General features: G+C 67.2%; 69 protein-coding genes and 2 tRNA genes (1 of these 71 cut by a window edge). 23 read left to right on the forward strand and 48 right to left on the reverse strand.

Translation table 11 applies throughout. From position 1 onward, the window contains the following. Both GU920_RS00005 and bchO read left to right on the forward strand, forming a co-directional pair. Nucleotides 1-798, forward strand: a 798-nt coding sequence (locus GU920_RS00005; protein WP_161764722.1) for a VWA domain-containing protein, incomplete at its 5' end; no start/stop codon positions are given. Next, the gene (gene bchO, locus GU920_RS00010; protein ID WP_328799217.1) at nucleotides 791-1669 is read left to right on the forward strand and encodes an alpha/beta fold hydrolase BchO; all 879 of its coding nucleotides are present in this window, start codon (nucleotides 791-793) and stop codon (nucleotides 1667-1669) included. The genes GU920_RS00005 and bchO, both read left to right, overlap by 8 nt. Nucleotides 1670-1680: 11 nt before the next feature. Here bchO and GU920_RS00015 read toward each other — a convergent pair whose 3' ends face one another. The 43 genes from GU920_RS00015 to GU920_RS00225 all read right to left on the reverse strand — a co-directional run bounded on the left by GU920_RS00015 (nucleotide 1681) and on the right by GU920_RS00225 (nucleotide 33783). After that, a complete protein-coding gene (locus GU920_RS00015; RefSeq protein WP_161764724.1) occupies nucleotides 1681-2235 on the reverse strand; it encodes a helix-turn-helix domain-containing protein in 555 nt (184 codons plus the stop codon). A gap of 41 nt (nucleotides 2236-2276) precedes the next feature. Beyond that, nucleotides 2277-3710, reverse strand: a complete 1434-nt coding sequence (locus GU920_RS00020) for a protein adenylyltransferase SelO (protein ID WP_161764726.1) — start codon at nucleotides 3708-3710, stop codon at nucleotides 2277-2279. A 93-nt stretch (nucleotides 3711-3803) separates the two neighbouring features. Further along, entirely contained in the window at nucleotides 3804-4316 is a 513-nt protein-coding gene (locus GU920_RS00025; protein WP_161764727.1) for a molybdopterin-dependent oxidoreductase, read from the reverse strand. Nucleotides 4317-4453: 137 nt separating this feature from the next. Beyond that, complete coding sequence (locus GU920_RS00030) at nucleotides 4454-5536, reverse strand: hypothetical protein (RefSeq protein ID WP_161764729.1); 1083 nt, start codon at nucleotides 5534-5536, stop codon at nucleotides 4454-4456. After that, nucleotides 5533-6351: a glycosyltransferase gene (locus GU920_RS00035; RefSeq protein WP_161764731.1), complete on the reverse strand. Its 819-nt coding sequence runs from the start codon at nucleotides 6349-6351 to the stop codon at nucleotides 5533-5535. Before GU920_RS00035 ends, GU920_RS00030 begins: the two co-directional genes overlap by 4 nt. A gap of 287 nt (nucleotides 6352-6638) precedes the next feature. After that, a tRNA-OTHER gene (locus GU920_RS00040) sits at nucleotides 6639-6730 on the reverse strand. Nucleotides 6731-7281: 551 nt separating this feature from the next. Continuing rightward, complete coding sequence (locus GU920_RS00045; RefSeq protein ID WP_235932965.1) at nucleotides 7282-7731, reverse strand: hypothetical protein; 450 nt, start codon at nucleotides 7729-7731, stop codon at nucleotides 7282-7284. Further along, on the reverse strand, nucleotides 7728-8435 hold the full coding sequence (locus GU920_RS00050; protein WP_201743938.1) for a lysozyme: 708 nt from the start codon (nucleotides 8433-8435) through the stop codon (nucleotides 7728-7730). The genes GU920_RS00045 and GU920_RS00050 overlap by 4 nt, the downstream gene beginning before the upstream one ends. A gap of 31 nt (nucleotides 8436-8466) precedes the next feature. Continuing rightward, the gene (locus tag GU920_RS00055) at nucleotides 8467-8817 is read right to left on the reverse strand and encodes a hypothetical protein (protein WP_161764736.1); all 351 of its coding nucleotides are present in this window, start codon (nucleotides 8815-8817) and stop codon (nucleotides 8467-8469) included. Then, nucleotides 8814-9254 (reverse strand): hypothetical protein, encoded by a 441-nt coding sequence (locus GU920_RS00060; protein ID WP_161764738.1) that lies wholly within the window; start codon nucleotides 9252-9254, stop codon nucleotides 8814-8816. Before GU920_RS00060 ends, GU920_RS00055 begins: the two co-directional genes overlap by 4 nt. Next, entirely contained in the window at nucleotides 9254-10879 is a 1626-nt protein-coding gene (locus GU920_RS00065) for a hypothetical protein (protein ID WP_161764740.1), read from the reverse strand. Before GU920_RS00065 ends, GU920_RS00060 begins: the two co-directional genes overlap by 1 nt. A gap of 31 nt (nucleotides 10880-10910) precedes the next feature. Beyond that, the gene (locus GU920_RS00070) at nucleotides 10911-13013 is read right to left on the reverse strand and encodes a fibronectin type III domain-containing protein (protein ID WP_161764742.1); all 2103 of its coding nucleotides are present in this window, start codon (nucleotides 13011-13013) and stop codon (nucleotides 10911-10913) included. Next, the gene (locus GU920_RS00075) at nucleotides 13003-13425 is read right to left on the reverse strand and encodes a DUF6950 family protein (protein ID WP_161764744.1); all 423 of its coding nucleotides are present in this window, start codon (nucleotides 13423-13425) and stop codon (nucleotides 13003-13005) included. The genes GU920_RS00070 and GU920_RS00075 overlap by 11 nt, the downstream gene beginning before the upstream one ends. Then, a complete protein-coding gene (locus tag GU920_RS00080; RefSeq protein ID WP_161764746.1) occupies nucleotides 13425-14018 on the reverse strand; it encodes a hypothetical protein in 594 nt (197 codons plus the stop codon). The genes GU920_RS00075 and GU920_RS00080 overlap by 1 nt, the downstream gene beginning before the upstream one ends. Continuing rightward, complete coding sequence (locus tag GU920_RS00085; protein ID WP_161764749.1) at nucleotides 14015-14668, reverse strand: hypothetical protein; 654 nt, start codon at nucleotides 14666-14668, stop codon at nucleotides 14015-14017. Before GU920_RS00085 ends, GU920_RS00080 begins: the two co-directional genes overlap by 4 nt. After that, nucleotides 14665-16806, reverse strand: coding sequence for a phage tail tape measure protein (locus GU920_RS19860; RefSeq protein ID WP_161764751.1), 2142 nt, complete (start codon nucleotides 16804-16806; stop codon nucleotides 14665-14667). Before GU920_RS19860 ends, GU920_RS00085 begins: the two co-directional genes overlap by 4 nt. Nucleotides 16807-16816: 10 nt before the next feature. After that, the gene (locus GU920_RS00095) at nucleotides 16817-17065 is read right to left on the reverse strand and encodes a hypothetical protein (RefSeq protein ID WP_235932967.1); all 249 of its coding nucleotides are present in this window, start codon (nucleotides 17063-17065) and stop codon (nucleotides 16817-16819) included. Nucleotides 17066-17127: 62 nt separating this feature from the next. Continuing rightward, entirely contained in the window at nucleotides 17128-17466 is a 339-nt protein-coding gene (locus GU920_RS00100) for a GTA-gp10 family protein (RefSeq protein WP_161764752.1), read from the reverse strand. Beyond that, nucleotides 17466-17912 (reverse strand): phage tail tube protein, encoded by a 447-nt coding sequence (locus tag GU920_RS00105; RefSeq protein ID WP_161764754.1) that lies wholly within the window; start codon nucleotides 17910-17912, stop codon nucleotides 17466-17468. The genes GU920_RS00100 and GU920_RS00105 overlap by 1 nt, the downstream gene beginning before the upstream one ends. Before the next feature lie 6 nt (nucleotides 17913-17918). Beyond that, entirely contained in the window at nucleotides 17919-18287 is a 369-nt protein-coding gene (locus tag GU920_RS00110; RefSeq protein WP_161764756.1) for a DUF3168 domain-containing protein, read from the reverse strand. Nucleotides 18288-18296: 9 nt separating this feature from the next. Further along, nucleotides 18297-18779, reverse strand: coding sequence for an HK97-gp10 family putative phage morphogenesis protein (locus tag GU920_RS00115; RefSeq protein ID WP_161764758.1), 483 nt, complete (start codon nucleotides 18777-18779; stop codon nucleotides 18297-18299). Then, nucleotides 18776-19114 carry a hypothetical protein gene (locus tag GU920_RS00120; RefSeq protein ID WP_161764760.1) on the reverse strand — a complete coding sequence of 113 codons (339 nt, stop codon included), beginning with the start codon at nucleotides 19112-19114 and terminating at the stop codon, nucleotides 18776-18778. Before GU920_RS00120 ends, GU920_RS00115 begins: the two co-directional genes overlap by 4 nt. Nucleotides 19115-19117: 3 nt before the next feature. Beyond that, nucleotides 19118-19684 carry a head-tail connector protein gene (locus tag GU920_RS00125; RefSeq protein WP_161764762.1) on the reverse strand — a complete coding sequence of 189 codons (567 nt, stop codon included), beginning with the start codon at nucleotides 19682-19684 and terminating at the stop codon, nucleotides 19118-19120. A 20-nt stretch (nucleotides 19685-19704) separates the two neighbouring features. After that, nucleotides 19705-20034, reverse strand: a complete 330-nt coding sequence (locus GU920_RS00130) for a hypothetical protein (RefSeq protein WP_161764764.1) — start codon at nucleotides 20032-20034, stop codon at nucleotides 19705-19707. 103 nt (nucleotides 20035-20137) lie between these two features. Next, nucleotides 20138-21448, reverse strand: coding sequence for a phage major capsid protein (locus GU920_RS00135; RefSeq protein WP_161764766.1), 1311 nt, complete (start codon nucleotides 21446-21448; stop codon nucleotides 20138-20140). Between the two features lie 106 nt (nucleotides 21449-21554). Beyond that, nucleotides 21555-22511 carry a S49 family peptidase gene (locus tag GU920_RS00140; RefSeq protein WP_235932969.1) on the reverse strand — a complete coding sequence of 319 codons (957 nt, stop codon included), beginning with the start codon at nucleotides 22509-22511 and terminating at the stop codon, nucleotides 21555-21557. Then, nucleotides 22508-23803, reverse strand: coding sequence for a phage portal protein (locus GU920_RS00145; RefSeq protein WP_161764768.1), 1296 nt, complete (start codon nucleotides 23801-23803; stop codon nucleotides 22508-22510). The genes GU920_RS00140 and GU920_RS00145 overlap by 4 nt, the downstream gene beginning before the upstream one ends. Further along, complete coding sequence (locus tag GU920_RS00150) at nucleotides 23800-25470, reverse strand: terminase large subunit (protein ID WP_161764770.1); 1671 nt, start codon at nucleotides 25468-25470, stop codon at nucleotides 23800-23802. The genes GU920_RS00145 and GU920_RS00150 overlap by 4 nt, the downstream gene beginning before the upstream one ends. Further along, on the reverse strand, nucleotides 25457-25897 hold the full coding sequence (locus tag GU920_RS00155; protein ID WP_161764772.1) for a P27 family phage terminase small subunit: 441 nt from the start codon (nucleotides 25895-25897) through the stop codon (nucleotides 25457-25459). Before GU920_RS00155 ends, GU920_RS00150 begins: the two co-directional genes overlap by 14 nt. Nucleotides 25898-25992: 95 nt before the next feature. Further along, nucleotides 25993-26403, reverse strand: a complete 411-nt coding sequence (locus GU920_RS00160; protein WP_201743939.1) for an HNH endonuclease — start codon at nucleotides 26401-26403, stop codon at nucleotides 25993-25995. Nucleotides 26404-26500: 97 nt separating this feature from the next. Continuing rightward, on the reverse strand, nucleotides 26501-27325 hold the full coding sequence (locus GU920_RS00165) for a hypothetical protein (RefSeq protein WP_161764774.1): 825 nt from the start codon (nucleotides 27323-27325) through the stop codon (nucleotides 26501-26503). Further along, on the reverse strand, nucleotides 27325-27582 hold the full coding sequence (locus GU920_RS00170; RefSeq protein WP_161764776.1) for a hypothetical protein: 258 nt from the start codon (nucleotides 27580-27582) through the stop codon (nucleotides 27325-27327). Before GU920_RS00170 ends, GU920_RS00165 begins: the two co-directional genes overlap by 1 nt. Next, nucleotides 27582-28232, reverse strand: coding sequence for a hypothetical protein (locus GU920_RS00175; RefSeq protein ID WP_235932970.1), 651 nt, complete (start codon nucleotides 28230-28232; stop codon nucleotides 27582-27584). The genes GU920_RS00170 and GU920_RS00175 overlap by 1 nt, the downstream gene beginning before the upstream one ends. Nucleotides 28233-28410: 178 nt before the next feature. Then, nucleotides 28411-29037: a hypothetical protein gene (locus GU920_RS00180; protein ID WP_161764778.1), complete on the reverse strand. Its 627-nt coding sequence runs from the start codon at nucleotides 29035-29037 to the stop codon at nucleotides 28411-28413. Between the two features lie 2 nt (nucleotides 29038-29039). Further along, nucleotides 29040-29630, reverse strand: coding sequence for a hypothetical protein (locus GU920_RS00185; RefSeq protein WP_161764779.1), 591 nt, complete (start codon nucleotides 29628-29630; stop codon nucleotides 29040-29042). Further along, nucleotides 29627-30610, reverse strand: coding sequence for a hypothetical protein (locus GU920_RS00190; protein ID WP_161764780.1), 984 nt, complete (start codon nucleotides 30608-30610; stop codon nucleotides 29627-29629). Before GU920_RS00190 ends, GU920_RS00185 begins: the two co-directional genes overlap by 4 nt. Next, nucleotides 30607-31248 carry a hypothetical protein gene (locus GU920_RS00195; RefSeq protein ID WP_161764782.1) on the reverse strand — a complete coding sequence of 214 codons (642 nt, stop codon included), beginning with the start codon at nucleotides 31246-31248 and terminating at the stop codon, nucleotides 30607-30609. Before GU920_RS00195 ends, GU920_RS00190 begins: the two co-directional genes overlap by 4 nt. Continuing rightward, nucleotides 31248-31478 carry a hypothetical protein gene (locus GU920_RS00200; RefSeq protein ID WP_161764783.1) on the reverse strand — a complete coding sequence of 77 codons (231 nt, stop codon included), beginning with the start codon at nucleotides 31476-31478 and terminating at the stop codon, nucleotides 31248-31250. Before GU920_RS00200 ends, GU920_RS00195 begins: the two co-directional genes overlap by 1 nt. Next, nucleotides 31478-31900: a hypothetical protein gene (locus GU920_RS00205; RefSeq protein ID WP_161764785.1), complete on the reverse strand. Its 423-nt coding sequence runs from the start codon at nucleotides 31898-31900 to the stop codon at nucleotides 31478-31480. The genes GU920_RS00200 and GU920_RS00205 overlap by 1 nt, the downstream gene beginning before the upstream one ends. Continuing rightward, a complete protein-coding gene (locus GU920_RS00210; RefSeq protein ID WP_161764787.1) occupies nucleotides 31897-32166 on the reverse strand; it encodes a hypothetical protein in 270 nt (89 codons plus the stop codon). Before GU920_RS00210 ends, GU920_RS00205 begins: the two co-directional genes overlap by 4 nt. Then, nucleotides 32166-32390 (reverse strand): hypothetical protein, encoded by a 225-nt coding sequence (locus GU920_RS00215; protein WP_161764789.1) that lies wholly within the window; start codon nucleotides 32388-32390, stop codon nucleotides 32166-32168. Before GU920_RS00215 ends, GU920_RS00210 begins: the two co-directional genes overlap by 1 nt. 532 nt (nucleotides 32391-32922) lie before the next feature. Then, on the reverse strand, nucleotides 32923-33366 hold the full coding sequence (locus GU920_RS00220; RefSeq protein ID WP_161764791.1) for a hypothetical protein: 444 nt from the start codon (nucleotides 33364-33366) through the stop codon (nucleotides 32923-32925). A gap of 135 nt (nucleotides 33367-33501) precedes the next feature. Next, complete coding sequence (locus GU920_RS00225; protein WP_201743940.1) at nucleotides 33502-33783, reverse strand: hypothetical protein; 282 nt, start codon at nucleotides 33781-33783, stop codon at nucleotides 33502-33504. A 114-nt stretch (nucleotides 33784-33897) separates the two neighbouring features. On the opposite strand from GU920_RS00225, the gene GU920_RS00230 reads away from it, so the two are divergent. The 13 genes from GU920_RS00230 (at nucleotide 33898) to GU920_RS00290 (ending at nucleotide 40332) form a co-directional block, all read left to right on the forward strand. Continuing rightward, nucleotides 33898-34530, forward strand: a complete 633-nt coding sequence (locus tag GU920_RS00230; protein ID WP_161764793.1) for a helix-turn-helix domain-containing protein — start codon at nucleotides 33898-33900, stop codon at nucleotides 34528-34530. Between the two features lie 38 nt (nucleotides 34531-34568). Then, nucleotides 34569-34865, forward strand: coding sequence for a hypothetical protein (locus GU920_RS00235; protein ID WP_161764795.1), 297 nt, complete (start codon nucleotides 34569-34571; stop codon nucleotides 34863-34865). Between the two features lies 1 nt (nucleotide 34866). Further along, a complete protein-coding gene (locus tag GU920_RS00240) occupies nucleotides 34867-35187 on the forward strand; it encodes a signal recognition particle (protein ID WP_161764797.1) in 321 nt (106 codons plus the stop codon). A gap of 120 nt (nucleotides 35188-35307) precedes the next feature. After that, nucleotides 35308-35529, forward strand: coding sequence for a hypothetical protein (locus GU920_RS00245; RefSeq protein WP_161764799.1), 222 nt, complete (start codon nucleotides 35308-35310; stop codon nucleotides 35527-35529). 70 nt (nucleotides 35530-35599) lie between these two features. Continuing rightward, a complete protein-coding gene (locus GU920_RS00250) occupies nucleotides 35600-35749 on the forward strand; it encodes a hypothetical protein (protein WP_161764801.1) in 150 nt (49 codons plus the stop codon). A gap of 2 nt (nucleotides 35750-35751) precedes the next feature. After that, the gene (locus GU920_RS00255; protein ID WP_161764802.1) at nucleotides 35752-36009 is read left to right on the forward strand and encodes a hypothetical protein; all 258 of its coding nucleotides are present in this window, start codon (nucleotides 35752-35754) and stop codon (nucleotides 36007-36009) included. After that, a complete protein-coding gene (locus tag GU920_RS00260; RefSeq protein ID WP_161764804.1) occupies nucleotides 36006-36464 on the forward strand; it encodes a hypothetical protein in 459 nt (152 codons plus the stop codon). Before GU920_RS00255 ends, GU920_RS00260 begins: the two co-directional genes overlap by 4 nt. Nucleotides 36465-36576: 112 nt before the next feature. Continuing rightward, the gene (locus tag GU920_RS00265; protein ID WP_161766450.1) at nucleotides 36577-36852 is read left to right on the forward strand and encodes a DUF2312 domain-containing protein; all 276 of its coding nucleotides are present in this window, start codon (nucleotides 36577-36579) and stop codon (nucleotides 36850-36852) included. Between the two features lie 38 nt (nucleotides 36853-36890). Then, nucleotides 36891-38021, forward strand: coding sequence for a DNA polymerase III subunit beta (locus tag GU920_RS00270; protein WP_161764806.1), 1131 nt, complete (start codon nucleotides 36891-36893; stop codon nucleotides 38019-38021). A 3-nt stretch (nucleotides 38022-38024) separates the two neighbouring features. Beyond that, on the forward strand, nucleotides 38025-38402 hold the full coding sequence (locus GU920_RS00275) for a hypothetical protein (RefSeq protein ID WP_161764808.1): 378 nt from the start codon (nucleotides 38025-38027) through the stop codon (nucleotides 38400-38402). A gap of 41 nt (nucleotides 38403-38443) precedes the next feature. Beyond that, the gene (locus tag GU920_RS00280) at nucleotides 38444-39055 is read left to right on the forward strand and encodes a hypothetical protein (RefSeq protein WP_161766451.1); all 612 of its coding nucleotides are present in this window, start codon (nucleotides 38444-38446) and stop codon (nucleotides 39053-39055) included. Next, nucleotides 39048-39227 carry a hypothetical protein gene (locus GU920_RS00285; RefSeq protein WP_161764810.1) on the forward strand — a complete coding sequence of 60 codons (180 nt, stop codon included), beginning with the start codon at nucleotides 39048-39050 and terminating at the stop codon, nucleotides 39225-39227. Before GU920_RS00280 ends, GU920_RS00285 begins: the two co-directional genes overlap by 8 nt. After that, nucleotides 39220-40332 carry a tyrosine-type recombinase/integrase gene (locus GU920_RS00290; RefSeq protein WP_161764812.1) on the forward strand — a complete coding sequence of 371 codons (1113 nt, stop codon included), beginning with the start codon at nucleotides 39220-39222 and terminating at the stop codon, nucleotides 40330-40332. The genes GU920_RS00285 and GU920_RS00290 overlap by 8 nt, the downstream gene beginning before the upstream one ends. A gap of 4 nt (nucleotides 40333-40336) precedes the next feature. Here GU920_RS00290 and GU920_RS00295 read toward each other — a convergent pair. From GU920_RS00295 to pdxH, 4 genes are all read right to left on the reverse strand, one after another. Next, nucleotides 40337-40413 (reverse strand) — tRNA-Pro (locus tag GU920_RS00295). Nucleotides 40414-40482: 69 nt separating this feature from the next. Further along, nucleotides 40483-40962: a DUF192 domain-containing protein gene (locus GU920_RS00300; RefSeq protein ID WP_161764814.1), complete on the reverse strand. Its 480-nt coding sequence runs from the start codon at nucleotides 40960-40962 to the stop codon at nucleotides 40483-40485. After that, on the reverse strand, nucleotides 40932-41465 hold the full coding sequence (locus GU920_RS00305) for a cold-shock protein (protein ID WP_161764816.1): 534 nt from the start codon (nucleotides 41463-41465) through the stop codon (nucleotides 40932-40934). The genes GU920_RS00300 and GU920_RS00305 overlap by 31 nt, the downstream gene beginning before the upstream one ends. A 114-nt stretch (nucleotides 41466-41579) precedes the next feature. Continuing rightward, entirely contained in the window at nucleotides 41580-42182 is a 603-nt protein-coding gene (gene pdxH, locus GU920_RS00310; RefSeq protein WP_161764818.1) for a pyridoxamine 5'-phosphate oxidase, read from the reverse strand. A gap of 111 nt (nucleotides 42183-42293) precedes the next feature. Between pdxH and fabI the strand changes: the two genes are divergently transcribed. From fabI to trpE, 7 genes are all read left to right on the forward strand, one after another. Next, nucleotides 42294-43121, forward strand: a complete 828-nt coding sequence (gene fabI / locus GU920_RS00315; RefSeq protein WP_161764820.1) for an enoyl-ACP reductase FabI — start codon at nucleotides 42294-42296, stop codon at nucleotides 43119-43121. Next, nucleotides 43118-43732, forward strand: a complete 615-nt coding sequence (locus GU920_RS00320; protein WP_161764821.1) for a LysE family translocator — start codon at nucleotides 43118-43120, stop codon at nucleotides 43730-43732. The genes fabI and GU920_RS00320 overlap by 4 nt, the downstream gene beginning before the upstream one ends. 13 nt (nucleotides 43733-43745) lie before the next feature. Next, a complete protein-coding gene (gpt, locus tag GU920_RS00325; RefSeq protein WP_161764823.1) occupies nucleotides 43746-44255 on the forward strand; it encodes a xanthine phosphoribosyltransferase in 510 nt (169 codons plus the stop codon). Nucleotides 44256-44491: 236 nt separating this feature from the next. Continuing rightward, nucleotides 44492-45670, forward strand: a complete 1179-nt coding sequence (locus tag GU920_RS00330) for an aminotransferase (protein ID WP_161764825.1) — start codon at nucleotides 44492-44494, stop codon at nucleotides 45668-45670. Between the two features lie 176 nt (nucleotides 45671-45846). After that, nucleotides 45847-47343, forward strand: a complete 1497-nt coding sequence (locus GU920_RS00335; RefSeq protein ID WP_161764826.1) for a calcium-binding protein — start codon at nucleotides 45847-45849, stop codon at nucleotides 47341-47343. A gap of 152 nt (nucleotides 47344-47495) precedes the next feature. Then, nucleotides 47496-49367 (forward strand): SurA N-terminal domain-containing protein, encoded by a 1872-nt coding sequence (locus GU920_RS00340; RefSeq protein WP_161764828.1) that lies wholly within the window; start codon nucleotides 47496-47498, stop codon nucleotides 49365-49367. 7 nt (nucleotides 49368-49374) lie between these two features. Then, nucleotides 49375-50883: an anthranilate synthase component I gene (gene trpE, locus GU920_RS00345; RefSeq protein WP_161764830.1), complete on the forward strand. Its 1509-nt coding sequence runs from the start codon at nucleotides 49375-49377 to the stop codon at nucleotides 50881-50883. 473 nt (nucleotides 50884-51356) lie between these two features. On the opposite strand, the gene GU920_RS00350 is transcribed toward trpE, so the two are convergent. After that, on the reverse strand, nucleotides 51357-52967 hold the full coding sequence (locus GU920_RS00350; protein WP_161764832.1) for a divergent polysaccharide deacetylase family protein: 1611 nt from the start codon (nucleotides 52965-52967) through the stop codon (nucleotides 51357-51359). Between the two features lie 136 nt (nucleotides 52968-53103). On the opposite strand from GU920_RS00350, the gene GU920_RS00355 reads away from it, so the two are divergent. Beyond that, on the forward strand, nucleotides 53104-53263 hold the start of the coding sequence (locus tag GU920_RS00355) for an anthranilate synthase component II (RefSeq protein ID WP_161764834.1). Its footprint extends 431 nt past the window's final position; the window shows 160 of its 591 coding nt (coding positions 1-160); its start codon is at nucleotides 53104-53106; its stop codon lies off the right edge, out of view.

The raw sequence follows: 53263 nt of genomic DNA on the forward strand, positions 1-53263 counted from the left end.
GCCGCCCGCGCCGCGCCTTCCTCTGCCGGACCGGGCGCCGCACATGGGGGCAACCGGCGCGGCCGCCCCCTGCCCGCCCGCCCCGGCCGCCTGTCGCCCGGCGCGCGGCTTGATCTTGTGGCCACCCTGCGCGCCGCCGCCCCGTGGCAGCCGCTGCGCCGCCGCCAGACCGCGCGCCCCGATGCCGTCCTTCTGGTGCGCGCCTCCGACATCCGCCTGCGCCGCTTTCGCGAAACCTCCGACCGGGTGCTGATCTTCGCCGTCGATGCCTCAGGCTCTGCCGCCTTTGCACGGCTGGCCGAGGCGAAGGGCGCGGTGGAACTGCTGCTGGCACAGGCCTATGCCCGGCGCGATCACGTGGCGCTTCTCACCTTCAAGGGCGACCGGGCCGAACTGATCCTGCCCCCCACCCGATCGCTGGTGCAGACCAAGCGCCGCCTCGCGGGCGTGCCGGGCGGTGGCGGCACGCCGCTGGCCTCGGCCCTGCATCTGGCGCTGGCCACGGCGGCACAGGCCCGCAGGCGCGGCCTGACCCCCACGATCGCGCTTCTGACCGACGGGCGCGGCAATATCGCGCTGGACGGCACGCCCGACCGGCCCCGCGCGGAAGACGAGGCGCAGACGCTGGCCCGCCAGATCCGCGCCACCGGCACGCCCGCGCTGGTGATCGACGTGGCCAACCGCCCGCAACCTGCGCTGCGCGATCTCGCCCTGATGATGGATGCCCCCTACCTCGCCCTGCCGCGCGCCGATGCCCACCGCCTGTCGGCGGCCCTGGGCCAGGCGCTGGATGGCTGAGATGGATTTCGCCCAGATGCCCCCCGACTGGCCCCACCGCGACCGCGCCCGCCGCATCGCCAGCCGCCCGCATGACTGGTGCGTGATCGACGCAGGCGCCGGGCCTGTCCTGTTGCTGCTGCACGGTGCGGGCGGATCGGGGCACAGCTTCCGCACGCTGATCCCGCTCCTCACCCCGCATTACCGCGTCATCGTCCCCGACCTGCCCGGTCAGGGCTTCACGCGGTCCGGGGCGCGCAGCCGCTATGGCATCGACCCGATGGCCGAGGATCTGGCGGAACTGTGCCGCACCCTCGACATCGCCCCCGCCGCGGTGATCGGCCATTCCGCGGGCGGCGCGCTGGCGCTGCGTCTGGCCGAGATCCTGCCCCTGCGCGCCATCGTGGGGCTGAACGCGGCGCTCGGGGCCTTTGACGGGGCGGCGGGCGTGCTGTTCCCGCTGCTGGCCAAGGTGCTGTCCGTCACGCCCTTCATCCCGCATGTGGTGGCCCGGCTCTGGGGCAATGCCGCCACCGTGCAGCGCCTTCTTGTCACCACCGGCTCGCCTCTGGCCGAGGATGGCGTGGCGCAATACATCGCGCTGGTGAAGGATCCCGCCCATGTCGATGCCACGCTGGGCATGATGGCCCAATGGCGGCTGGAAGAGGTGATGCCCCGCCTCATGACGCTGCCCCTGCCCGTCCTCTTGATCGCCTCGACCGGCGACCGCGCCGTTCCCGCCCGCATCTCGCGCGAGGCGGCGGCGCAACTGCCCGATGGCAGCTATGCCGAAATCCCCGCGCGCGGGCATCTGATGCACGAAGAAGCGGCAGAGGATGTGGCCGCCCTGCTTCTGCCCTGGCTGGCGGCGGAGCTGTCCGGCACGGCCTAGCCAGCCCCGCCCTAACTTCCCTGCACAATCAGGATCGCCCGCGCCGCCCCCCGGGCGCGGATCTCATGCGGGCGGTCGGCGGCATAGCGCGCCGTGTCCCCCGCCCCCAGCGCCTCGGCCTCCTCGCCTGACCGCACCGTGACCTCGCCCTCGATCACCGTCAGATGTTCGCGGCAACCCGCGCTATGCGCCTCGGACACCAGCGCCGCGCCTTCGGCAAAGACCAGATCATAGACCTCATGCTCCCCCACCGCCTCGGCGGGCGACAGGATGCGGATGCGCACGCCGGGGCTGCGCGCGATCACCGGTGCTGCGCCCGCGCGCGTGACCTCGATCCCCGGCGCGGGGCGCCCCTCCAGAAGGCCTGCGAAATCCACCTGCAATGCCTGCGTCAGGTTCCACAGCGTGGCCACGGTGGGCGAACTTTCGCCGCGCTCGATCTGGCTGACCATCGAGCGTGACACCCCCGACAGCTTCGCCACCGCATCCAGCGACAGGCCGCGCGCCTTGCGCGCGTCGCGCAGGGATGCGGCAAGCCGGTCATGGATGTCGGAACGCGCGGTCATGGGCGCATCGTGGCGCGCAGGCGCGCCAAGGTCAACGCGCCTCAGGTGCCGCAATAGGTGACATGGCGGCCAAATCCCTGCGGCGCGGGCAGCATATAGGCCTCGCGTTCTACGAAAGGCTCCGACACCGCCGCCACCAGCGCCTCGAACGGGGCCAGATCGCCCGCCGTCGCCGCCGCCAGCGCCTCTTCCACCTTGTGGTTGCGCGCGATCACCGCCGGATTGGCCGCGCGAATCCGCGCCGCCGCATCTGGGGCCAGCCGCGCCTGCCAGCGCGGCAGCCACGCCCGCAAACCGCCTGCATCAGCAAAAAGCGGCGCCAGCCCGCCCGCATCGCCCCCCACCGCGCCCGCCAGCCGCCGGAAGGTCAGCGTCCAGTCCGCTCCCTGCCCCTCCATCGCCGCCAGCAGATCATCGGCCAGCGCGCCATCGCCCGCCTCGGCCCCCGCCAGCCCCAGCTTGGCCCGCATCACCGCCACCCATTCCGCGCGGTAGCGCCCCGCGATCCCTTCCAGCGCCACATTCGCCCGGTCCACTGCCCGGTCCTGATCGGCATCGAACAGGGGCAGCAGCGCCTCGGCCAGCCGCGCGAGGTTCCAGCCAAGGATCAGCGGCTGGTTCGCATAGGCATAGCGCCCGCCATGGTCGATCGACGAAAACACGGTCCCTGGCGCATAGCCCTCCATAAACGCGCAGGGGCCGTAGTCGATGGTTTCCCCCGACAGGGCCATGTTGTCGGTGTTCATCACCCCATGGATGAACCCCACCCCCATCCACTGCGCGATCAGCCGCGCCTGCGCACCGATGACCTGATCGAACAGCGCCAGATAGGGATTATCCGCCCCCGCCGCATCGGGGTAGTGGCGCGCGATGGTGTAATCGGCCAGCCTGCGCACCTGCGCCTGATCCCCCCGCGCGGCAAAGAACTGGAAGGTGCCCACGCGGATATGGCTCGCCGCCACCCGCGCCAGCACCGCGCCGGGCAACTCCACCTCGCGCAGCACGGGCGCGCCCGTGGCCACCACGGCCAGCGCCCGCGTCGTCGGGATGCCCAGCGCCGCCATCGCCTCGCCCATCACATACTCGCGCAGCATCGGCCCCACCGCCGCCTTGCCGTCGCCGCGCCGCGAAAAGGGGGTCCGCCCCGATCCCTTCAACTGGATATCCCAGCGCCGCCCGGCAGGATCCAGCACCTCGCCCAAAAGCAGCGCCCGCCCGTCGCCCAGCTGGGGCGAGAACCCGCCGAACTGATGCCCGGCATAGGCCTGCGCCACGGGCTCAGCTCCCTCGGGCAGGCGGTTACCGGAAAACATTTCGGCCGCCTCCTCCCGCAAGGCCGCCGCATCCAGACCCAGCCCCTCGGCCAGCCGCGAATTGAAAGCCAGAAGCCGGGGCGCAGGCGCAGGCGCAGGGCTCGCCGAAAGATAGGTGCCGGGCAGATCGCGCACCCAGGAATTGTCGAAAGCGATGGTCATGTCATCCTCTCGCCCGCGCCAAAGGCGGGCCGATGTCGCCAATCGCGACACCCTTCGATATGGCCCTCCCCGGCCCGGACGGCAAGCCGCGCCCTAGCGGATCTCCATCTCCTTCACCTGCCAGATGGAGCGGGCATAGATCACCTCGGACTGGAAATCACGATGGCTGTCATAGGGATAGATCACCCAGAGTGGCCCCTTCTCACGCACCGACAGATGCGATCCGTTCCGGGCAAAGGCCAGAATCGGCCCGCCCTCCACCGCATCCTTCAACGGGATCTCCACCGTGTATTCATTCAGCGCGGTCGCCGCGATCACCTCGCCCTCGGCGCCCAGCACCTCGACCAGCCGTGCCAGCGGCACGCCACGAAAGACCTGCGGTCCATGCGTCCAGATGGTGGTGGTATGAATCTCGACCGTTCCCAAAGCCTCGAGCATAGCCAGATCGAAATGCGCCCCGTCAGCGCTGTTGGCCTGCGTGATCGCACCGGTCACCGTCAGGACGACGGGACCCTCCGGCAGGGGCAGCGGATCGGCCTGGGCGATCTGCGCCAGAACCAGGGCCGAAAGGCCCGTCAGCAACCATCGCAACCCCAAGACTGCCATCGCATATCCTCCATCGCGGAATCGGATATGCCACAAAATGGCGCAACCGGGGATGTTTTCTGCACCCCCGCCCCGGCACCGCCGCAGCCGACGGCACAAAGATGCCGTCGCCACCTAGGACGGCAGCCATACCCCGATCAGCCCGGCGCCGGGGCCGGTGCGGCGTGCCGCGCGATCAGGCGGCGGATCTGCGCCTCCTCGGCGCGGGTCAGCACATCCTGGCCCGTCGCGGGTGTCCAGCGATCCTCGGCCAGCCCGTCGGTCCCGGTGGCGAAACGCGCGGCAAGCGTGGCCCGCTCGGCACCGACCGTCGCCGTAATCCGGGCGTGCAGGGCGGCATCCACATGCAGATCCGCCCGGTCAAACCCTGCCCGCGCCGCCCATTTCGGCCCGTTCACCATACGGGCCAGATGCGGGCGCAGGCGGCGGAACGCTTCCGTCGATACCTGCCGCCGCGCCGACACCGCCGCCGCCAGCAGTAGGTTCGACACCCGCGTGTTCTGCGCTGGCGGCACCTCCAGCACATCCACCCCAAGCGTGCGGCAGATATCCCCGATCAGCCCGCCCTCCCCGATATCCATCCGCTCGATGGATTTCAGCACCACCGCATTGTCGGGAAAATGCCGCGCGATCTGATCGGCATGTCCCCGCAGGGAATAGAGCGGAAAGCCCTTCAGCGCCTCAAAGGCCGCGACGAAGGCCGCAAGATTAGTGGCCGCCGGATCGTCGCCCGCTCCCTGGAAGAACCGCCCCGCGTTGATCTTGAACAGCCCGCCCATCACGAATTGCGCATAGCACGAGGCCACAAAATCATGCACGTTGCGGAAATAGGCCAGCACCCGCACCTGATCCGCCCCGAAGACGCGGTTCAACTCCGCCACCAGCGCCGCCCCGTTGCCCAAGGGCAGCGCATTGGCGAAATCCTCGCAGGACAGCAAGATGCGGTCGCATCCCGCTGCCTCGCTCGCGATGGCCGCCACCAGCGCGGGCAGGTCGGCCGGCGCCATGCGGGCCATGGGTTCATGGCTGCGATAGCCGCCCGTGCTGCGGCCGGTCGCGGGATAGCACAGGCCCTGCGCGCGGTATTGCTCCGCATGGGCGGCGAAGTAGCGCTGCACCGTCGTCGATCCGCATTTCGGCAGGCCGACATGCACCCAGACCTTGGCCCCCGTCCGCACGCGCCCACCCCCCCCGCGCCCCATCGCCCCGCGCCCCGTCATGCCTGCCCGCCCCCGACCGGCAGACCGAACAGCGCCATCACCTCTTTCGTCACCGGCAGCACCGGCCCCTCGCGGCGCTCCAGCCGGTTCATCACATTGTCCTGCCCCACCACCTGCAACCACATCGGCTGCAGCGTGTGGAGGTCGCGACTGTCGGCCACCTCGTGGATCTTGCCATGCGCCCGCGAAAACACCGTCTGCAACGGACGGTCGCCCGGTTCCAAGAGGGCAAGAAACGGGTTCTGCTGCCACACCGCCGGGCACCAGCTTTTGCCCGACAGCTTGGCCCCGAAGGAAAAGCACAACGCCATGCCCGGGCGATCCGCGCCGATCTCACCCGCCTCGATGGCCGCCCGCGCCGACACCTGCATGTTATAGAAGTAATGCACGTTCAGCGCGTCATCACAGTCCAGCCGCACCGTCATCACATGCGCCGCAGGCCCGCGCGCCGCATGTTCGGCCCGCACCGCATCGGCCAGCTTGCGCCCCCCGCCCGTCAGGAAAACCGGCTTGATGAACGGATGGGGCGCGCAGGCGGCAAGGATCTCTTCCACCTCGTCGGTCCGTTCGCCGAACCCGATCAGCCAGACGAAATCCCGCCGCGACTGCGCCAGAACCGATGGCAGGCAATAGCGCAGGAAAGCATCCCGCTTCGACCGCAGCCAATCGCCAAAGTCGATCCCCTCTTCCGCCAGCCGCGCCCGGTATTCGGGGATCGGCACGTTGAAACGCGTGAACATATAGGTCGCCACAGGCGGCGCGTCGGGGTCGATCTCGCGCACCGGGGCGCGCACGACATTGCGGATCAACAGCATCCGCCGCCCCCCGCGCGCCGCTGCCGCCAAACCGTTGAGGATACTGAAATTCCCGCCTGCCCTGCGCCCCTGCCGGACCCGTCACACACCATCACACTCGTCCCAAAACCGCAGCACAGAAGCAAAGCCGCCGCCCCGCGGGGCGTCACACTTCGTGATTGGTAGACAAGCCCCCGCAGCGCGTCAACCCGGCCCGCCGCATCCGGCCAAAGTCGCAGGCCCCACCCGCCACGGCGGCCCGCCCTGCGCGCCCCTGGGGGCGGACCAGTGATGTTTTCTCGTGATGCTGGTCGGGGCGATAGGATTCGAACCTACGACCTACGGTACCCAAAGCCGCTACGAATCATTGAAAGAAAAGCCTTTTTCTGCAAACGCCCCGAAAAACGGCACTAACAAAAACAATGGGTTAGTCAGCAGTTGCAAACCAGAAGATCGGGCTTTTCCACAGTTCGACCCACAACCCGGGTAGAATGTCAACACCCTGTTGCAGGAAAATCGTCAAGCGAAAAATCGCCCGTAACCCCCCAACATTTATGTTGAACAGGGTCCGCCGCCGCGACAGGTTGTGATGGTACCCGACGGGTACAGGCTATGGTGATGAGTAAGGGCAAGCCGAAGTGATCACCTCCGGCTTGCCGTAGGAAACAGGAACGCGCGATCCGCGCTCATCTCTCCCGATAGTGTGCACAAGGTGGCACGGGGGGAAGAAGGCCGTCAAGACGGCCAGCGGGTCGCGCCTCAACATGAAAGGAACTGTTGATGGTGAGGCACACCCTTCCGCCTCCACCGCCCGGATACAAGTACATCTTCCGCCCTTGGCGAACATGTGCGGTCACAGGGCAGAGGCTTCACGCCAGCGCGTACGGAAAGCGCGCGTGGCCTATTCTGGTGCCAGCCTAAGAACAGCGGGGGCGGCGCTGACCGCCCCCGCTACCGACACACCCTTTCCACATACGCCTGCAGCCCGATCAGCTGGCGGGCGTAGCCGTCAGCCCGCTCTGCCACCTCGACAAGCTGCGCCGCGCACTCCCCAAGGAATCCGGCTGCGACGGCGGGCGCATCAGCGCCGGGGGCGGCGGCGGCAGTTGCAGCGCCACCGGCACTGACAATGGCGCGCTGCAGGCGCACAAGATCGGCAGCAGCCCCAGCAGCAGCAGCCCGCAATTCCGCTTCCCGTTCATCCGCATCCCTCGCCACCTGATCCACCGCCTGCACCAGCGCCCGCTCCCGCGCCCGCGCGCTGGCCACCTCTGCCGCCCGCTCGGCCGCCACGCGGGCCTCGACCCGCGCCGCACCCTGCGACCAGCCCCATCCATATGCCCCGGCCAGCATCGCCAGCGCAGCGACCAGCGGCACCGCACCGCCGCGCAGGCGCATCACCCGCCCAGCCCTTGCAAGCACAGCGCCCGCTCCGCATTGCGCCGGTTCACCAGCCCGCGCACGACACGCCCCCCGGCCTTGTTCCACATCAGCAGCGCATCGCAGGCCCCGCGCAGATCGCCCGCCAGCGCGCGGCGCGACATGCTCGATCGGCAGAACCCGGCAGACCCGATGTTATACGCGGCAGAGATGAACGCCGCCCGCGTCTCGGCTGGCAACACCGCAGGCAGGCAAGGCCGGATCGCCCGCTCGAACTCCGCCACGCCGCGCGCCAGCATCGTCTGGCATTCCTCCAGCGTGGCCACATCGCCCATCTGCACCCCGCGCGTCTCGCCGTAACAGATCGTCGGCACCCCCACGATGTCGCGATAGGCGCGCAGCTCCACACCCTCCCACGGCGCGATGATCGCTACCGCTGCAGCCAGCGCCGCGCCAAGGCCCGCCACCCCGGCCACCCGGCGCGAAACCGCCCCGTCGTCATCGCCAAGGAACGCCCGCAAGGATCTCTGCACCACCAGCCGCGCAACCATGGCCGCCACCGTCACCAGCCCCGCCAGCGCAGCGAACACGCCTGGCGGCAGGCCGATCAGATCGGGCGAAACGAAGGCAAGAAACACCTCCACCGCCGAAAGCACCACCGCCACAAACATCAGCCGCATCGACCATGCGCGTGTCATCACCGCCCGCCACCCGCGAACCCACATCACCTGCACCCCTTTCACTGTAGAAACACCCTTAGCGCGTGGGACCGCCCCCGCCGTGCCGGATCGCCCAGATCGTGCCAACGATCACGCCAAGCGCGGCCAGTACCTGCGCGCCACGCACGATCCAGCGCGTGGCCTGATCCCCCACCTCAAAGGCGATGGCGACCGCAGCCACACGATCCACCAGCGCCTTCTCATTGCCCGGCTGCGGCACCATCAGCGCCTGATAAAGCCGGTCGATCTTCTGGCTATCCTCATGCCGCAAGGCCTGCGCATCTGCCGCTTGCCGTGCCTGCGCATCCACTGTTTCGACCAACGCCGCGATCTCCGCCCGCATCGCCTCGAACTCCGCCCGCGTCACCGCCCCCTTGCGTTCGGTCATTCGGGCCACTCGATCACCGGCAGGCCCGCGATCACATCCGCTACCGCAGGCGGCGGGACCGCCGTTTCCTGCATGGCATAGGCGGCCAGCCACACGGCATCGCGCCACGCCACAAAGGCCTGCGCCTCCGCCGCCCAGGCTGGCACCGTCGATGCCACATAGGATGCCAGATGCGCCGCGCCGTTATAGCCCTTTGCCTGCGCGGTCGCCTCGACATGGGCATCTATCGCGGCAGCGCAGATCGCCTGAAAGGTTGCAGGATCGTAGGTCCACCCTTCACCCGCCCAGACCATGCGCCCATCCGGCGGCGGCACATCGACCTCGACCGCGCCCTCGGGCGGCGTGGCCCCGTCACCGAAAGCGCCGATGAACCGGCCTTGGGTATCCACGAAGAACTGCGTATTGACGAAGCCCCCGATCACTCGATCATCCTCCATCAGCGCGCCCTCACGATGTACTGCCAGTTGGCCGCGTTCAGCGTCAAAGACCCCCCGGAATTGTTAAGCGCGGTGACGGATGCCCCGGTTCGCACCATGATCGCAGTTTGGTTCCAGGACACTGCCGCGCCGGCCACGATGTCCACTTCATCCCCAACAGCATAGGGCGACTGCGCCGTGATGCATCGGGCCACCAGCTTCACCTCTGACGGCGCACGCGGCAGCCCATGGAGTAGGGTCAGAAGCGACGCAGACGTGATGGCCTGCGGCGCGCTCAGATAGCGCCAGAACATTTCGGCGGCGTATACCCACGGCAGCCACCCGCCCGCGCTCAACTGCCGCGCCGCGCCGCGCTGGGGAATGACCAGATCGCCAATTATTACCGGGGCAGCCACCACGCGCTGCATGACACTTCGGATCGGGCTGCCGGGGAAAACATCTGTCACCGTGCGCACCGGCTCATAGCCGGTGCGATTCAAGCCCGCCTCCATCTGCAGCGCCTTGATGCGGAAGGTCACATCGATCACATCGCCCGCATCGCATTGAAAACGGATAAAGGTCCGCACCGCGTCCCGCCCGCTGCCGATGGTCATCGAAACCGACGAAAGTTCATCCGAACTGCCCGCGATAATCGGGCCAAGGTTTGTCCCGGTGCTGCTGCCACCCGTCCGCTGGTTCAAGGCCACGCGCAAGCCGCGCCCCGCAGACAAAGACCCCGCAATCCGCCGTGCGATGAAACCCGCCGCGAACTGCGCGCCTTCGGCAGTGGCCTGCTGCGACTGCATGACGTTGTAGATACCGTCATGCACCCCTGTCGCAGTCCCCTGCAGCCGGTAATCCGCGTAAGGCAGGCCATCGCCATCGACCCCCGTTGCGACCTTTGTCGCGGTCAGGCCATTCTGGACAACGGGCGTTGGCCAGGGCGTTGAATTACCGACATCCGCAGAACCCATGGCAAGGTTCTTGTAAGCGGCAGTCGGGATCACTTCGACCAGATCAGGCGGGCCAACCAGCGGCGGGCCATTGGTAAAGCCCGTCGCAAGAGTATAAACCCGCTCTTTCGCAGGCAGGCCGATGCAGGTCAGCGTGTCCAGATTGCCAGAAAACAGGCCCGCGAATTCGCGCGCGGCAAAGCCGATGGCCTGCGCATTCGCGGCGCTGGCCATGGCGATGATGGAAGCATCGGTCGCCTGCGTGGCAAAACTCTGCGCCAAGTTCGCCTGCACGGTCGCCTGCGCCAGATAGGCCAGCATGGTCGCCAAGGCGTCACCCTGCAACGGCACATACTGCCCGCCGTTGATCACCTGCATGGGCGTCAAGGGCTGCGGTGACGCCCAGATCACCGCCGATCCCAACGCCGCGGTCTCACGCCGCCCATGCTCGGGGTTCCACCATGTCAGCGTCACCCGATAGGCCAGCGGCAGGACCACGCCATCCTGCTCATTCAACGCACTGGCCCACAGCAGCCCGTCCATCTGCCCGGTGCTGTCCAGCGAGAAGATATCCGGCCCTGGCGCGACGATCCGCCCATCTTCCCGCCCCGGTGCGACCAGCAGCCACTCGACCCGCGCATTCGGCGGGACCGTGTTGTCAGGCATCAGGATTTGCCCGGTGATCCGGGTCATCGTCAAAGGCATCGACCGCCCCCCTGGTTTGTTAAAGACCGAAGTAAAGGATCACGGTAAACGGCCCGGCGCGCGGGCCGCTGATACCGGCGCTGTTGATCGGCTCGATCCAGTAGACATACGTTTCCGACTGGACCGTGCTGCCCTGCTGCGGCACGGCTCCTGTCGGTGCATCGATCACGCTATCCGATGCGCCTGCCGCGCCGATCTCATGCAAGACCGCCGCCGCCTCGCTGAAAACAGTCGTCGTCCCGCGCCAGATGCGCACACCGAAGTAAGGCGCAGGTGAGGCCATCCATGACAAGTTCACCTGCCGCCCCGTCCCGGCAGTCACCGATACGACCGGCAAGGCCGCAGGCGCGGCCGCAGAGGGGTTCAAGACGACTGGCACCGGCACAGCGGGCCACCAGCCCGACACGCGCCCGCTACCCTCCCGATTGCGCGCCTGCGCCTCGTAATCCTCGCCACTGATCAGACCGCGCACCGATGCAACGGTTTGCCCTTCCGCGACCGCCACCGCCGTCCAGTCGGTTTCGCCAACCTTCCGATACCGAAAATCCTGGATCAGCCCTGCCGCCTGCGCAGGCCACCGCCAGCGCAGCACAGCCGCCGCCGACACTTGCACCGCCCGGCCCCACAAACCCACCGGCTCCGGCACCACGTTGACCGATCCGACCTCGCCACGCTGCGCCATCTCGGGTTCCTCGACCGCCGCGTTGAATGCGAAATCTGCCGCCGATGCCGATACGGCCTCAAGCCGGAACGTCAGCCCGCCCGCATCCCGCGACAGTTTCTTGACCTCTACATCGAACACCCAAGCCGGGTTTTCCGACGAAAGGTCGATCCGCAGGAACCGCTGCCCGATGCACTCATAGCCGATCAGCTTGACCACACCCGACAAGCGCCAGCGCGCCCACTGCTGCCGCCCGATCCGCTTTGTGATCCTGCAGCCCTGATTGTGGTTTGTGACCGCAAAGCAGTCATCCACACGCCGCTTCCCGTTGGGCGTGATCACAATGGCCCCGGTCGTACCCTCCAGCCAGCCATTGGCCGGTTCGGTATATCGCAGGCAGAACTCACCCGGCAGATCAGGCCCATGATCCGAATCCGACACCTGCACCGAAAGGAAATCAGCCGCCGTCAGCGTCACCGTGGGCGCGATCCAGCGCCCGACCCGGAACCCCACCTCGCCCAAAGGCGTCTCCCAGAAGAACGCATCACAGGCCAGACCCAGCGCCGCGCGCACATCTTCCCAGTTCATATCGTCGCGGATTACCGCCCCCACGGCCCACCGCTTGCGCGACACGCCGTTCCGATCCGTCACGATCTGATCGCAGATCGCCGCTTCCTCTGCCACCACCGCCCAATCCACAGGCTTACCGAACACGACTGAGGCCTCATGCGCGATCACAAGCGCGGCGTTGTCGGTGTAGCCATAGGTCGCAGTGCGCGGATCGTAGATCTGATCATGACCCTCCCACACCGGGGCATACTCCCACTCGCGGGAATTCGGATAGATGGTCTGGAACGACTCCTGCGGCGGTTTCTTGGCCTCGATTACCGCATGGCTCAGACCCGCGAAGTTATGCGCCGGGCCGATCTCAGCAAAGGCAGCATCCAGACCGGGATCGACCCCCTGCCCCGGCAGGCCGCGATAGGTACGGATCGCGCCGAACCCGGCAATCGGCGCAGTGGTTACCGCACCGGCCGCGTCCAGCATCACCTGTGTCTTGTCCAGCCAATGCTCGACCGGGCCTTTCGTGCGATGCGCGGCGATGATCACCGAATAAAACCGCGTGGCGCTGAAAAAGCCGGTGAACCCTTTCGGCCCCCCTTTGCGCACCCGACCATAGACCCGCTCCATCGCTGACAACGGCTGCGACTGGTTCGACATCACATCCTGCGGCGTAGGCTGAGGCACCCGCCGCTGCGCCATCCGGGCGCTCAACGCATTCAACCCGACCACCAGCGCCAGCCTGCCCGCGATGGTGCTGAAAAACCCGCCCGCGCCGAAGGCCCCGATCACGCCGCTGATGATCGATCCGATAAACCCCAGCACGGGCGCGGCATGCGCCGGGTCAGGGGCAACGCAGAACAGCAGGACACAGGCCAGCAGACCCGGCTTAAACCACATAACCGACCCCCCAAGCCGCCCGCATCGCGACCACATCCCGCGCGATGCACGTCACACCCACCTCGGCGCGCACCGCCCAGAACCTTTGCCCGAACAGCACAGCGCCATGCGGGCGCATCCGCCCGCGCTCATCCGGCACATCGATCACCGCCACATCCCCGCGCACCGGCGCATCCGTAAGCGCCAAGCCCGCCGCCGCCATGCGCGGCGCGACCACGGCCAGCGGATCGGAATACCAGCGCAGCACCCGCTCCGCCTCGGCCGCCGATCCATAGGTCAGCCGCAGATCGGCAGCGGGATCGACCCCGCGCACCGCCCGCACCCAATCCGCTGCCATCAGCACACAGTCTGACTGCCCCCACAGGAACGGCTCGACCTGCTGCAGGTTCACGAAAGCCAGCAGACGGTCCATCAGAACAGCTTTTCCGGCTGGCGGTTGTCCTGCGGCGCAAAACGCAGCGAAGGGTTCGCCACCCCGCCCAGCAGCTTGGCATGGTCCTCTGTCGTATAGAACCAGCCCCGCGCCTCATTCCGCCCGGCATAGACGCCCTCATAAGTCAGCGTCAGGCTGCGCTGCACCGGGCCATTGATCCCGAACCTGATGGATTGCATCGTCAGCCGCGCCAGCGGCAGCGGGGCCACCTGCGGCTGCCACAGGTCCGACTGCGCAAACAGCGGCTGCACCAGGAACGTGATGGGGCGCCCCCGCACATAATCCGCCCCCAGCGCCTGCACCTGCGCCATCAGCGGATCATCGGCGCGGTCAGGGTCGCGGAAATAGTTCATCGTGATCGATCCCGCCGGGGCGGTCCCGTTGATGCTCATCTCCTGCGCCGGAACATCCAGCAGCCGCGACCCGACCCACACCTTGCCGGTCGTATCGGTGAATCTGCCATCCTCGCCCAGCAGGAACCCATAATCCCCATCAGGCGTGTTCACATTGGCAAGATGCAACACCCCCACCAGATCGGCGCGGCAGTCAAACCCAGCCGGAAAGAAACTCATCGCGTGATCCACTCCGAAAGGACCAGCCGGGGCGCGGCCACGCGGTCCATCCCATAGGCCGGATTGCCCGCCCCCAGATCGGTATTCAGGAACACCCCGCGCGCCAGCAGATCGATCTGCGCCCCTGCCGGGATCGCGCGGCGCAGCATCTCCACCTGCAGCGTGACCGCCGCGCCCGCGCCGCTCCGCCCGGTCACCAGAAACGGCCAGTCCTGATAGGAAAGGTACTGGCCCACCCGCACGGGCTGCCGGGCCGCGCGCTCATCGATCACGATGCTGGCGGCCCCGGCAAGGCTTGACCCCACCGCCAACGCAACCGGGCGCGGCTCCACCCACTGACCTGCCAGATAGGCGCGCCATTCCTGCAGCACCTCACCGCGCTCCAGCTGCAGGCCGATGGGATCGATCATCGCCACGCGCACCGCGTTCTGCCGCCCGCGCAGCCGCGCCCGGATCGCACGGAAATGCCCGATCATGTATTCCGGCAACACCAGCTCGGGCGCCGCGATGAACCGCGGAAAGCCGGTCACCACCACCTGATCGCCGCCGCGCACATCCTCGCCCGCACTGCGCCCGCGCGGGTCGATATCCCAATCGACCTTGGACAGGCGCAGAAAGATCGAAGGCAGATCAATGATCGAACGGATCATACCGTCCCCCGCTGGTCATAGGTGTTCGCCACACCGGGAAAGGCGCGTTGCGTCTCGGCCTGCGATGCGCTCACGATCTGCACGGTCTGCCCGCGCGCCTCGCCCAGCCATTCGGCCTTAAGGCCATCCGCCAGCGCGATGGTCAGCACGCCGCCACCGCCGATGGCCTGCACCCCCAGCGCACCAGAGGAATCCCGCGTCAGCGGCATGATCGCCTCCGGCCCGGCCTCGCCCATCACGCCCAGACCGCCCGACATCGCAAAGGCCGTGGCCCCGCTGACAATGCCGCCTTTGGCAAAGGCCATCACCCGGCCCTGATCGAACGCGCCACCCTTGGCAAAGCCCAGCAGATCACCGATCCCGCCAAGGAAGCCACCGCCGCTGAAAATCGAAGAAAACAGCGAATTCGTCGCCGCCTCGGCCAGCCGCGACAGCACCTGCGACAGCGCATCCCGCGCGCTCATCGACCCGCTGATCAGCCCCTGGAAAACCTGCTTTGCCGTCTGCCCCACACCCTGCAGCGCCGACTTCATCGAATCCGCAGGCGCACCGATGGCCTGCGCAACGCCGGTCATCGCGCCCTGCACCCCCGGCAACCCGTCCTGCAGGCCCAGCTGCAGGCCTTGCGTGATGAACCCGCCCATCTCGCGCATGACGCGGGACGGCGACTGGATACCGAACCAGCTGGCAAAGTCTGCCGTCAGGCGATCCGCCTTGTCCTGAAACCAGCCGACCATCGCATCCCAACGCTCGGTGATCCCGGCCTTCAAGCCGTCAACGATATCGCGCCCGAATTGCATGAACTCTGTTGCCCAGCCGGTCGCCAGCGCCTTGATCGCCTGCCACCCGTTCTGAAACGCGCCCTTCACCCCAACCCACAGTGCGGCGAAGTATTCGCTGATCCCGGTCCAGTTATTGTAGATCAGCGCGGCAGGCTGATACTCCGCCAGCACCAGCTTGACCGCATCCCAACCCAGCCGAACCCCAGCCTGAATCTCGGACCATCGGGCATCGAACCAGCCGGTGATCCCGTCCCAGTTCTGATAGATCAGGACCGCAGGCATATAGATCGCCAGCGATGCCTTGATCGCTTCCCAGCCCACCGCGACCCCGGCCTTGATGCCCTCCCACAGACCTGCGAACCAGTCCGTGACGCCATCCCAATTCTGGTAAAGCTGATATGCGCCGTAGGCGACACCCGCGATGGCCGCGACCGCCAGCGCCACCGGCGCAGAAATCGCAGCAAACGCCCCCGCAATCACCCCCAGCGAACTGATCGCCAGCCCCAGCCCGATCAGCAGCGGGCCGATCACCACCGTCAACCCGGCAAAGCCCGTGATGGCCTGCTGCACCCCATCCGGCAGACTGTTGAACCAGTTCGCCGCCTGGATCAGGTAATCGGTCAGCTGCGCCAGAACCGGGGCCATCACGCCCGCGATCTGCATCGAAACCCCATCCAACGCCAGCCGCAGCTTGTCCAGGTTCTCATTGAACTTGCCCGCCGCGTCTGCCGTATCCCCATCTATCACCAGCCCAAGGGTGCGCGCCTCATCGGCCAGCGCGCGCAACTGATCCGCCCCGCCGTTCATCATCAGCAGCATGTCGGCCCCCGACCGCCCGAACAGCTGCATCGCCAGCGCGGTTTTTTCGGCACCATCCGGCAGCTGCGCAAAGCCATCCGCCAGATCGGCCATCACCGCATCCGCACTGCGCACCTCGCCCGCAGCATCGGTGACACTCACCCCGAGTTTTGCGAATGTCGCCTGCGCCGCCTCGCTGCCCCCCGCTGCCGCCGCCATCTGGCGCGACAGGTTCCGGGTCGATGTCTCCAGCCCTTCCTGCGAAACGCCCAAAACATTCGCCGCGTAGGACAGCGCCGAATAGGCCTCGACCGAAACGCCCAGCTTCTCCGCCGTCTCGCCCATGGCATCGGCCTGATCGATCTGCCCACGAATGGCCATGCCGATGGTCGCGCCCGCCGCACTCATCGCCGCCCCGGCGGCGGCGATGCCATTGCCGATGGCCTTCATCCGCCGGTCGAACCCGGCAAGGCTTTTCTGCGCCGCCGTCAGGCCCTTCTCAAACGCCGCCGAATCCAGCGACAGAACCGCCCGCAACGCGCCGACAATGGCTGCCATGCCTTACCTCCTAATGAACCTTGGGGGGCGGCGTGCCGCCCAGATGGATCGTCCACGCCCGCATCGCCGCGTAAAGCTGATCGGGCGTCTGCGCCGGTTTCGGCTTGCGGTCAGGAAAGACCTTTTCGAACTTCGGCATCTCCTTCGGATTGTTCACCGCCCAGCCCACCAGCTGCGCCAGACTGTAGGTCAACCCTTGGTCACGGCGGAAACCCTCCGCCGCGCCCTTCATCATCACCTGCATCTCGCGCGGGGTCACAGACCAGAACAGGTCCGGCGGCAGCCCGACTGCGACCCAGGATCGCAGCAGCGACGGCCAGTCTAGGCCGCCGTCCCCTTCCGCTTTCCCGTGCCGCTGGCACCCTTGGCCTCTTGCGGAAAGGCCAGCGTGATCGCCTCGCCCAGCAGTTCCCCGCCCCGCCCGAAACCGACCGCGACAAACACCTCTGCCGCCTCATCCATCGTCAGCTTGCCACCGTTCAACGCCGCCCGAAAGAACGTGACCATATCGGTGACCCGCACATCCTCGCCTGCGTTCAACAGCTTGACCGCCTTGCCGAACGGCAACCCGGTATCGGCCTCGATCTGCATCATCGCCTTGGCATCAAGGCGCAGCTGATGCCGCGCCCCGTTCGCCTCGAACTCGACCGCGCGCTGCATCAGACACCCGTCCAGGTCGGAACGCCGGTCACCTTCAGGGTGATGCTGGCGGTCATCTTGTCCTCCATCGGAACGCCCGGCTCCCAGCCGGTGATGAAGGCGCGGAAATTGCACACCGGCGGCGTGGCGGCGATCTGCGGGAAAGCCACCTCCCACACGCGCGGCTCCCGCTCTGTCAGCAGCGCCTGGATCAGATCGTCGGTCGCATCACCGGGAACCCAAACAATCTCCGCCGCCACTTCGCCCCGGTCGATCAGGCCGGGAATGAACTCCCGCGTATGCCCCGGCGAATCCATTCCCGTGATATCCACCACATCGCGGGAATAGGGGGGCGGGTTTACGCTCTGCAACCGCCCCACCGCCACCGTCGCCGTGGTGGCGGCAAGGGTCGCCCCCACCCGCAGGATCGTGCCATACCCGATATCGGGCGTATTCGCTGCCGTCATAACCTATCACTCCTTGTAATGAACCCGCAGGTCCACAGCCACACCCGCCAGCGTCTTGCCAGTCGCCGCCGTTCCACCGGACAGGTCGCGCTCGCTATCCACGAACACCCCTGCCAACATGCCCCCGCGATAGCCGCCGACAGCGGCCTTCACCTGCCGCGCCAACCCCTTGGCCGCGCCATAGGTCGCGCCGATACAATCCACCTGCACCCGCGCCCGATGCAGGCCCACAGGCCCGTCATTCGCGTATTCCGCCCCGCCGCTGACCCGCATCAGGCGCACCCGCGGCACAGCCGCCCGCGCGTCATTCTCGCCCCAATCGACGGCCACGCCCGGCAGCGCCGCGCGCAGCAAGGCCCGCAGAACCTCTTCCATCACAGATCCCTATTTCCCGGCCTTCGCCGCCCGCCGCGCCGCCCGCGCGACCGCGCGATCAATCTCGCGCCGCAAATGCTCGGTCAGCGATGCCAGCACCGCCTGCACATTGCCATCCCAAGCCGGGCGCATGAACGGATGCGCTGGCATCGCCCCGGTTGACTTGCCCGACTTGTGGAACCGCTCCACCGTGCCAAACTCGATCAGATGCGCATGGGGCGATTCCGCACCGACATACATGATGCGCCGGAAATCGGTCGGGCGCTCCGCCCCATCCCTTTGGGATGGCTTAAGAACCTTCGCCACCGTGATCGTGTCGGCCATGTGCTTGCCGTCATCCGATCTCGGCGCAGCCGCCTTCGCCGCATCCGCGACAGGCCGCAGCGCCTTGCGCATCGCCCGCTCCGCCGTGGTCTTGGCCGTTCTGGTGCTCAGGCTTTTCAGCGCGTCATCCAGTTCGCGCAGCCCCTCGACCCGCATCTTGATCGTCACGCCGCCACCTTCGCCCGCGCCAGCACTGTCACCGTGCGCATCGGGCTTTCCGGCAGGATGCCCGCCACGATCCACTCCACGCCGCCCAACCGGATCACATCCGCCGCCCCGATCTGGCCGCCCACGCCCGACTGCCGCAGGATGAACCGGCAGGTCTGCGCCACGGCATCCTGCCCCATCCCCTCGACTTCTGCCGATCCCGCCGACTGCTGCGCCGCCCAGGCCTTGCCCAGCAGCACGGGCGCGCCGGGCCGCGACTGAAACCCGTCATCCTCGACCGACGGCCGCCAGACCTCGATCAGCCGATCCAGCTTGACCCCGCCCACAGTCGCCATGGCTCAGGCCACCCCGAACTCGGCAGGCCGCACATACTTCACCTGACGCATCAGCGCCCGCGCGCCAAAGCTGATCGGAACGCCCTGCCCCGCCTCAACCGCGATCCCCGCATCCATCCACTCCTTCGCCAGCAGGATCGTCGCCTGCCGCAACTGATGCGGTCCCGCGCCATCGGCATAGCCCACCGAACACGCCACCCGCACCACCCGGCCCGCAACCAAGGCCCCATCGGCAAAGACCAGCGACGGCTCATCCGCCGCCATCTCCAGCCGCCACGCCTCGGGCGCCAGCGCCACGAAACTGCCATCACCCTGCTGCAGCGACACGCTGGCCACCGATACGACGGGCGCGACCGGGAACCACCACCGCGCCCAGCTGGTCGCCCGCCATTCAATCAGCACCGCGCGCGGCGTCATGGGGCGGCGGGTGCCAGCCTCGACCGTATCCTGCGCCGCGCGCAACAGATCAGTGATCAGCGGGTCGTCATCGGTGACGCCCTCGATGATATGCACCGCCCGCTTGAACGCCGCCGCAGTCACTGCCGCTGGAACTTCACCCACCGCCTTCATGATCCGTCACCCGTCCCGGATCAGCCCGCCGCGCCCTGCTGGGGCGGCGCACCCGTCCCGGCATCGGTCTTGGCGGCATCCGTCTTGCCTGCCTTGCCGCCCTTCTGGGCCGCCTCAAGCTGCGCCTCCAGCGCCGCGATCCTGGCATCTTTTTCGGCCAGCGCCGTCACCAGCCCGGCATCCGGGGCCACCGCCGCCGTTCCGCCCAGATCGGCCTCCAGATTGTCGGTGGCCACGCCCGCCTTGATCAGCGCCGCCGCAAAGGCAGGCTCGAACCCGGCGATATCGCCGCGCACATAGACACCATGGGATGCGGTGAACTTCACCGCCACTTTCGCGCTCTCGCTCATCGTCTTGTCTCGTCTGTTGAGGATGGGAAGCGCGGCCCCGCGCGCCTCGCGGGGCCGTCACATCGCGTCAGGCCCGCAGGCCTGCAGAACCGAAAGGCTCAGGTCACAGCGACCAGTTAACGCCCGTCAGATAGGCAAGGCCCTGCGTATGCGCCGGGGCCAGATCGTGTTCGCTGATGGCGCGCATCAGCGTCTCATCGTTCTGGAACGCCGACCGCCAGTTGCCGCCCTGGACATAGGCCGCCTCGGTCGAAACCGACAGCGTCAACGCCGACGCATCCCCGATCATAACCTCGTTGAAGTCCGCGAAATAGACTTCCGTCTGGTTCGTGCCTGCGCCCAGATTGTTGGGAATCTGGCTCGTCGTGTAGATCGGATACCCGAACAAGGTGCCGGTCGCATTGATCGACGGATAGGCAAGGTTCCCCAGCGCGTCCCGCAGGCTGCCCAGAAACTCGCGCGTGCCTGCCCGCATGATCCAGCCGGGCCGAACCATCGGCACATCCCCATCGGCCACGCGCGAAACCAGCGTGCGCAGCGCGACATCGACCGCCGCAAAAGTGTTCGCCACCGCCGTCTGGATATTGCCCCCGGGCGTCCAGCTGCGAATGCCGGTGGGCGTGTTCGCGCTGCCGTCACCCCGGATGAAGGCCAAATCCTCGCGCCGGGCCATCACAGCCAGCAGATCATCCCGCACCAGCAACGCTGTCTGGGTCGTGAAGCGCAACAGCGAATTCGACACCGGCACCAGACCCGTCAGCTTCTTGAACGTCTGATCGATCTTGTCGGTGGTCGGTTCGGAAGGCGTGATGGCCGCATTCTCTGCCGAATAGCCCGCCGTCGCGGCCCCGTTTTGCCGCGCATGGCGCAGCTGGCCCGCAGGCATCGGCACCACGCGCGCCCCGGCATTGCGCACCACCACCCGCGCCCGCAGCAACTCGATCATCGTCTCCGCCATCGGGCGCGGCACCAGGACGCCGCCCGCCGATTCCGTGCCGGTGTTCAAGGTCGCCGCAAGGCCGGAATGCCCTTCACGTTCCAGCAGCGTCACGGCCTTGTCGCGGTCACCCTTCGACTGCGCCAACGCAATCACCGTCAGGCCCAGATCGACCCCCTTCATCGCCGGGTCCGCTGCCTGCGCATACACCGTCACGCCCGCCGCAGGCTTGCCCTGATCGCCCGCCGCCGCCGTGGCCTTGGCCGCCTCCACCGCCTCGGCCCGCTGCACCGCCGCGTTCAAGGCCTCGAACTGACCCTTGGCCGCATCGAACTCCGCCGAGGCTGCCGTCAGCGCCGCCGCATCGGCCCCGCCTTCGGTCGCCTCCAGTTCGGCAATCTTTGCCGCAACCGCCTCCATCTGCACAGCCGCCGCTTTGCGGTCGCGGCGCAGATCGTCCACGCTTTTCTTCGTCATCTTTCACCCTTTCCTGATGGCGGCCGCATCACGCAAGGCCGCACGCACTCACCCCGCCGCGCCCCCGCGCCGGTTCATTCAACACGCCGTCTCTTGCGTGATCCCGTCAGGTCGCCGCGATGGCCTTCGCCGCCGCCGCCACCGCCTGCGCCCCAAGCGCCGCCCGCCCGCCCGTGGCTGGACGGCGCGGCTGCAACCCATGCTGCGCAAAGATGCGGTCATAGAACGCCGCCCGCGTCTCGCGCCCGTCCACCAGCCGCCGCGCCAGCGCCGCCTCGAATTCGTAACTGGCACCGCCATCCGCCGGATCATCCGTCACCGACAGCAGCGCAGGCAGTTCCTCCAGCGCGATCCCGCGCCCCAGCGACACCGCCTGATGGAACCGTGCCTCGGCCTCATCCGCGAACCGCTGCAATTCCGCCCGCCCGACCTCGGTCGTGGGATCGGGCCGCTTCGCCCGCGCATGGCTCGACGTGATGATAAAGGCCTGATCCCCGTACAGGCTGGGCTGCACAGGCTGCAGCACTTCCGTCATCGTGCCGATGGAACCGACCAGCGCGCCCGGCGTCATCGTGATCGACGTGGCCTGCGATGCGATCAGATAGGCCGCGCTGGCGGCAAGCGGATTGACCAGCGCATGCACCGGCTTCACCGCGCGCAAGCTGCGGATCGCCTCCGCCGCCGCCTCACAGCCGATCACCAGACCGCCCGGCGAATTCATGTCCAGGATTACCGCCGTGACATCCGCATCCGCCGCCAGCTGCGCCGCCGTGTCCTCGATCCCCGAATAGGTGGCCCAGCCGAACCAGCTTTCATACAGCGCCGAACCATGGGTGAGGATGCCCCGCACCGGCACCACCGCCACGCCGCGCAGCACGGCAAACCGCTCACCCGGCTCCACCCGCAGGCCGTTGTTTGCCTCCAGCGCCATCGCGGGCCTGCGCAGACCCGCCACCATGGCATCTCCCTGATCAAGCGCCAGCAAGTCCTGCGCCCGGCGCAGGTCCAGCGCCATCACTTCGCCCGCCAGCCGCGCGCCGACCGTGTTCCGTTCCCGCTTCATTCGTTGCCCCCGTTCCCATCGCCCGCACCCGCCAGCGCGCCTGCATCCGCCGTCATGTTCGCAGGCGGATACAGCACATTCCCACCCGGAACGGGTGGCAGCCCGCGCATCTTCCGCCCCTCATTCGGGGTCATGATCGGCCCGCCGACCGCGACCTTGATCGCGTTATGCGCCTCGACCATGGTCGGCTCCATCAGCGCATCCCAATCATGCACCAGCGTCATCCCCGCCGCCCGCTCCGCAGGCGTCAGCAGCGTTTGCGCCATGAACGCCGCCGCCAGCCCGCCCCAGTGCAACAGGCAATCCGTCTTGTGGTCGATGGCTTGCTGCTGACCGTTGGCCTTCACCCCGAACTCCAGCATCTGCAGCTTGGATGGGGTCACCCTATAGATCGCCGCGATCTGTTCCCGGTCGAACTTGCGGCTGGCCAGCAATTCCTGATCCGCCGCCGACAGGTCCAGCGACTTGATCTCGCCTTTCTCCAGCAGCGGGATGCCGTTCGCGTCTGGATCGTTCAACTGACCCCGCACGCGCAGCGCGCTGCGCGTGGCCGCTTCCTCATCCTCGAAATAGTCGTCCATCTTGACGAAGGCCCGCATATGCGTCCCGGACGCCGACCGCGCCGCCGCTTCCTGCCCCGCCAGCGCCAGCCCGACCGACTCCGCCGCCACCTGCAACGGGCTGCGCCCGGTCCAGCCATCCTCGGCCATATAGCGCAGATGCACCATCTGCCGCGCCGCCACCGTCCGCTGCACCTCGGCCCCATCGGTGAAGGAATAGAACCGATCCCGCCCCGTGCGCCGCTCGGCCACCAGATCGGGATGCAGCACCTCGACCAGCTCAAGCTCACCAGCCCCATCGCGCGGCGCATAGGCATAGGACCGGCCCCGGATCGCAAAGGCATAGACCAGCGCATAGCGCATGGCCGTCGCAGGCACGCCGGGCGATGCTTCCGTGTTCAGCAGATAGGTCAGCGGATGCCCCTCGACCGCCGCCTCGGTCCCGTCCCGGTTCCGCTGCCAGACCAGCAGCGGCACTTTCATCAGATCCCCGGCGATCACATTCCCGCAGGCAAACACCGTGGCATGGCGTTCGGCCGTGCGGGGCGATACCGGCGGCAGGCTCTTGACCCGGCTTTGCCCAAGGATCAGCGAACTGAAACCGGCCTCGGTCGCCCCCGCAGGCGGCGCGCTCGATGCGCGCAACACCGGCTCGGCCCGCGCGACAGCAGGCGCGGCCACGGGCGCGCGGCGCAGCGCCGCACCACCGAACATCCGCTCCATAAGCCTCATACCGTTGTCACCTCTCTCGCCCGCCGTTTCTGTGCATTCTCGTTTGCGACCGCCCGACCGACCGCCATGATCGCGGCCACCGCCGCATCGATCCGACCCTGTGACCGCCGCTTGTTCGGCTTGATGTTGCCCGCTGCATCCTCGTCGCGATGCACGTTGCCCACCTGCCACGCCAGCACCGGGTTACCCCCGTGTCGGATCGTGCCGCGCGCCACCTCTTCCTCGAACCGCTTCATCGGGTTCGACATCGACGCAAAGCCCTGCCGATGCTCGACCATCGGAAACCGCTTCGCCTCCAGTTCTTTCGCCAGATACCGCATCCCCCAGGGATCGTAGGCGACCTCCTGCAGATCGAACTTGGCCCTGATCCAGTCCAGCCGATTGGCGATCTGCAGTTCGTCAATCGTGCCGCCGTGGTGAACCTCCAGCCAGCCTTGATCACGCCAGCCGATGTATTCCCGCTTCTCTGCCTGCGCCCGTGCAACAAACCCCTTCGGCCCGGATGGCAGAAAGGAATAGCTGATCAGATAGATCAGCCCATCCACTGGCACGGCGATCACGATGGCGGTCGTGTCCACCTTGTCGGACAGGTCCACCGCAACCCAAGCCTTGCGCCCGAACAGCTTTTCCACCGCAAACCGCTCGGCCATCTGGCTTGCATCCCAAGCGTCCCGCCCGATCCATGCCTCGGCCCCTTCCGTCCACAGGTTCAAGTGAAACCTGCGGAAGTTCGGCATCTGCCCCGCGATGGAAAGCGCCCGATCCGCCGCCGCCTGCATCCGATCCAGCGGCTTGGAAATCCGCAGGTTCGGGTTCCCCATTTCCCATGCCAGCGGGTCCAGCGGATCGGCATCCTTGGGCGGCTCGGCCACATAGCCAAAGAACGCATCATCCATCACATCGCCGCGCAGCACCGATTCCGCATAGGTCCGCAACTCGCCGCAGATCGACCCCCGATCATGCCCGGCGGTCGTGATCACCCAGTCAATCGGCTGCGCCCGCGCGATCATCGACTCTGTCAGCGTCTCGGCCAGTTCCCGATCCGTCCAGCGGTGCATCTCATCCCGCGCAAGGAAGTGCGGGTTGATCCCGTCCGAACTGTCGCCATCACGCGACAGGCACTTGATCACCCCATCCGTATTCGGGCAGTCGATGGACCCCTGCCACGTCTTGAACAGCTGCGAATGCACCGGCGACCGCCGGATCATCCGCTTCAACCCCTTGAACAGGATGCCCGCCTGATCGCGCGTGGTCGCCGCGCAATAGGCCTCCGGCGACCCTTCCCCATCGAAGGCCAGCGAAAACAGCATCGGCACCGCCGTGTCGGTCGTCTTGCCGTTCTTCTTGCCCACCTGGTGGTAAGTGTCGCGGAACCGCCGCAACCCGTCTGCCCGCTTCCACCCGAACACCGATCCGATGCGGAACACCTGCCACGGCTGCAACTCCAGCGGCTTGCCCGCCAGCGGCCCGGCCGTGTGCTGCAGCGTCCGCGCAAACCGCGTCAGCATTGACGCTGCCTGACAGTCGAACCACAGCCCCCGGTCGCGCCCCGTCTCCAGATCGGTTAGATGCCGCTGGCAGGCCAGCCGCACCAACTCCCCGGCCACCCGCCTGCCCTCGATCACGTCAAGCGCATAGCGGCTGACGGGATGATCAATCGGCTCCATTCTTCAACTGGTCCATCAGATCGCGGAACAGATCGCCCTGCCCCGTAACCTTCAACCGCGCCTCATCTACCGGCGACAGACCGAACAGCGCCGACAGCCGCATCATGGCCCCTAGCGCCTCCTGCTGCACCGCCCACATCGCCACCTTTTTCTGCTGCCGCCCGTTGCGGGTTTCGGTCTCGAAGAAATAACCATCAACCGCCAGACAGGCCGTCGCGTTGTAGAAGTTCGCCACGCTCTCGCAGTAGCCCGCGAACTGGTACTCGTAATGCGGCTGCAGCCGATCCTTGGCCACCAGATGCCCGGCCAACTCGCCCCACACCTCGCGCGCCTTCTCCGTCATCCACTCCGGCGCATCCGGCACCGGCTTGATCGTCTCGCCCTTGAACGGCAACACGTTCCGCAGTTCCGGCTTCCGCCCCTTCATCTCGCTACCCTCTCACTACCCTCCCCCAAGGCTAAAACCCCGTGGCTTTTTTCCCCAAATTCCCCCGCACAAAAACTGTTGGATGACGCCCGGTTTCAGGGCGGGGGGGCGGGGTTTTTCGATACCCCCCGGTGGCCCCACACCTCGCGGGCGGTCTTGCGGCTGTGGCAGGGTTTGCACAGGCCCTGCCAGTTCGACCGCTTCCAGAACAGTTTCGGATCGCCCCGATGCGGCACGATGTGATCGACCTCTCGCGCCGCGACCACCAGACCATCCCGCGCGCATTCGGCACAGTTCGGATGGCGGCAGAGATAGGCCTTGCTCTCATCCTTCCAGCGGGCCGACCGATAGAACCGATCCCCGCCATGCGCCGCGACACCGGCCTTCGCCCGCGCCCGCGCCGCCGCCACCTTGGCCTCGCGCTCTGCCTGATGGTCCGCACAACGCGGCCCACCATCCACCGCCAGATCGTCACAGCCCGGCGCGCAGCACAGTTTCATCACCATGCCGCACCCCACACCGCAAAAGGAAACCGCGCCGCAGGTCTGCCCTGGGCGCGGTTCTGGATCATGGCGTAAGGAATGCGCCCGGATGTCGGTTCTGTCAAGACACCGACCGCAATCCCTTGTCTGAGTCAAGTGAACGTAACTCAACACCGATGCCCATCATCCGGTCCAGCGCCGCCGCCAGCGCACCCACCGCGCGCGTCACAATCGCGCCCGTCACCGCCCAGCCATGCGCCCGCAACACGTCCGAAAGGTCGCGATCCTCCAGACAGACGGCATCGACCAGCGCCCGCGCCGGGATCGGCGCGCCCCGGCCCCGCACCGGCACCAGCGCCGCGCCCGCCTCCACCCGCGCCTGCATCGCATCGATCCGCCGCGACAAGGCCAGCCGGTGATCGGTGAACCCCTCGCGCGTCCCGCCGCGACTGCCGCCCGCCATCAGCGCCTCGCCACTGGCGCAGCGCACCGCGCCCGCGTCCCGATCCTCGACCAGCGTCCGATACATGCGCCCGATCCCCACCTGACTGGCCGTCAGCGCAAAGCCACGGCCACGCCGCCGCCCCTGCGCCTCCATCCGCCCGAACACATCCAGCCGTTCCATGCTGCGCCGCCCCAGATGCCCGGCAGGCTTCAACCGGCTGCCCTTCTCGCCATCAGGGTAAGAGGCATAGAAGTCGAACACCCGCACCGCACCCCGCGCGGGCGCGACCGGGATCGCATCGCCGCAGGCCTCGGGCACCGCGCCCGCCGCCTTGACCAGCGCCACCCGCTCCGCCTCGGGCAGGGCAGCCCAAGCCAGCGCCTGCGCCTCGGCCTGCGATCCGGCCTGCGCACGAAAGACAGCCCGATCCTCGGGCGCATGCAGCTGCATCGCCTCGCCCCCGAAAGACCGCATGATCTGTTCCAGCCGATCCATGCCCATCAGCCCTGCCCCTTTACTGCCATGATGAAATCCGACTCCACGCGGAACGCCGCGCCGGATGCCAGCAAATCGAGCAGTGCCGCCGATGGCACCACGCGCACCTGCACCGCGCGCCGATCCGGCATCCCCATGGCCTCGCATTGCGCCTCCAGCGCATCGGCCCAGGCGCAGGCGCTTTGCGACACCGCTTGGCAAACCGCGTCCAGATCGGCCTCGACCTCGACCTCCAGCTTTCGCAGCGGCACAATCTCCGCCATCACGCCGCCCCCTTCTCATCCCGCCGCTCTTGCCCCGCCGCGATCAGCCCGCGCGCAAAGTCGCGGTCGCGCGTATAGGCCTCCAGAAACCCGCGATCCTCGGGCCGCTCCACCCCGCGCGCCACGCGATCCTCGGCCATTGCCACCCAGCGCCGGTTATCCGCTGCCTCGGCCCGGATGCGCGCCATGTCCATGGCCATGGGCGGGCGGCGGCACTTGCGCAGATAGCGCAGCAACTCAACCTCGAACCCGCCTGCCAGCGCGGCAGGCCCTTCGATGGACCGCAGCCACGATTGCACCAGCGGCAGATCATGCGCGGGCCGCTTCTGCAGGCCTTCGGCAAAGGTCAGGATCGCCACCTCGCTGGGCCATTCGTTGCGGCCCCGCCCGCCGCCCATAGCCAGCAGGCTTTCGGCCAGCACGGCAAGGTTCGCCCGGCTCATATAGGCCAGCCGGTCCACCATCTTGCCCAGCCAGTCGCGATGCTCGGCCTCGGTCATACCCTTGCGCCGGATCATGCCCGCCCGATCCAGCCGGTCGATCAGCAACTCCCGCACCGCGCGCCGCCCCTCGGCCAGCGCCCCGCCATCTTCGCCCTCACCGGCACCCGCCACAGGGGCAGGCCCTTGGCCCTGTTGCACATCGCTCATCACTCGCACCCCTTTCCCAAGCACATCCCGGCTGGCCATCCCGCCCGCCGGTCAAATTCTGTCGCGTCCGTAAGTCTTTTCTTCTCTTTTCTTTTCTTCTCTTCTCTTGCGTGGAACAGTTCCATTCTGTGCCGGAACAGTTCCATTCTGTGTTTCCACAGAATGGCAACAGAACCGCCTAGACCGTCTCGCGCAGCCCCCCGAACCACTTCATCTGCTGGGCATGCAGGATCGCAGACCGATAGACGGCCTTGGTCCTGTTGCCCTTGTGATGCGCCTCCAGCCATTCATCCATCCGCTGGATCAGCACCTCATCGGCCAGCACCGCCGCACTCAGCCCCTCGGCCCCCAGCGCCTCGCGCAGCCGCTTGATCCGCTGCGCGCGGGCCTTCGCCTCCGATGACAGGGCGCGCAGATCGCGCCGCTCCAGCGCGTCCTGCACCTGTTCAAGGATCACCGGGTGATACAGCCGCCGCGCGCCCTCGACCGTCAGGCAGGGCCGCCAGTTCCGCAGCGGCCCCATCTCCATCGTCCGCAATTCGCGCATCCGGCGCAGATCGCAGCGCAGCATCACCGCCAATTCATCCAGATCATCGGGCAAGGTGCCGATGGGGCTTTCGGTCTGGGCAAAGTCGAACAACGCCCGCGCCATGCCCTGCACCTCCCATGTCGCCAGCTTGAAGGTGCGGCTGGCCATCCATCGCTGATGGTTCCACTTGACGAAGGAATGCGAATCCAGCCGTTCGGTCGCCGGGATCGGATAGACCGGCAGATCATCGACCGGCACAGGGGAAAGATGCGGCAAGGTCACGATGTTGGAACCTCGCTAAGGGCGGCATCAATTGCCTCCCCGATCTTTTGCCATTCGTGCGATGTGAACACGGCAGGGCTGGATAGGTTCAGCGGCGCACGGCCCTTGAATCGCTGCCAACAGTAATCTTGCGCAGCTTTCTTCGCTGTCGCTAGCGCCCGCTCCATCCGCGCCAGATCGGCGCGCAGCCGTGCATTTTCCTCAATCTCGCTGGCCAGCGCCTCGGCCATGATCGGCTGCGCAGCGCCGATCAGCGCATCAACCTGCGCCGGATCGACCTTTCGATCTGCCTCGGCCTGCGCCGACCGGATCACACCCGCCAGCCGGTCGATCAACGCTCGCGCCTCATCCGGTTCAACCGTCTCCGCGATATCAAGCCGTTCCTCGCTACCGTCAGGATAGATCACCAACGACCAGCCGCCCGCCAAACCCGGCACCTCGCCCGCGTAAAGCATCGCATCGCCTAACCCGACACTGATGCCAACATCCGGCCCCATATCCTCGTCGCTTGAATGCCAGACCACATTCCCGACCTGCATGAACTGCGGATCGTCATAGTCCAGCATCACCTGCGCATCATCACTCACGCCACCGCCCTCCCCCGCTGACCGTGCATCCGATCCCCCGGTCGCCGCACCTGCAGCCCGCGCCGCACCGCCGCGCGCACCGCATCCGCATCAAGGCCCACGAACTGGCAGACCAGATCGCAATCCGCCGTGTCGAACCAGCGCCGTGCCTGATCGACGGCGCGCTCCCGCGCGTTCTGCCGCGTTGCCTCAGTCCGGCCGCCATGCGGGTAGGCATCCACCGACCCGCCCGCCAACGCCAGCTGCTCCCGCAACACCGCCGCCCAAAGGGTGCGGCAGGCATCCGCATTCGGCTCCGAAAACGGCCCGCCGCGCAAACGCTGTTCGACCGGATCAGCAAGGATTGCATCGATCCGCGCGACCTCGGCCGCGCGCGCCGCGCGTGCGCGCGCCAGCGGATCAAGCGCCCGCTCCGGCTCTGGCATCGGCACGGGCAAACCCGGCGCGGTAGGGCGCGGCCCCCGCTTCGGCGCTTGGACAGGCACAGGCAGGGGCGGCGTATCCAAGGCCGCGCGCAGCCGCAAAGCCTGCTGCCGATCCGCCGCTGCCGTCTCTGCAGGCCTATCCTTCGACCAACGCACCTCGGCACGGCTGGCCCATTGGTAGGCCCTTTGAACAGTACACCCCATCGCCGCCGCCGCCGCGCGCGCTGTCAGGCCCTGCGCATGCAGAGCGGCCCAATCAGCAGACTTTCGCGCAGGCTCTGGCCATTTCACACCGGCCTGGCGCGCCCAACGATAGGCCGCGCTGCAGCAGCATCCAGCCCGCGCCGCCGCCTCTGTCGCGGTCAACCCCTCGGCATGCAGCGCCGCCCAATCGACGCGCCTGCCTGCCCGCACACCCGTGGGCCATGTCACCCCGGCGCGCTTGGCCCAGGAAAAGGCGCCCGTCACATGCCGCCCGCGCCGCCGCGCCGCTTCCGTCGCCGTCAGCCCCGCCGCATGCAGCGCCGCCCAGCTTTCCCCGCCACCCGCGCTCATGCCGCACCCCCCGGTCGATCATTGACCAACCCGCGCGCCCGCAGCGCCGCCGCCGTCTCCGCCGCCGAACGGGCCATGGCCGCACGCAATTCATCCTGCGCCCGCGCCGCCTTGAATTCCGCGACATCCAGATGCACCCGCTGCCCCTTGCGCCGATGGGGCAGCCCAAGGCGATAGGCCAAGCGCCGCACCGCCTGCGGATCAATGCCGAAATACTCCGCCATCGACTCCACGCGCACATTGCCCACCCACATCGCGCGAAACTCTTCCCCGCCAATGCGGATGCCTGCGCGATACCGCTCCACCGTCAGCGAATACTCCACCCCGCTGCTATGCGGGCGCGGCGCAAGGCCAAGCCGCTTGACCGCGTCATTGATCCCCGAATGCGACCAGCCGAATTCCCGGCACAGGTCTGCCACCGCCACCCCGGCCTCATACATCGCCACAAACTCTGGCCCGCCGATCTTGGGCTGCACATGCCACCCGGCACGGCTGGGAAGCCCCATGCGCCGCGCCCGCTTTGAAAGGAAATGCTGCGAACAGTCGAACCGCGCCCGGATCGCCTCGCAACTCACCTTAGGGTCCAGCCACAGCTTGCGGAACAAAGGCTCAGAGAACCGGATTACGCGAAACGCCATCACCGCACCTCCGCCGCCCGGATCAGATCGGCCAGCCACGGCGCAGGCTGCAGCACCATCGTGCCATCCGGCCGGAAAGCCCAGATCGACAGATCGTCGGCATCCTCGACCGCCCGCATCACCTGCGCCACCTCGCACAGAAGCAAGGCCCCACCCCGCGCCAGAGCATCCAGCCGCCCCAGCGCATCGCAGAAAGGCCGCGTATTGATCCGCAACTCCGCCACCACCATTACCGCACCACCCCTGCCGCCCGATCCCGCGCCGCGCGCACCTGCACCCAGCCCGACTGCGCCTGCGTCACGAACCGCCGCGCCGCGCGCACCAGATCGCGCCGCGCCGCATCCTCGCGCTCCCACTTGCCCATCCGATGCACCAGCAGCGCCGGGGCCATCCGATGCCCCCACAACCGCGCCTCGGCCACGAAAGCCCGCTCACAGGCCTCACAGCAGAACATCTGCCAATCCCGGCGCGGCTCGAACCGCCGCCCGCAGCCTGCGTTGAAACAGACGCCCCGATCCCAGAACGGCGCGGCCTCGATCTCGCGTGCGGCATAGACCTTGAACGGCTCCCACGCCTCAACCCCGCCAGCAGGGGCCGCGCCCAAATGCCGTGCCACGCCATGCGCGGGGCGGGTCTGGCTGGCACCCGTCATGCCGACACCCCCGCCACAGGCCCCTTGGCGGGCCGCTCCCGAACATCGCCCGCACCCGCCACCGCGCCCTCATCCACCCACGGCAACCCGTCCAGATGATCCGCAATCGCCCGCAACTCCGCCGCCGTGGCGCGGCTGGCAAAGCGGTTCGCCACCACCTCGCGCGCACCACCCGGCCAGCCATCGGTCAGGAACAGCACCTGCACCGTGCCCGCGTAGGTCACCACCGAAACCCGGTCGCCCATCAGATCGAAGTCGCGGCCCATCACCACCGCCCCCGCGCCTGCGGATAATGCGCGGCAACCACTGCCGCCGCCTCGCCGCTAAACCCCAGATCGTGGGTCAGCACGTCCGACTGGATCTGATAGACCCGCGAAGGCGTGATCCCCATGGCCCGCGCCACATCGGCCACCGCCGCCCGGCGCAACCGTGCCAGCACCTCCAGCATTACCTCATCCTGCGCCCGCGTCAGACGCCCCACCGCACCCATCACCGCCTCCCCACGCCAACCGCAGGCGAAAAAAGGCCGGGGGCATTCCCCCGGCCAGTTTGAGGCGCGCGGCCGCGGCGCAGGGAAACCCGCGCACCGCAACCCGCAGGCATCCCGCCAGACCGCATGTCGCGCAGGCGGCGGAAATCGGAAAGGAAACGGGGCGACGGCCCGGCCCCGGTGCCTGCGCACCCCCGACCGTAATCGGTGCCTGTATGACCGAACCGCCGCCCCGCAAGGCCGCACCGGGAGGAGGTGGCGCAGCCATACCGGCACCGGGAGGAGGTGGCACCGGATCGAAATTCCAAAGGGGCCGCGCGGCGATCCGCGCTCTGGGCCACCCCGGCCCCAGGTTCCACGGCTTCGACCCTACCTTCCTCGCCACCCTTGCAGGGGAGTCCACAGCCGCAGCTTGCTTTGCCCGACAGGTGCTGCCCCCCGCCGTGAAGTACCCCGCAAGGGCACACCGCCCCGGCAACGGCAGGCCACAGGCCCCGCGCCGGTGATCCCTCATGGCACACAGGCGCAGCACTCATGCTCCACCCCCGCCCGCCACGATCCGCTCATTCTGGATGATGATCTGATCCACCACCTCGCGCAGCGCGCGCATCCGTGTGACGACATCCGCCGCCTCCGCCGTGGTGATCACCCCATCCGCAAACGCCTCGAACAGCGCCGCCTGCGCCGCCCCCGCACTGACCGCCGACCGCGTGGCCAGCTCGAACAGCCCGATGGCGCACAACCGCTCCGCCCCCAGCCGCTCGGCCATCCGCCGCGTGATCGGCGCATCCCCCACGAAATCCTCGACCGCGATCACCGCCTCCAGCGTGATCCCGATATGGCCCGCGCACATCTTGCTGACCGTGCCCTTGTGGCCGACACCCGTTGCCGCCTCCAGCACAGCCGCCACGGCATCAACCCCGCCCGCCCGCCGCACCAGCGCATCGAACATGCCGCGAATGACCCGATCAGGCATGACAGACCCCCGCATCGGACTCGCTGCAGTTGTCACCCGCAACCGTGTTTCCTTTACCGATCCGCCCGGCAGGCGCAGGGTCACCGGCACCGCACCTGCACAGCACCAGAAGGAACAGACCAGATGCCCCGCCCCTCATTGCACCGCCTCCGCCTGATCGACTTGATCGCCCGCTTCGGACACGGGCCAACCCGCCAGCAGCGCAGGAAGATCACGGCCCTCCGGCCAGTTCTGGCGCAGCCAGATCATGGCGCGGTTGAAGCGCCCGACCGTGATATCTGCCACCCCGCCCCGCAGGACCGTCAGGCGCTTGCTGTCACCAAACATGCGATGGGACAGGGTGCTTTCCGGCAACCCGCCCGCGGCATCGCGGAAGGCGTCACATAGCATCACAAGGTCTGAAACACGCATCATCATGCCGCCTTTATGCGGTTTTCATACCGCACATGCAACGGTTTTTTTACCGCTGCACGCATGGCAAAGGCGGCGGTATTCTTACCGCACTAACAATGGTTACTAAGGATCAGCGCCATGAACGTGCCGGGCATCCTGGACCGCATCACCGCGCGCCGCACCGAACTTGGCCTTTCCGAGGCGGCGGTTGCCAGCCATGGCGGATCGCGCGACCTGATCCGCAACTGGCGCAGGGCCGCGCAAAGCGGCACCACGATCAAGCCACGGCTCGACTCGCTGGAGGCGATTGCACTCGCACTCGGGGTGTCGCTCGAATGGCTTCTGCACGGGGGCGCGGAACCCCGGCCCCACGCCACGCCACCGGCTGGCCTGCAAGAGGCCGTGACCCCGTATCGCTTGCAGCAGCACGGCACACAGGGCGCGATGCCGGAACTCGCCGCCCTGTTCGGCCCGGCGGCGAACACACCCGCCACCTATCGCATCAATGTCCCGATGCCTGATTTTCAGCTTGCCGCTGGCGATGTGCTGGTGGTGGACCTCGCCCGCCTGCCAGAACCCGGCGAATTGACGCTGGTCACCTTTACCGATGAAACCACGGCCAGCGGCACCTCGACCGTCTGCCGCTACCTGCCGCCCTACCTCTGGCCGGGCGAACCACAGCAGGCCGCGCTGCCGCTGCGACTGGACAATCCCCAAGTGACAGTGCGCTATCCGGTGATAGGATCGATGCGCGGGCTTTTGCCTGCCTGACCCCTAAACGTGTGACCTTAACCAGTGACGAGGCATTCATGTCCAACATCATCAGGACCGAAACCCGCAAGCGCGGGCTGTTCGGCTGGATCTTTCTCATCATCTTCTGGGCGTTCAATGCGCTGATGGCCTTGGCCTTTTTCGCAGGCATGAACGGGGCGGCTGAAAGCACAGCCACGCTGACCACCGATGCAGAACGCGCAGGCGCAGCCATCGGCACCGTGATCGGCGCAGGCATGATCGTCAGCATCTGGGCCTTTGGCGCGATCATCCTTGGCATTTTCGTGCTGCTGACGCGCGGGAAGAAGATCATCGTGGAAACCACGGCGAACTGACATGCGCAAGCTGATCGCCCTGTCGCTGGCCATCACGGCCAGCCCCGCCGCCGCCATGGATGACCTGCAGGCCATCATGCTGGCAAACAGCCTCGGCTCCATGATCGCCAGCGAAACCCTCTGCGGCCTGTCCTACGACCAGGCGGCGATCAGCCGGTACATAGCGACGAACGTCCCGCCCGAGCGGATGGACTTCGCAAGCCAGCTGCAGGTGCAGACCATGGGCATCGAACTGCAGCTGCAGAACCTGTCCGCATCCGCGCGTACCGCGCATTGCGCAGCCATAACCCAATCGGCCCGCCAAGCCGGTTTCATAGAATAGGCGATTCGGCGCAGCCCCACGGCTGCGCCACCCATGGCTGCGGTATTAAAACCGCATACCCCTTGACTGCGGTATAAATACCGCCGATAGTGACTCCATCGCAACCCGATGGAGTCACCCATGACCTACGCCTCCCACGCCCGCGCCCTTGCCGCCATCGAACTGCGCAGCGCGGCCAGCCTGCGCCGCGACATGGCCGCAGGCCTTCTGCCCCGCACCGCCGCCATCTCCGCGATCCGCGACTGCCTGCGCCACGCCCGCGCCTGCAACTGGGCGGCCTCCGTCCGCGCCCGCTTCCCGCTGGGATTCCCCGCGCAGATCGCCGCCCCCTTCGCCGCCTGACGCATCGGTGACCCGCCCCCATCCGGGGCGGGCATCCCATGCGTCAGTCCACAGTGCAAAGGTTCCCACCATGCCCACAGCCCTCGCCCAGGCCCGCGCCCTTCTGGCCGATCCCGCCTTCGACTGCGCCCCGCGCCAGCTGCGCCGCCTCGCGCTGCTGATCGTCGCCAGCGCCGAAGGCCGCACCCTCGCCCAACGCCGCCGCAAATCGGGGCGCTGACCATGGCGACCACACCCGACAACTGGCAACCCAGCGAAGAACGCATCACCGATCTGCTGGCCCGCTTCACGCCGCGTCAGCTTGCCATCGGCTACCTGCGCGCGCAGCGCCGCGCCCGGCAGGAAGCATCGGCCTTTGCTCTGCTGGATGACATCAGCTTGGCAACCATCGCCGCCACCCAAGGCGACCTGAATTCTGCAAGGCAACATATGGAGAAGGCGAACCGAACCGCCGCCACAGCAAAGCAGGTGCTCGAATGACCGAACCCACCACCTACGGCGAAAACTCCCCCGAAACCCGCGCCCTTCTCACCAACCTCTTGGCCGATGAGGAACTGCGCCAAGCCCGCGCCATCGTCCACAACCCGTCCTCGACCCTCGCCCAGCTGACATGGGCTTGCGACGTGCTGCGCGACAGCGCCGATCCCGCCGACCGCATCATCGGGCAGGAACTCCACCTGCCCCGCACGGCCGAGGCAAGCCACTTCCTCACCCACCCCGCAACCGGCCAGAAGATCGACGTGACCACGTTCCCCACGCCCGCCACAACGGAACCGATCCGGGCAACCAGCTTCCGCGCGCCCAGCTTCCGCACCGCGCGACCGCTGCCGCCCGCCGCAATCCCCTTTGCCGCAGGCGTGCTGACGGGCCTCCTGCTGGCCCTCGCCATCCTGCAACTCGCCTTCGCCCTGCCGACCAGCCGCGGCCCGCTCTGACAGGTCAATCATGCCGGAAACCACCGCCACCGCCCCCGACGATCCCCGGCCCGATCCGCGCCCGCAGGCCGCGCAGGAACTGGCCAAGGTCGCCCGCAAGGGCCGCGCGCCGATGCGCGACGATCCCGACTTCCGCAAGCACAATCAGGACGCCTATCAGGTGACTGCCGACGAACTCCGCCAGTTCATCGAACGCTGGGAACAGCTGGACGCGGAAAAGAAAGACATCACCGAACAGCAGAAAGAGGTGATGGCCGAGGCAAAGGGGCGTGGCTACGACACGAAAGTGATCCGCAAGGTGATCGCCCTGCGCAAGCGCAAGCCCGACGAAATCGCCGAGGAAGAGGCGGTTCTGGAAATGTACAAAGCCGCGCTGGGGATGACCTGACGCGCACCGATCTAACGAGTGAAAACAGGAGAGTCGCGATGCTGGACGCATCCCACACGGCAGAGACAGCCACCTTCAACGCCCGCGAACTGCGCAACGCCGTGGCCATGGCCGCGCAGGTGGTGGAACGCCGCAACACGATCCCGATCCTTGGCACCTTGCGCATCACGGCCACGCCGGAAGGCGCGCAGGTCCGTGCCACCGATCTGGACATGGAAATCTTCCTGCAGATCGAACCCCTCGCCGCCTCTGGCACACTCGACTTCACCATCGAACCGCGCCTCATGGCCAGCCTGCTTCGCTATGCCGACGATCAGGTGACCATCACCACCCACAAGGACCTGGTCACCATCACGGTTGACGATGTGGAGGCCCGCATCCGCGACCTTTGCAACCCGGCCACCGACTGGCCCGGCATGATCGGCCCGCTTTCGGATGAGGCAATGATCAGTGAGGCCGCGCTGCACAAGGCGCTTGCGGCCTGCATCCCCTGCATCTCAGCCGAAGAAACCCGGTACTACCTCAATGGGATCTGGCTGCATCAGATCGATGGCCACGCCTGCGCCGTCGCGACCGACGGTCACCGCCTCGCACGGTATCAGACACAGGAACCGTGGCCCTTTCCCGGCCAGATCGTCCCGCGCAAGACCGTGAAGCTGTTGCAACGGCTCCTGCGGCCCGGCGGCAACGGCCAGATCACCGCCATGGTCGCGCCGGATCAGACCAACAGCACCGAACCCACCCTTGCGCCCAAACAACCCAGCAACCGTGTGGAATTCACAGGCGACGGCTGGCGCCTGATCTCCAGGACCATTGACGGCTGCTTTCCTGATTACCTGCGGGTGATCCCGAAATCGGAACCGAATATCACTGCCACCCTCACCCACCACGCCCTCTGTCGGTTTGGCGAACCGCACGAACGCTGCCGCGCCATCTCCATCGATCCGGTCAAGGGCCGCATGACCTATAGCCGCCCTTACGGCCCCACCATCTCGATGCCGGTGCAGGCGAAAGGCGATCAGACCATCGGTTTTAATCTGGACTACCTGCGCGGCTTCACCGCCCGCGCAGGGACGATCCGCCTCGAAAGCAAGAGCAGCGGCGATCCCGCCTTGATCCTGACCGATGATCCGAACCTGACACAGGTTCTGATGCCGATGCGGGTGTGACCCATGGCTGACACATCACACGACGCCATGATGGTGGCGCACTTTGGCGACACGCGCGACCCCGCGCCTGTGCCGCTGGGGATCGGGATCGACCTCGCTCCGGCACCCGACCTGACGGCCCGTCAGACGATCCGTTTCCAGCCTTCCGATTATGCGGGCGGGCGCATCCTTCTGATGTGCGGTCAGGTCCAGGCCGGGGCCGTGTTCCCCCCGGCAAGCAGCAACCCCGGCAAACACCCTTGGGCATGGCGCTTCTGGCTTGGTGGACAGCCGACCCTTGAAGGCCGCGCCAGCACCGAACAGGCAGCCAAGAACGCCCTTCTGTCCACCTTCCGCGACTTCCTCTATCGCAGCGCTTTTTTGGTGCAGGTGCCTCGGTGACCCCCCTCCGCATCCTGATCGGCTGCGAAACCTCTGGCGTGATGCGCCGGGCCTTTGCCGCGCGCGGCCATGATGTCTGGTCATGCGACCTTCTCCCGGCCGAGGATGGATCGAACCGCCACATCCGCTGCGACATCCGCGACATCCTGCACGATGGCTGGGATATGATGGCCGTGATGCACCCGCCCTGCACAAGGCTCTGCAACAGCGGCGTCCGCTGGCTCACCACCCCGCCGCCCGGTCGCAGCCTGTCCGACATGTGGGCCGAACTGGACGCAGGCGCTGCCCTCTTTTCCGCCTGTTGGCAGGCCCCGATCCCCCGCGTGGTGATCGAGAACCCGGTGATGCACAAACACGCCCGCGCCCGCCTGCCCGCCGATCTGCCGCGCCCGCAGATCGTGCAGCCGTGGTGGTTTGGCGAACCCTATTTCAAGGCGACGGGCTTCTACCTGCGCGGGCTGCCCCCGCTCACCCCCACCCACCGCCTCACCCCGCCACAGCCCGGCACCGCCGCACACAAGGCATGGTCCGCTGTCCACCGCGCCAGCCCCGGCCCGGATCGCTGGAAATTCCGCAGCCGAACCTTCCAAGGCGTGGCAGAGGCCTGCGCCGATCAATGGGGCGGCCACGCGATGGGTGCGCGCTATGGGTAAGCGCAGCACCTTCACCGAGGCACAGGTCAAGCGCGCCCTGAAAGCCGCCCGCCAGATCGACCCGCAGGCGGTTCTGGAACTCACCCTTGACGGTCGGATCCGCATCCTGCCACCTCAAGGCGAAACCTCCGCATCCAGCGAGGTGGATGAATGGTTCGAAAGTAATGGTTAAGGTCAGCCTGCAAGGCATCAACTGCATTAGATCGAAACTCAAGGACGGAACCGTCCGCGAGTATCACTACGCTTGGCGCGGCAAGGGCGCGCCGATGTTCTGGCGATCCGACAGCGGGGTAAAGGTCGGCTCCCCCGAATACCTCGCCGCTCTGGCCGAATGCACCCCCAAGGGCGATCTGGCGCGCGGCCAGTTCCGCGAAGTGATCCTCGCCTTCCTCGACAGTCAGGACTTCGCCAAACTCTCGCCCCGCTATCGCAAGGACATCGAAATCAGCATCCGCCACCCAAAGAACGGGATCGATCAGAAGTTCGGCACCGCCCCCATTGCGGCCATCAGCGACCCCCGCATCCGGGGCCGGGTGCTGGCATGGCGCGACAGCATCGGCGGCAAGGTCGGGGATGATCGGGTGCGGCACCTGCAGCGCATCGTGAAATGGGGCCTAGACCGGGGCCGGATCGCGCAGAACCAGCTGGCCAACATCGCCAGCATCTACGAATCGAACCGCGCCGAAATCCTCTGGCACCCCGAGGAAATCGCCGCCTTCGAAAAGGGCGCGCCACCTCACATCGCCCGCATCCTGATCGCCGCGACAGAAACCGGCCTTCGCCCCGGCGACCTCGCCCAGCTGCGCCGCGAACATATCCACCCGACCCCCAAGGGGCAGCGGATCGTGCTCTGGACGGCCAAGGGCAAGCGCCACCGCCGCGTGGCCTCGATCCCCGTCACGCCGCGCATGGCCCAGATCATCGCGCAGGCGAAGGGCGATCACATCATCACCAACCTTGCAGGCGAACCCTACCAGCACGGCAACTATCTGGGGGATGCAGTCAGCACATGGCGCGACAAGCTGAAACTGCGCAGCGATCTGCGCCTCTACGACGCGCGCGGCACGGCCGCCACCCGCCTGTTCCTCGCCGGTGCCGATCTAAAGGAAATCGCCACCCACATGGGATGGTCGATCAAGCACGCCTCGCAGGTAATCGAACGCTATGTGGCCCTGTCGCCCGAGATGACAGACACCCTCGCTGACAAGCTGACCAGGATTGAAACGGGAACAGTTCTGCAAAATGAACTGCAAAACGGGAACCCCAAAATCCGCTAAGTGCTGGTCGGGGCGATAGGATTCGAACCTACGACCTACGGTACCCAAAACCGTCGCGCTACCAGACTGCGCCACGCCCCGAACGCGCTTTCCTTAGCCTGTCACCGCGCCCTTGGAAAGCACCCATTCGCTGGCCTGCGCGTGGCCGCCTCACTCACAGGGCCAGGCGGCGATGTCCTGCGACACGGCCGGATGGCGCAACTCCGCCCCCGGCACGATGCCCATGCGCGCGGCCAGTCCGCCATTGATTTCCAGCGTGAACTGGACGCCCTCGCCGCCGTCGATCGGCGTCTCGTCCCGCGGGATCGCATTGGCATGGACCCGCGTCACCACACCCCGCGCATCGGCAAAGATCATGTCCAGCGGGATCAATGTGTTGCGCATCCAGAACGACGCCCGGCGCGGCTGGTCGTAGACGAACAGCATGCCCGACGACATCGCCATCTGCTCGCGGAACATCAATCCGCGCGCGCGTTCGGCATCGTCATCGGCCACTTCCACGGTAAACCTCTGCTGGCCACCCGGACCACGCAGATCAACCCGATCCACCGCACAGGCCGCCGCCGCCATCCCCGGCAGAGCCGCAGCCCATGCCGCGATCAGCCAAACTGCCGCGTTGCCGCTTCCCATGACACCACCTGCACCGCCATCCGCCCGCGCTTGCCCTCGACGATCCGCAAACAGATCGCCTCGCCCGCCTGCAGATCCGCAAAACCCGAAACGCGCAGCACCTCGATATGGATGAAGACGTCCTCGGACCGGCCGAAGACATTGGCAAATCCAAAGCCCTTTGCCTTGTCGAACCACTTCACCCGGGCCGGTTCCAACGGCAGCCGCGCGATCTCGTCGGCGTCCACAGGCGCGCTTTCATCGCCCAGCGGAAAGGCAACGCCCTGCGGCGGTTCGATCTCCAGAACCTCCACCGCCTGGACGCCACGCTGCGTCATCTGCACCTTCACCGAAATCACCGCACCATCCGCCACAGAGTTCTGCCCGTAATTACGCAGAACATTGGCATGGAGAAGGATATCAGCCCCGCCCTCATCCGCAACAATGAAACCGAACCCCTTACCGGGATCGAACCACTTCACCCGGCCATGCACCACGTGCACGTCCTTATCCTCATCAATCATGTCTATGGCCATTCCCCAGCCGTCGTGATGGCCACGACATGACGCTAATGTCCCGCCCGATTCAAGGACAAAATGTTAACACTTTCGAACGCGTTCATTCGCGAAGCGCGAATTTTACGGGTTCAGACGGGCCACCTCCCACCCGGTATCGTTACCATTTCGCGTCCAGCGAAACCGGTCATGCAGGCGGAATTGCCCATCCGCCCAGAACTCGATCTCGAAGGGCCGGATGCGGATTCCGCCCCAGAAGGGCGGGCGCTTCGGATTCGGTCCCTGCTCGACCGTGACCTTCGCCACTTCGGCCATCAGCGCCGCCCGCGACGACAACGGCTCGGATTGGCGCGACGCCCAGGCGCCAAGCCTGCTTTTCAGGCTGCGACTGGCATAATAGGCATCCGCCTGCGGGCCTTCCTCGCGCTCTGTCACCCCGCGCACGCGGATCTGGCGGTGCAGCGATTTCCAGTGCAGGACAAAGGCCGCCTTTCCGCTGGCTGCGATTTCCTGGCCCTTGCGCGAACCGTAGTTGGTGTAGAAGACAAAGGCATCTGCCTCGATTTCCTTCAGCAGAACCATTCTCACATTGGGAAATCCCGCCGCATCCACCGTGGCCAGCGCGATGGCATTCGGATCGTTCGGCTCCAGCGGCTCAGCCTCGGCCAACCAAGCCCGGGCGATGGCAAAGGGATCCTCGCCTGCAAAAATTCCGCTTCTGTCCATGATGTCCTTGCACTTCCCTCTCGCGCGGCGGGCGACCGGGCCACCCTTGATGCAGCCGGACGGATCGCCTACACGTCAACCTCAACACAAAGGGTGGGCGAGGGACAGGCAATGTCAACCGGACTTATGGCAGGAAAGCGCGGTCTCATCATGGGGCTGGCCAATGACAAATCCATCGCCTGGGGCATCGCCAAGACGCTGGCCGATCATGGCGCCGAACTGGCCTTTTCCTATCAGGGCGAAGCGCTGAAAAAGCGTGTCGAGCCGCTCGCCGCCTCGGTCGGCACGCCGCTTCTGTTTGAATGTGACGTGGCCTCCGAAGAGTCGATGGATGCCCTCTTCGCGGGCCTCAAGGATCACTGGGGGCAGATTGATTTCGTCGTCCACGCGATCGGCTTTTCCGACAAGAACGAACTGCGCGGCCGCTATGTCGATACGACGCGCGCCAATTTCCTGATGACGATGGACATCTCCGTCTATTCCTTCACCGCCATCTGCCAGCGCGCCGCCGCCCTCATGCCTGCGGGCGGATCGCTCCTCACGCTCACCTATTACGGGGCGGAAAAGGTCATGCCGCATTACAACGTGATGGGTCTGGCCAAGGCCGCGCTGGAATCGAGCGTCAAATACATCGCCGAAGACCTCGGCAAGGACGGCATCCGCGTCAATGCCATCTCGGCCGGGCCGATCAAGACGCTGGCCGCATCGGGGATCGGCGATTTCCGCTACATCATGAAGTGGAACGAGTTGAACTCTCCCCTCCGCCGCAACGTCACGCAGGAAGAAGTGGGCAAGGCCGCGCTGTACCTTCTGTCCGATCTCGGCTCGGGCACCACGGGCGAGAACCTGCATGTCGATGCGGGCTACCACGTTGTCGGGATGAAAGCGGTGGATGCCCCCGATATTGATGCCGTGACGGGCCGGAACGGCAAGGAATGACGCTGGCGGCCTTCCTCGCCTTCGCGGGCCTCGTGATCTTTGCCGCCATCTCGCCGGGGCCTGCGGTCCTGATGTCCGCCCGCACCGGCCTGACCGAAGGCTTCCGCACGGGCCTGATGCTGGCGATGGGGATCGGCGCGGGCGCGGTGGTCTGGGCCGCGGCCGCGATGTTCGGCCTGAACCTCCTGTTTGCCGCTGCCCCCGCGCTCCTCTGGGCGCTGAAGCTGGGCGGCGCGGCCTATCTGATCTGGATGGCCGTCCATCTGTGGCGCGATGCCAAGACCCCGCTCATCACCGAAGACAGCCGCCCCCTGCCCCGCTCCGCCCTGTCGGCCTTCCGGCTCGGCCTTTTCACGCAACTGGCCAACCCGAAGCCCGCCGTGATGTTCTCGGCCATCTTCCTCGGCACCGTGCCGCAGGGCACGCCGCTCTGGGTCTATGCCGCGCTCTTGGCGCTGATCTTCACCGCCGAAACCGCGTGGAACACGCTCGTCGCCCGCATCTTCAGCCTTGATGGCACCCGCGCCCGCTATATCAGCCTGAAAACCGTCATCGACCGCAGCTTCGGCGGCCTGCTCGCCCTGCTCGGGATCAAGCTCGCCGCCACCTGAAAGGGAACCGCCCATGTCCGCCGAACGCCTGCCGCATGAAAAAGGCTTCCATGTCAGCTGGGACCAGATCCACCGCGATGCCCGCGCGCTGGCCTGGCGGCTGGATGGCAAGGGCCCGGGCGAAGGCGGGGTCTGGAAGGCCGTGGTCGGCATCACGCGCGGCGGCCTTGTGCCCGCAATGATCGTCAGCCGCGAGTTGGACATCCGCGTGGTGGATACGATCAGCGTGAAATCCTACAACCATCAGGCCCAGACCGAGGCCCGCGTCACCAAGGCCCCACAAGAAGATCTGATGGGCGACGGCACTGGCATCCTGATCGTCGATGATCTGGTGGACAGCGGCAAGACGCTGGAACTTGTCCGCCGCCTCTACCCCAAGGCGCATTTCGCCACCGTCTATGCCAAGCCCCACGGCAAGCCGCAGGTCGATACCTATGTGACCGAGGTCAGCCAGGACACCTGGATCTTCTTCCCCTGGGACATGGCGCTGCAATACGTCCAACCCTTCCGCGGCACCGACTGACCCGAGCCGCACGCCCGGCTCCAACCGCGAAAGATGGGTATTTTTGCCAAGATGAAGCTGCCGTTTCACCTTGGTCCAAATACCCATGCGACGCCGCCCACCCGCGCCGCCGCCCGTCCTTTTGCGCAAAGGCCCCTGCCAGCCTGTCGCAAAGGCGCAGCGGATCGTGCAAATCGGCAGTCGCAGCCCGCCCGATCCGCCCCTATCCTGCCCCCATAGCAAGACCGGAGCCTGCAATGTCCCTGCTTCTGAACCCCGCCATGGCTGCCACCTTCCCGCCCCCGGTGATGGAGGCGCGGCGCTGGCTGCAGGGGGCGACCTTCCCGCCCGACCGCCCGCTTCTGAACATCAGCCAGGCCGCCCCCGTCGATCCCCCGCCCCTCGGCCTGCGGCAGGCGCTGGCCGATGCCGCGCTTAACAACGATGCCGCCCATCTCTACGGCCCCGTCCTCGGCCTGCCCGAACTGCGGGCCGAAATCGCCGCGCAATGGTCCGCCGCCTATGGTGGTGCGATCCGCGACGACCAAACCGCCATCACCCAGGGCTGCAATCAGGCCTTCACCGCCGTCCTGTCCACCCTCGCGGGCGCGGGCGACGAGGTGATCCTGCCCACGCCCTGGTATTTCAACCACAAGATGTGGCTCGATATGCAGGGGGTGACAGCCGTCCCCCTGCCCGCAGGCCCCGGCCTGATTCCGCAGGCCGAGGCCGCCGCCCACCTCGTCACCCCCCGCACGCGCGCCATCGTGCTGGTCAGCCCCAACAATCCCGGCGGGGTGGAATACCCGGCCGAAACGCTGGCCGCCTTCCGCGATCTCGCCCGCGCCCACAAGCTCGCCCTGATCGTTGATGAAACCTATCGCGACTTCGACGCGCGCACGGGCCGCCCGCATGACCTGTTTGCCGATCCCGACTGGGACGACACGCTGATCCAGCTTTACAGCTTTTCCAAGGCCTACCGCCTGACCGGCCACCGCGTCGGCGCCATCGTCGCCAGCACCGCCCGTCTGGCCGAGGTGGAGAAATTCCTCGACACCGTCGCCATCTGCCCCAGCCAGCTGGGCCAGATCGGCGCGCTCTGGGGGATGCGCAACCTTGCGCAATGGGTGGCGGGGGAACGCGACGAGATCCTCGCCCGCCGCGCCGCCATGACCGGGGGCTTTGCCGCCCTGCCCGACTGGAAACTCCTCGGCTGCGGGGCCTATTTCGCCTATGTCGAACACCCCTTTGCCATGCCCTCCCCCGACCTTGCCAAACGCCTCGTGCACGAAGCCTCGCTCCTCATGCTGCCCGGCACCATGTTCCAGCCCGACACCCACCCCGAAGGCGCGCGCCAGTTGCGCATCGCCTTCGCCAACATAGACGCGGGCGGCATCGCCGAGATGTTCCGCAGGCTTGCCGCCTTCCGCGCCTGACGATCTGGCGGGGGCAGCACCCGCCACAGGGCATCAGGTCGCTTGACGCAAGGGCAAGGCGGGGGCATCCTGAGTTCCTTCTCGCATCTTTGCGGGGGTGCGTCGTCCTGTGGGCGGGCAAACCCCCATCGAACTGCCCCTGTTTTCCCGGTTTTTTGGTCAAATGGTGCCCGCAGATGCCCTTCATCCCTTCCAGCGATATCATCACGGCCTTTTCGGCGGTCACGAATGGCGACCTTGCCAACAACGACTATCTGCTCCTGCGTCCCGGGATCGACATCGTCAGCACGGGGGCCGTCGGTATCGACACCACCTTTTCCGTGCTGCGACTGGATTTGAACGGCCATGTCTTCGGCGCGAGCCGGGCCATAGCGCTCGACTCCTCGGTCGATACCCCATTCGACTATACCATGCGGGTCGGTGCATCGGGCGAGTTGGTCTCAGACCGCCTTCAGGCGCTCTATGTCGGATCCAACTTCGATCTCGCATCCCCGGCGGGCAACCGGATCAGCCTGATCAACGACGGGCGTATCACCGGGCTGGGAAATGGCGGGGCTTTCCTTTTCGCGGCGGAAACCGCGTCGGTCGTGAATGGCGGGACGATCGAGTCGCTCTCTCGCGGTAACATCTTTCAGGCGGCGCTCTACTTCTTTGCCGTCCAGACCGCATCGGTGATGAACACCGGAACGATCCGGTCCACCGCGCTGCCCCCCGCGCTGGATGGCGGCGCCGTCTACTTCGGTCAGGACAGCGGCAGTCTCGCGCTCGTCAATCACGGCACGATCTTCAGCCCGGCCAATGCCATCGTATCGGATGCCACATTGTCGGACGATGTTTCCAACTTCGGCACCATCTCGGGCAATGTCGTTCTGTCAGACGGCGCGCAATCGGTGATGTTCAACGCTGGCAGCATCCTCGGCACGGTCGATCTGCGCGGCGGGAACGACAACTACCGCGCCGGGGCGAACGGAACTGTCAGCGAGGGGGTCTTCGGTGGCGCAGGCAACGACACGCTGTCCGGGGGCGGCCTCGATGACCTGCTCTATGGTGACGTCGGCTTTGATCGTCTGATCGGCGGGGCGGGCGATGATGTGCAAAACGGCGGCGCCAATAACGACACGCTGCTGGGCGGCGCGGGGGACGACACGCTCGACGGCGGCGACAACACCGATTTTCTGCGCGGCGGGGCGGGCGATGACAGCCTGTTCGGCCAGATCGGCTTTGACAGCCTCTTCGGCGGCGCGGGCGACGATGCGGCCTTCGGCGGCACGCTGGACGATCTGCTCGATGGCGGGGCGGGCGATGACACGCTTCTGGGCGAAAGCCGCAACGACACGCTGCTCGGGGCCAAGGGCGAAGACAGCCTCGATGGCGGCGAAGGCAATGACCGGCTGGACGGCGGGCGCGGCGATGACACGCTGACCGGCGGGACGGGCCTTGATGTCTTCGTCTTCGCCCCCGGCGGCGGGGCCGATCTGGTGACCGATTATGTGGACGGGCAGGATCGCATCGACCTCGCCGCCCATTATTTCACAAGCTTTGCCGACATGCTGACCGAGGCCACGCTGGTCGCCGTGGCGGGGGGCGTTCGGATCAGTTTCGATACGGGCAACGTGGTGATCCTGCAAGGCGCCACGCTGGCGGGCCTGACGGCCACGGATTTCCTGTTCTAGCCGCGCCATCACCCCGGCACCGCGCATCGGGCCTGTCACCCCGCGAAAGGGTGATCCTTTGCGCAGCCCTGCCGCCGCAGCGCCGCTTGCCCCCCGCGCCGCGACCCACTAGACACGCGGTGATCCTGTTCCAGCCCGCAAAGGCACGACCGATGGCCAAAGACACCGAAACAGACCGCCCCCGCAAGAAGATGAAGCCCGGCAACCTTGTCGTCTGGGTCATCCTCGTGCTGGTGATGATCGGCTTGGGCGGCTTCGGCGTCACCAATTTCGGCGGGGGCATCACCACCATCGGCCGCGTCGGCGACCGCGACATCGAAACCACCGATTACGCCCGCGCTCTGCAGCAAGAAATGGATGCGCTCTCCGCCCAGTTCGGCCAGCCCATCACATTCTCTCAGGCGCAGGCCTTCGGCATCGACCAGCAGGTGCTGCGCAACGTCATCACCCGCACCGCACTGGATAACGAGGCCGACCGCATCGGCATCTCCGTGGGCGATGCCACCGTCGCCGCCGAAATCACCGCCATGCGCGCCTTCCAAGGCACGGCCGGGCTTTTTGACCGCGAAACCTATCGCTTCACGCTGGAACGCAACAACCTGACCGAGGCGCAGTTCGAAGCAGGGATCCGCAGCGATGTCGCCCGCTCCATCCTGCAGGGCGCCATCGTCGGCGGCTTCACCGCCCCGCCCGTGGTGGTGGACCGTCTCGCCGCCTGGGCCGGGGAACGGCGCGGCTTCTCGCTTCTCACCCTGACCGAGGCCGACCTGCCCGCCCCCGTCGCCGCACCGACGGATGCCGATCTGCAAACCTTCTATGATGCCAATATCGACCGCTTCACCCGCGCAGAAGCCAAGCGCATCACCTATGTGGCACTGCTGCCCGAAACGCTCGCCCCGACGATGGAGGTGGACGAACAGGCGCTGCGCGACCTCTACGACCAGCGCATCGACGAATTCATGATCCCCGAAAAGCGCCTTGTCGAACGCCTCGTCTACCCGACCGAGGATGAGGCGCAGGCGGCAAAGGCCCGGCTGGACGCGGGCGAGGTCACCTTTGACCAACTGGTGGCCGAACGCGGCCTGACGCTGGATGACATCGACCTTGGCGATGTGTCGCGCACCGATCTGGGCGCTGCCGCCGATGCCGTCTTTGCCCTCACCGAACCCGGGGTTGCAGGCCCCGCCCAATCGGACCTTGGCCCCGCGCTGTTTCGCATGAACGCGATCCTCGCCGCGCAGGAAACCAGCTTCGAAGACGCACAGGAAACGCTGGGGGCCGAACTGCGCACCGATGCCGCCCGCCGCGCCATCGGCGCCCGGATCGACGAGATTGACGATCTCCTCGCCTCCGGGGCCGATCTCGAAGAGGTGGCGCAGGACACAGGGATGGAACTCGCCACGCTGGACTATATCCCCAGCGACGCGCCCGAAGGCATCGCCGCCTACCCCGCCTTCCGCGAAGCCGCCGACGCGCTGGCCGAGGGCGACTTCCCCGAGGTGATCCAGCTGGACGATGGCGGCATCGTCGCCCTGCGGTTGGATGAGATCGTCCCGCCCACGCCCATCCCGCTAGCCGAGGTGCGCGACGACGTCGCCGCCGGTTGGCAGGCCGAGGCCTTGGCCAAGGCACTCGCCACCCGGGCCGAGGCGATCCGGGCCGAGGTTGAAGGCGGCGCCTCGCTGGGCGCCTACGGCATCGTCAGCGTCACCCGCGCCATCACCCGCGACGGCTTTGTCGAAGACGCGCCTGAAACCCTGCTGCCCACAGTCTTTGCGATGGACGAAGGCGCCGTGCAGGTCATCGCGGGGGACGGATTTACCGGCCTGGTCCGCCTCGACGGCATCCTCCCCGCCGAAACCGAAGGACAGGACGCCACCGATCTGCGCGACACGATCGAACTGCGCGCCCGCCAGGCGCTGGCGCAGGATGCTTTCTCGCTCTTCACCAATGCCCTGTCGAACGAGGCGGGCATCAAGATCGACCAGACCGCGATCAACGCGGTCCATGCCCAGATGAACTGAGCCCGCGATGAAGCTGGAACCCTCCTTCGAGGTCTTTGAACGCGGCTGGACCGAAGGCCGCAATCAGGTTGTCCACGCCCGCATCGCGGCCGATCTGGATACGCCCGTCTCGCTGATGCTGAAACTGGCCGAGGCGCGGGCAGATACCTTCATGCTGGAAAGCGTGACAGGGGGCGAGGTGCGCGGGCGCTATTCGGTGGTGGGCATGAAGCCCGATTTGATCTGGCAATGCCACGGCACGCAAAGCCGCATCAACCGCGAGGCGCGCTTTGATCCCGCGGCCTTCACGCCGCTCGAGGGCCACCCGCTGGATACCTTGCGCGCGCTGATCGCGGAAAGCCGGGTGGACCTGCCCGATGGCTTGCCCGCCATCGCGACGGGCCTGTTCGGCTATCTGGGCTATGACATGATCCGTCTGGTGGAACATCTGCCCGACGTGAACCCCGATCCGCTGGCGGTTCCTGATGCAGTGCTGATGCGTCCTTCCGTCGTGGCGGTGCTGGACGGGGTGAAGGGCGACGTCACGCTTGTGGCCCCGGCCTGGGTCGCCTCGGGCCTCTCGGCCCGCGCCGCCTATGCGCAGGCCGCCGAACGCGTGATGGACGCGCTGCGCGATCTGGACCGCGCGCCCCCGGCCGGGCGCGATTTCGGCGAGGCCGCGCCAGTGGGCGAGGCCGTGTCGAACTTCACCCATGACGGCTACAAGGCCGCCGTGGAAAAGGCAAAGGAGTATATCCGCGCGGGCGACATCTTTCAGGTCGTCCCCAGCCAGCGCTGGGCGCAGCGGTTCGAATTGCCGCCCTTCGCGCTCTACCGCTCGCTGCGGCGCACCAACCCCTCGCCCTTCCTGTTCTTCTTCAACTTCGGCGGCTTTCAGGTGATCGGGGCCAGCCCCGAAATCCTCGTCCGCCTGCGCGATGGCGAGGTGACGATCCGGCCCATCGCAGGAACCCGCAAACGCGGGGCCACGCCGGAAGAGGACAAGGCACTGGAGCTTGACCTCCTGTCGGACAAGAAGGAACTGGCCGAACATCTGATGCTTCTCGATCTGGGGCGCAACGATGTGGGCCGCGTGGCGCGGGTCGGCACGGTGAAGCCGACCGAGCAGTTCATCATCGAACGCTACAGCCACGTGATGCATATCGTATCGAACGTGACGGGCCAGATCGCCGAGGGCGAGGATGCCCTGTCGGCCCTGCTGGCCGGCCTGCCTGCAGGCACGGTCTCCGGCGCGCCCAAGGTCCGCGCGATGGAGATCATCGACGAGCTGGAGCCCGAAAAGCGCGGCATCTACGGCGGCGGCGTGGGCTATTTCGCAGGGAACGGCGAGATGGATTTCTGCATCGCGCTGCGTACCGCGGTGCTGAAGGACGAGGTGTTGTATATCCAGGCCGGCGGTGGCGTGGTCTATGACAGCGACCCGGAAGCCGAGTATCAGGAGACCGTAAACAAGTCCCGCGCGCTGCGGCGCGCGGCAGAGGATGCGGGCCTCTTCGCCCGGCGTGGCAACGGCTGAGGGCCCCGCGGCGGACCAAGAATTTTCCAGAAAATTCTTGGTTCTCCGATCCTTCTGCGAAGGATCGCGCAAAATCTTCAATGAAGATTTTGCCACCTTGTCCGAAAAATTTTCAGTGAAAATTTTTCGCGCGCGCCCGGTTCACGCGCGCCCGTTCGGATGGAGTGTCGGGCCGCTTCGCCCTTGCGGCGCCCATAGCGGCGGATCACCCGCCGCATCTGCCCTGTCCGATGTGACCGGGGGTGCTCCAGTCGCCAAGCGGGGCGGCGCAGCCCGGCTCTGCTGCGCCCTCTCTCCCGCGCGACGCCGCGAAGCCCTGCAATCCACCCTTCGATAGGCCGCTGCGCTGCAAAGCCAGCGCCCGGTGTGACACCTGTCAACACGCGATCCGGCGCGGTTTCCGGGCTGCGGGATCGCGGCTCCGCAGCCCGTCAAATCCGCGCGCGCAGCGTGCAGGGTGGGGCGCAGCGTGCTCAGGGGTTTGGCGTCGTCTCCAGCACTGCGCTCAGGGGGGCCAGCGCCACGCTGGCCGCCCGCCCCTCGACCGTCCATTCCAGGATCGCGGCCACGGTTTCCGCCCGCGCCCGCCCGATCACCAGAACCCGGCCCTCCTGCGCCGCCTTGAAGGCTGCGCGATCCAGGTAGTTGCGCATCTTGGGGATCGATTCCCCTTCGGCATCCAGCACCCGGAAAATCGTGGCGCGCGGCACGCCCTCCCGCCGCGCCACCTGATCGGCCGAATTCAGGCCCCGGTCATAGGTCACCACCCCGCGCCCCTGCTCGGCCACGATCGGCACCGCCTGCCGCGCCAGATCGAGGCTGTCCTGAAACCCGCCCTCGACCCGGTCCAGCACCGCCACCGCCTCGGGCATCGCCATGTCCAGCGCCTGAAAGGTCTGCTCCAGATCGCCGGGCGTCGCCCCCTGCGGAATGCCGTTGGCCACCATCGCAACCTCTTGCCCCGCCGCCCGGTACACCCTTGCCGCCTCGGCGGCATAGGGCGCCAGCGGGTCCAGCGCGAAGGTCACGGCGAAGGGCAGCGCGGCCAGCGTCTCGCGCTCCGCGGCAGGCAGGCCCTCGTCGATCAGGATCAGGCCAAAGATCGGCTTGGCCTCGGGGTTGTCGAAATCGCGGCGGAACAGTTCCAAGGGCGTGGTGCCCAACATCACCTCGGGCGGCACCGCTTCGGGCGCGGTTCCAGGCGCCGTATCGGGCGCCGCGCCCATGCCCTGCGGCGCGGCGGGCTCGTCATCCCCGATGCGCGGCAGACGGTCCGTCCGCACCCCCGGCACCACCAGTGCGAGGTCGTCCGCCCCCTCCTCCACCCCCGGCAAGGGCGCATCCGGCACGATCAGCGCCGGGGCGGGCGGGGCCGCATCTTCCGGCGCGGGCTGCAGCAGCGCCTCTTCGGGCGGGGCGGGGGGAAGCGGGGCGGTGTCTTCGTCAGGGAGAATAGGCGGGATCACCTCGGCCAATCCCGGCACGGGGTCATCCATATCCCCCGGCAGATCCGCACCTTCCTCGGGCGCCACGGGCGCCATGGGTGTGGCCTCTGCCGCCGGGACGGGCGGCTGGGGCGCGGGTTCGGGCATATCCGCTGCGATGGCTGCCTCGGACGGCACGTCGGCGCGCGGCGCCACCGCGTCGGGGACAGGCGCGGGTGGCGGCACAGCATCATCGGATGCTGGCAGGTCGGCCTCTTCCTCCGGGGCCGGGTCGGGCACTTTCTGCAGGATCTCGGGCTGAAGATTCTCGGCCTCGGGGGCCGCATCCGCCACTTCGGGGGCCGCCTCCGGCGCAGCATCAGGCGCAGCCTCGGGCGCCGCGTCAGAAGCGGCATCAGGGGTAACTTCCGGGGTCACCTCGGGCGAAGGCTCTGCCGGGGGCTTCACTGCTTCGGTTGCTGCGACCTCGGGCGCCGCGCCGTCCGGTGCCACTCCCTCGGCCGCGGCGGATGTGTCCTGCGTTGCGGTGCCCGCGCCGCCATCGCGCGTCGGCAAGGGGGCAACCTGCGACAGCACGGCAAGGCCCGTCGTCGCCACCACTCCGCCCCAGATCAGCCCCGTCACAAAGCCCCGGATCACTGCCTGTACTCCCCTGCCTGCCACCCCGTTCGGGATTCAATCGGCCTCACTTGGGCTTGACGCCCCTCGGCCGCTCGGCCCATGTATAGCCCGTCCCTCTCCGGGGTTCATCCCCTATCCGGCAAGGCCCCGCAAGATGCTGCTTCTGATCGACAACTATGACAGCTTCACCTACAACCTCGTCCATTATCTGGGCGAACTGGGGGCGGATGTCGTCGTCAGGCGCAATGACGCGCTGGATGTGCAGGCGGTTCTCGCCATGCGCCCCGAATGTATCGTCCTCTCGCCCGGCCCCT

Source organism: Paragemmobacter ruber (assembly GCF_009908315.1).
GTDB classification, from domain to species: domain Bacteria; phylum Pseudomonadota; class Alphaproteobacteria; order Rhodobacterales; family Rhodobacteraceae; genus Paragemmobacter; species Paragemmobacter ruber.

What these genes read in the sequence shown, in the direction of transcription:
- bchO (WP_328799217.1), top strand. Translation starts at nt 791, where the DNA reads ATGGCTGAGATGGATTTCGCCCAGATGCCCCCCGACTGGCCCCACCGC.
- GU920_RS00015 (WP_161764724.1), bottom strand. Translation starts at nt 2,235, where the DNA reads ATGACCGCGCGTTCCGACATCCATGACCGGCTTGCCGCATCCCTGCGC.
- GU920_RS00020 (WP_161764726.1), bottom strand. Translation starts at nt 3,710, where the DNA reads ATGACCATCGCTTTCGACAATTCCTGGGTGCGCGATCTGCCCGGCACC.
- GU920_RS00025 (WP_161764727.1), bottom strand. Translation starts at nt 4,316, where the DNA reads ATGGCAGTCTTGGGGTTGCGATGGTTGCTGACGGGCCTTTCGGCCCTG.
- GU920_RS00030 (WP_161764729.1), bottom strand. Translation starts at nt 5,536, where the DNA reads ATGACGGGGCGCGGGGCGATGGGGCGCGGGGGGGGTGGGCGCGTGCGG.
- GU920_RS00035 (WP_161764731.1), bottom strand. Translation starts at nt 6,351, where the DNA reads ATGCTGTTGATCCGCAATGTCGTGCGCGCCCCGGTGCGCGAGATCGAC.
- GU920_RS00050 (WP_201743938.1), bottom strand. Translation starts at nt 8,435, where the DNA reads ATGTGGGTTCGCGGGTGGCGGGCGGTGATGACACGCGCATGGTCGATG.
- GU920_RS00055 (WP_161764736.1), bottom strand. Translation starts at nt 8,817, where the DNA reads ATGACCGAACGCAAGGGGGCGGTGACGCGGGCGGAGTTCGAGGCGATG.
- GU920_RS00060 (WP_161764738.1), bottom strand. Translation starts at nt 9,254, where the DNA reads ATGGAGGATGATCGAGTGATCGGGGGCTTCGTCAATACGCAGTTCTTC.
- GU920_RS00065 (WP_161764740.1), bottom strand. Translation starts at nt 10,879, where the DNA reads ATGACCCGGATCACCGGGCAAATCCTGATGCCTGACAACACGGTCCCG.
- GU920_RS00070 (WP_161764742.1), bottom strand. Translation starts at nt 13,013, where the DNA reads ATGTGGTTTAAGCCGGGTCTGCTGGCCTGTGTCCTGCTGTTCTGCGTT.
- GU920_RS00075 (WP_161764744.1), bottom strand. Translation starts at nt 13,425, where the DNA reads ATGGACCGTCTGCTGGCTTTCGTGAACCTGCAGCAGGTCGAGCCGTTC.
- GU920_RS00080 (WP_161764746.1), bottom strand. Translation starts at nt 14,018, where the DNA reads ATGAGTTTCTTTCCGGCTGGGTTTGACTGCCGCGCCGATCTGGTGGGG.
- GU920_RS00085 (WP_161764749.1), bottom strand. Translation starts at nt 14,668, where the DNA reads ATGATCCGTTCGATCATTGATCTGCCTTCGATCTTTCTGCGCCTGTCC.
- GU920_RS19860 (WP_161764751.1), bottom strand. Translation starts at nt 16,806, where the DNA reads ATGGCAGCCATTGTCGGCGCGTTGCGGGCGGTTCTGTCGCTGGATTCG.
- GU920_RS00100 (WP_161764752.1), bottom strand. Translation starts at nt 17,466, where the DNA reads ATGCAGCGCGCGGTCGAGTTCGAGGCGAACGGGGCGCGGCATCAGCTG.
- GU920_RS00105 (WP_161764754.1), bottom strand. Translation starts at nt 17,912, where the DNA reads ATGACGGCAGCGAATACGCCCGATATCGGGTATGGCACGATCCTGCGG.
- GU920_RS00110 (WP_161764756.1), bottom strand. Translation starts at nt 18,287, where the DNA reads ATGGAAGAGGTTCTGCGGGCCTTGCTGCGCGCGGCGCTGCCGGGCGTG.
- GU920_RS00120 (WP_161764760.1), bottom strand. Translation starts at nt 19,114, where the DNA reads ATGGCGACTGTGGGCGGGGTCAAGCTGGATCGGCTGATCGAGGTCTGG.
- GU920_RS00125 (WP_161764762.1), bottom strand. Translation starts at nt 19,684, where the DNA reads ATGAAGGCGGTGGGTGAAGTTCCAGCGGCAGTGACTGCGGCGGCGTTC.
- GU920_RS00130 (WP_161764764.1), bottom strand. Translation starts at nt 20,034, where the DNA reads ATGAGCGAGAGCGCGAAAGTGGCGGTGAAGTTCACCGCATCCCATGGT.
- GU920_RS00135 (WP_161764766.1), bottom strand. Translation starts at nt 21,448, where the DNA reads ATGACGAAGAAAAGCGTGGACGATCTGCGCCGCGACCGCAAAGCGGCG.
- GU920_RS00140 (WP_235932969.1), bottom strand. Translation starts at nt 22,511, where the DNA reads ATGAAGCGGGAACGGAACACGGTCGGCGCGCGGCTGGCGGGCGAAGTG.
- GU920_RS00145 (WP_161764768.1), bottom strand. Translation starts at nt 23,803, where the DNA reads ATGAGGCTTATGGAGCGGATGTTCGGTGGTGCGGCGCTGCGCCGCGCG.
- GU920_RS00150 (WP_161764770.1), bottom strand. Translation starts at nt 25,470, where the DNA reads ATGGAGCCGATTGATCATCCCGTCAGCCGCTATGCGCTTGACGTGATC.
- GU920_RS00155 (WP_161764772.1), bottom strand. Translation starts at nt 25,897, where the DNA reads ATGAAGGGGCGGAAGCCGGAACTGCGGAACGTGTTGCCGTTCAAGGGC.
- GU920_RS00160 (WP_201743939.1), bottom strand. Translation starts at nt 26,403, where the DNA reads ATGGTGATGAAACTGTGCTGCGCGCCGGGCTGTGACGATCTGGCGGTG.
- GU920_RS00165 (WP_161764774.1), bottom strand. Translation starts at nt 27,325, where the DNA reads ATGGGCATGGATCGGCTGGAACAGATCATGCGGTCTTTCGGGGGCGAG.
- GU920_RS00170 (WP_161764776.1), bottom strand. Translation starts at nt 27,582, where the DNA reads ATGGCGGAGATTGTGCCGCTGCGAAAGCTGGAGGTCGAGGTCGAGGCC.
- GU920_RS00175 (WP_235932970.1), bottom strand. Translation starts at nt 28,232, where the DNA reads ATGAGCGATGTGCAACAGGGCCAAGGGCCTGCCCCTGTGGCGGGTGCC.
- GU920_RS00190 (WP_161764780.1), bottom strand. Translation starts at nt 30,610, where the DNA reads ATGAGCGCGGGTGGCGGGGAAAGCTGGGCGGCGCTGCATGCGGCGGGG.
- GU920_RS00195 (WP_161764782.1), bottom strand. Translation starts at nt 31,248, where the DNA reads ATGGCGTTTCGCGTAATCCGGTTCTCTGAGCCTTTGTTCCGCAAGCTG.
- GU920_RS00200 (WP_161764783.1), bottom strand. Translation starts at nt 31,478, where the DNA reads ATGGTGGTGGCGGAGTTGCGGATCAATACGCGGCCTTTCTGCGATGCG.
- GU920_RS00205 (WP_161764785.1), bottom strand. Translation starts at nt 31,900, where the DNA reads ATGACGGGTGCCAGCCAGACCCGCCCCGCGCATGGCGTGGCACGGCAT.
- GU920_RS00210 (WP_161764787.1), bottom strand. Translation starts at nt 32,166, where the DNA reads ATGGGCCGCGACTTCGATCTGATGGGCGACCGGGTTTCGGTGGTGACC.
- GU920_RS00215 (WP_161764789.1), bottom strand. Translation starts at nt 32,390, where the DNA reads ATGGGTGCGGTGGGGCGTCTGACGCGGGCGCAGGATGAGGTAATGCTG.
- GU920_RS00220 (WP_161764791.1), bottom strand. Translation starts at nt 33,366, where the DNA reads ATGCCTGATCGGGTCATTCGCGGCATGTTCGATGCGCTGGTGCGGCGG.
- GU920_RS00225 (WP_201743940.1), bottom strand. Translation starts at nt 33,783, where the DNA reads ATGATGATGCGTGTTTCAGACCTTGTGATGCTATGTGACGCCTTCCGC.
- GU920_RS00230 (WP_161764793.1), top strand. Translation starts at nt 33,898, where the DNA reads ATGAACGTGCCGGGCATCCTGGACCGCATCACCGCGCGCCGCACCGAA.
- GU920_RS00235 (WP_161764795.1), top strand. Translation starts at nt 34,569, where the DNA reads ATGTCCAACATCATCAGGACCGAAACCCGCAAGCGCGGGCTGTTCGGC.
- GU920_RS00240 (WP_161764797.1), top strand. Translation starts at nt 34,867, where the DNA reads ATGCGCAAGCTGATCGCCCTGTCGCTGGCCATCACGGCCAGCCCCGCC.
- GU920_RS00245 (WP_161764799.1), top strand. Translation starts at nt 35,308, where the DNA reads ATGACCTACGCCTCCCACGCCCGCGCCCTTGCCGCCATCGAACTGCGC.
- GU920_RS00250 (WP_161764801.1), top strand. Translation starts at nt 35,600, where the DNA reads ATGCCCACAGCCCTCGCCCAGGCCCGCGCCCTTCTGGCCGATCCCGCC.
- GU920_RS00255 (WP_161764802.1), top strand. Translation starts at nt 35,752, where the DNA reads ATGGCGACCACACCCGACAACTGGCAACCCAGCGAAGAACGCATCACC.
- GU920_RS00260 (WP_161764804.1), top strand. Translation starts at nt 36,006, where the DNA reads ATGACCGAACCCACCACCTACGGCGAAAACTCCCCCGAAACCCGCGCC.
- GU920_RS00265 (WP_161766450.1), top strand. Translation starts at nt 36,577, where the DNA reads ATGCGCGACGATCCCGACTTCCGCAAGCACAATCAGGACGCCTATCAG.
- GU920_RS00270 (WP_161764806.1), top strand. Translation starts at nt 36,891, where the DNA reads ATGCTGGACGCATCCCACACGGCAGAGACAGCCACCTTCAACGCCCGC.
- GU920_RS00275 (WP_161764808.1), top strand. Translation starts at nt 38,025, where the DNA reads ATGGCTGACACATCACACGACGCCATGATGGTGGCGCACTTTGGCGAC.
- GU920_RS00280 (WP_161766451.1), top strand. Translation starts at nt 38,444, where the DNA reads ATGCGCCGGGCCTTTGCCGCGCGCGGCCATGATGTCTGGTCATGCGAC.
- GU920_RS00285 (WP_161764810.1), top strand. Translation starts at nt 39,048, where the DNA reads ATGGGTAAGCGCAGCACCTTCACCGAGGCACAGGTCAAGCGCGCCCTG.
- GU920_RS00290 (WP_161764812.1), top strand. Translation starts at nt 39,220, where the DNA reads ATGGTTAAGGTCAGCCTGCAAGGCATCAACTGCATTAGATCGAAACTC.
- GU920_RS00300 (WP_161764814.1), bottom strand. Translation starts at nt 40,962, where the DNA reads ATGGGAAGCGGCAACGCGGCAGTTTGGCTGATCGCGGCATGGGCTGCG.
- GU920_RS00305 (WP_161764816.1), bottom strand. Translation starts at nt 41,465, where the DNA reads ATGATTGATGAGGATAAGGACGTGCACGTGGTGCATGGCCGGGTGAAG.
- pdxH (WP_161764818.1), bottom strand. Translation starts at nt 42,182, where the DNA reads ATGGACAGAAGCGGAATTTTTGCAGGCGAGGATCCCTTTGCCATCGCC.
- fabI (WP_161764820.1), top strand. Translation starts at nt 42,294, where the DNA reads ATGTCAACCGGACTTATGGCAGGAAAGCGCGGTCTCATCATGGGGCTG.
- GU920_RS00320 (WP_161764821.1), top strand. Translation starts at nt 43,118, where the DNA reads ATGACGCTGGCGGCCTTCCTCGCCTTCGCGGGCCTCGTGATCTTTGCC.
- gpt (WP_161764823.1), top strand. Translation starts at nt 43,746, where the DNA reads ATGTCCGCCGAACGCCTGCCGCATGAAAAAGGCTTCCATGTCAGCTGG.
- GU920_RS00330 (WP_161764825.1), top strand. Translation starts at nt 44,492, where the DNA reads ATGTCCCTGCTTCTGAACCCCGCCATGGCTGCCACCTTCCCGCCCCCG.
- GU920_RS00335 (WP_161764826.1), top strand. Translation starts at nt 45,847, where the DNA reads ATGCCCTTCATCCCTTCCAGCGATATCATCACGGCCTTTTCGGCGGTC.
- GU920_RS00340 (WP_161764828.1), top strand. Translation starts at nt 47,496, where the DNA reads ATGGCCAAAGACACCGAAACAGACCGCCCCCGCAAGAAGATGAAGCCC.
- trpE (WP_161764830.1), top strand. Translation starts at nt 49,375, where the DNA reads ATGAAGCTGGAACCCTCCTTCGAGGTCTTTGAACGCGGCTGGACCGAA.